This window comes from Agathobaculum desmolans ATCC 43058, from assembly GCF_000701665.1.
GTDB lineage: Bacteria > Bacillota > Clostridia > Oscillospirales > Butyricicoccaceae > Agathobaculum > Agathobaculum desmolans.
Genome location: NZ_JNJN01000020.1, coordinates 1 through 46,952, shown reverse-complemented (window position 1 = coordinate 46,952; position 46,952 = coordinate 1). Strand labels below are relative to the sequence as shown.

46 protein-coding genes, 2 tRNA genes and 4 pseudogenes are annotated in these 46,952 nt (G+C 52.7%); 31 read left to right on the top strand and 21 right to left on the bottom strand.

What is annotated here, in order from left to right:
* Positions 1-162: 162 nt before the first annotated feature.
* Positions 163-1,389 (bottom strand): IS110 family RNA-guided transposase, encoded by a 1,227-nt coding sequence (locus tag T363_RS0106810; protein ID WP_031474483.1) that lies wholly within the window; start codon positions 1,387-1,389, stop codon positions 163-165.
* Positions 1,390-1,753: 364 nt separating this feature from the next.
* On the opposite strand from T363_RS0106810, the gene T363_RS0106805 reads away from it, so the two are divergent.
* The 13 genes from T363_RS0106805 to T363_RS0106745 all read left to right on the top strand — a co-directional run bounded on the left by T363_RS0106805 (position 1,754) and on the right by T363_RS0106745 (position 11,830).
* Positions 1,754-2,125, top strand: a complete 372-nt coding sequence (locus T363_RS0106805; RefSeq protein WP_031474481.1) for an arsenate reductase family protein — start codon at positions 1,754-1,756, stop codon at positions 2,123-2,125.
* Positions 2,126-2,161: 36 nt separating this feature from the next.
* Positions 2,162-2,250, top strand: a tRNA-Ser gene (locus T363_RS0106800).
* A 415-nt stretch (positions 2,251-2,665) separates the two neighbouring features.
* A tRNA-Ser gene (locus tag T363_RS0106795) sits at positions 2,666-2,756 on the top strand.
* A 70-nt stretch (positions 2,757-2,826) separates the two neighbouring features.
* Positions 2,827-3,024 carry a hypothetical protein gene (locus T363_RS0106790; protein WP_031474479.1) on the top strand — a complete coding sequence of 66 codons (198 nt, stop codon included), beginning with the start codon at positions 2,827-2,829 and terminating at the stop codon, positions 3,022-3,024.
* Positions 3,025-3,291: 267 nt separating this feature from the next.
* Complete coding sequence (locus T363_RS0106785; protein WP_031474477.1) at positions 3,292-3,882, top strand: cytidylate kinase-like family protein; 591 nt, start codon at positions 3,292-3,294, stop codon at positions 3,880-3,882.
* A gap of 206 nt (positions 3,883-4,088) precedes the next feature.
* Positions 4,089-4,883 carry a transporter substrate-binding domain-containing protein gene (locus T363_RS0106780; protein WP_031474476.1) on the top strand — a complete coding sequence of 265 codons (795 nt, stop codon included), beginning with the start codon at positions 4,089-4,091 and terminating at the stop codon, positions 4,881-4,883.
* 88 nt (positions 4,884-4,971) lie between these two features.
* A complete protein-coding gene (locus tag T363_RS0106775; protein WP_456263905.1) occupies positions 4,972-5,649 on the top strand; it encodes an amino acid ABC transporter permease in 678 nt (225 codons plus the stop codon).
* Positions 5,636-6,382 (top strand): amino acid ABC transporter ATP-binding protein, encoded by a 747-nt coding sequence (locus T363_RS0106770; protein WP_031474473.1) that lies wholly within the window; start codon positions 5,636-5,638, stop codon positions 6,380-6,382. Before T363_RS0106775 ends, T363_RS0106770 begins: the two co-directional genes overlap by 14 nt.
* 93 nt (positions 6,383-6,475) lie before the next feature.
* On the top strand, positions 6,476-6,874 hold the full coding sequence (locus T363_RS0106765) for a hypothetical protein (RefSeq protein ID WP_031474471.1): 399 nt from the start codon (positions 6,476-6,478) through the stop codon (positions 6,872-6,874).
* A gap of 84 nt (positions 6,875-6,958) precedes the next feature.
* Complete coding sequence (locus T363_RS0106760) at positions 6,959-8,245, top strand: galactokinase (RefSeq protein WP_031474469.1); 1,287 nt, start codon at positions 6,959-6,961, stop codon at positions 8,243-8,245.
* A 48-nt stretch (positions 8,246-8,293) separates the two neighbouring features.
* Entirely contained in the window at positions 8,294-9,283 is a 990-nt protein-coding gene (gene galE / locus T363_RS0106755) for a UDP-glucose 4-epimerase GalE (RefSeq protein ID WP_031474467.1), read from the top strand.
* A gap of 12 nt (positions 9,284-9,295) precedes the next feature.
* Positions 9,296-10,789, top strand: a complete 1,494-nt coding sequence (galT, locus tag T363_RS0106750) for a UDP-glucose--hexose-1-phosphate uridylyltransferase (RefSeq protein WP_031474465.1) — start codon at positions 9,296-9,298, stop codon at positions 10,787-10,789.
* Complete coding sequence (locus tag T363_RS0106745; protein ID WP_031474463.1) at positions 10,790-11,830, top strand: aldose epimerase family protein; 1,041 nt, start codon at positions 10,790-10,792, stop codon at positions 11,828-11,830.
* Positions 11,831-12,079: 249 nt separating this feature from the next.
* Here T363_RS0106745 and T363_RS0106740 read toward each other — a convergent pair whose 3' ends face one another.
* Together T363_RS0106740 and T363_RS0106735 are read right to left on the bottom strand one after the other, a co-directional pair.
* Complete coding sequence (locus T363_RS0106740) at positions 12,080-12,841, bottom strand: 4Fe-4S binding protein (RefSeq protein ID WP_242840242.1); 762 nt, start codon at positions 12,839-12,841, stop codon at positions 12,080-12,082.
* A 99-nt stretch (positions 12,842-12,940) separates the two neighbouring features.
* Entirely contained in the window at positions 12,941-13,960 is a 1,020-nt protein-coding gene (locus T363_RS0106735) for a LacI family DNA-binding transcriptional regulator (RefSeq protein ID WP_031474459.1), read from the bottom strand.
* 334 nt (positions 13,961-14,294) lie between these two features.
* On the opposite strand from T363_RS0106735, the gene T363_RS0106730 reads away from it, so the two are divergent.
* The 3 genes from T363_RS0106730 to T363_RS0106720 all read left to right on the top strand — a co-directional run bounded on the left by T363_RS0106730 (position 14,295) and on the right by T363_RS0106720 (position 18,017).
* Positions 14,295-15,314 carry a galactose ABC transporter substrate-binding protein gene (locus T363_RS0106730; RefSeq protein ID WP_031474457.1) on the top strand — a complete coding sequence of 340 codons (1,020 nt, stop codon included), beginning with the start codon at positions 14,295-14,297 and terminating at the stop codon, positions 15,312-15,314.
* A gap of 183 nt (positions 15,315-15,497) precedes the next feature.
* Entirely contained in the window at positions 15,498-17,006 is a 1,509-nt protein-coding gene (locus tag T363_RS0106725) for a sugar ABC transporter ATP-binding protein (protein ID WP_031474455.1), read from the top strand.
* A 15-nt stretch (positions 17,007-17,021) separates the two neighbouring features.
* Positions 17,022-18,017, top strand: coding sequence for an ABC transporter permease subunit (locus T363_RS0106720; RefSeq protein WP_031474453.1), 996 nt, complete (start codon positions 17,022-17,024; stop codon positions 18,015-18,017).
* A 265-nt stretch (positions 18,018-18,282) separates the two neighbouring features.
* On the opposite strand, the gene iolG is transcribed toward T363_RS0106720, so the two are convergent.
* Positions 18,283-19,302 carry an inositol 2-dehydrogenase gene (iolG, locus tag T363_RS0106715; protein ID WP_031474451.1) on the bottom strand — a complete coding sequence of 340 codons (1,020 nt, stop codon included), beginning with the start codon at positions 19,300-19,302 and terminating at the stop codon, positions 18,283-18,285.
* A 322-nt stretch (positions 19,303-19,624) separates the two neighbouring features.
* Between iolG and T363_RS0106710 the strand changes: the two genes are divergently transcribed.
* The 6 genes from T363_RS0106710 (at position 19,625) to T363_RS0106685 (ending at position 28,308) form a co-directional block, all read left to right on the top strand.
* Positions 19,625-20,647 carry a LacI family DNA-binding transcriptional regulator gene (locus T363_RS0106710; protein ID WP_031474449.1) on the top strand — a complete coding sequence of 341 codons (1,023 nt, stop codon included), beginning with the start codon at positions 19,625-19,627 and terminating at the stop codon, positions 20,645-20,647.
* A gap of 22 nt (positions 20,648-20,669) precedes the next feature.
* Positions 20,670-21,920, top strand: a complete 1,251-nt coding sequence (locus T363_RS0106705; protein ID WP_031474447.1) for a hypothetical protein — start codon at positions 20,670-20,672, stop codon at positions 21,918-21,920.
* Positions 21,921-21,934: 14 nt separating this feature from the next.
* The gene (locus T363_RS0106700) at positions 21,935-23,164 is read left to right on the top strand and encodes a TolC family protein (RefSeq protein ID WP_154658759.1); all 1,230 of its coding nucleotides are present in this window, start codon (positions 21,935-21,937) and stop codon (positions 23,162-23,164) included.
* Between the two features lie 37 nt (positions 23,165-23,201).
* Positions 23,202-24,380, top strand: coding sequence for an efflux RND transporter periplasmic adaptor subunit (locus tag T363_RS0106695; protein WP_031474443.1), 1,179 nt, complete (start codon positions 23,202-23,204; stop codon positions 24,378-24,380).
* A 6-nt stretch (positions 24,381-24,386) separates the two neighbouring features.
* On the top strand, positions 24,387-27,512 hold the full coding sequence (locus T363_RS0106690; protein ID WP_031474441.1) for an efflux RND transporter permease subunit: 3,126 nt from the start codon (positions 24,387-24,389) through the stop codon (positions 27,510-27,512).
* 112 nt (positions 27,513-27,624) lie between these two features.
* Positions 27,625-28,308 carry a hypothetical protein gene (locus T363_RS0106685; RefSeq protein ID WP_031474439.1) on the top strand — a complete coding sequence of 228 codons (684 nt, stop codon included), beginning with the start codon at positions 27,625-27,627 and terminating at the stop codon, positions 28,306-28,308.
* A gap of 44 nt (positions 28,309-28,352) precedes the next feature.
* On the opposite strand, the gene T363_RS15085 is transcribed toward T363_RS0106685, so the two are convergent.
* The 3 genes from T363_RS15085 to T363_RS0106670 all read right to left on the bottom strand — a co-directional run bounded on the left by T363_RS15085 (position 28,353) and on the right by T363_RS0106670 (position 30,596).
* Entirely contained in the window at positions 28,353-29,090 is a 738-nt protein-coding gene (locus tag T363_RS15085; protein ID WP_051643146.1) for a M23 family metallopeptidase, read from the bottom strand.
* A gap of 165 nt (positions 29,091-29,255) precedes the next feature.
* Entirely contained in the window at positions 29,256-30,050 is a 795-nt protein-coding gene (locus T363_RS0106675) for an HAD-IIA family hydrolase (RefSeq protein WP_031474435.1), read from the bottom strand.
* Positions 30,051-30,242: 192 nt separating this feature from the next.
* The gene (locus T363_RS0106670; protein WP_034971895.1) at positions 30,243-30,596 is read right to left on the bottom strand and encodes a winged helix-turn-helix transcriptional regulator; all 354 of its coding nucleotides are present in this window, start codon (positions 30,594-30,596) and stop codon (positions 30,243-30,245) included.
* 36 nt (positions 30,597-30,632) lie between these two features.
* On the opposite strand from T363_RS0106670, the gene T363_RS0106665 reads away from it, so the two are divergent.
* Complete coding sequence (locus T363_RS0106665) at positions 30,633-30,959, top strand: helix-turn-helix domain-containing protein (RefSeq protein ID WP_031474431.1); 327 nt, start codon at positions 30,633-30,635, stop codon at positions 30,957-30,959.
* Between the two features lie 39 nt (positions 30,960-30,998).
* Here T363_RS0106665 and T363_RS0106660 read toward each other — a convergent pair whose 3' ends face one another.
* From T363_RS0106660 to T363_RS0106640, 6 genes and pseudogenes are all read right to left on the bottom strand, one after another.
* The gene (locus T363_RS0106660; protein ID WP_031474429.1) at positions 30,999-31,376 is read right to left on the bottom strand and encodes a TnpV protein; all 378 of its coding nucleotides are present in this window, start codon (positions 31,374-31,376) and stop codon (positions 30,999-31,001) included.
* Positions 31,336-31,608, bottom strand: a pseudogene (locus T363_RS0106655) (helix-turn-helix domain-containing protein); the annotation flags it as partial. The gene T363_RS0106660 and the pseudogene T363_RS0106655, both read right to left, overlap by 41 nt.
* 253 nt (positions 31,609-31,861) lie before the next feature.
* Positions 31,862-33,484: a recombinase family protein gene (locus tag T363_RS0106650; RefSeq protein WP_031474425.1), complete on the bottom strand. Its 1,623-nt coding sequence runs from the start codon at positions 33,482-33,484 to the stop codon at positions 31,862-31,864.
* A 110-nt stretch (positions 33,485-33,594) separates the two neighbouring features.
* Entirely contained in the window at positions 33,595-33,804 is a 210-nt protein-coding gene (locus tag T363_RS16560) for a transposon-encoded TnpW family protein (RefSeq protein WP_217598224.1), read from the bottom strand.
* Positions 33,793-34,719, bottom strand: a pseudogene (locus T363_RS0106645) (relaxase/mobilization nuclease domain-containing protein); the annotation flags it as partial. The gene T363_RS16560 and the pseudogene T363_RS0106645, both read right to left, overlap by 12 nt.
* Positions 34,691-35,089 (bottom strand): plasmid mobilization protein, encoded by a 399-nt coding sequence (locus T363_RS0106640; protein WP_031474421.1) that lies wholly within the window; start codon positions 35,087-35,089, stop codon positions 34,691-34,693. The pseudogene T363_RS0106645 and the gene T363_RS0106640, both read right to left, overlap by 29 nt.
* Positions 35,090-35,309: 220 nt before the next feature.
* Here T363_RS0106640 and T363_RS16375 point away from each other — a divergent pair, with 220 nt between their 5' ends.
* Positions 35,310-35,501 carry a hypothetical protein gene (locus tag T363_RS16375; RefSeq protein WP_078096942.1) on the top strand — a complete coding sequence of 64 codons (192 nt, stop codon included), beginning with the start codon at positions 35,310-35,312 and terminating at the stop codon, positions 35,499-35,501.
* Between the two features lie 176 nt (positions 35,502-35,677).
* Here T363_RS16375 and T363_RS0106635 read toward each other — a convergent pair whose 3' ends face one another.
* Positions 35,678-36,139, bottom strand: coding sequence for a DUF3879 family protein (locus tag T363_RS0106635; RefSeq protein WP_031474419.1), 462 nt, complete (start codon positions 36,137-36,139; stop codon positions 35,678-35,680).
* Positions 36,140-36,171: 32 nt separating this feature from the next.
* Positions 36,172-36,648, bottom strand: a complete 477-nt coding sequence (locus T363_RS15530) for a hypothetical protein (RefSeq protein ID WP_078096941.1) — start codon at positions 36,646-36,648, stop codon at positions 36,172-36,174.
* Positions 36,649-37,342: 694 nt separating this feature from the next.
* On the opposite strand from T363_RS15530, the gene T363_RS14510 reads away from it, so the two are divergent.
* The 6 genes and pseudogenes from T363_RS14510 to T363_RS0106605 all read left to right on the top strand — a co-directional run bounded on the left by T363_RS14510 (position 37,343) and on the right by T363_RS0106605 (position 39,648).
* A complete protein-coding gene (locus T363_RS14510) occupies positions 37,343-38,029 on the top strand; it encodes a hypothetical protein (RefSeq protein ID WP_051643145.1) in 687 nt (228 codons plus the stop codon).
* Between the two features lie 98 nt (positions 38,030-38,127).
* A pseudogene (locus T363_RS0106625) lies at positions 38,128-38,397 on the top strand (type IV secretion system protein VirD4); the annotation flags it as partial.
* Positions 38,390-38,557: a hypothetical protein gene (locus T363_RS16370; protein WP_018112834.1), complete on the top strand. Its 168-nt coding sequence runs from the start codon at positions 38,390-38,392 to the stop codon at positions 38,555-38,557. The pseudogene T363_RS0106625 and the gene T363_RS16370, both read left to right, overlap by 8 nt.
* A gap of 19 nt (positions 38,558-38,576) precedes the next feature.
* Complete coding sequence (locus T363_RS16365) at positions 38,577-38,744, top strand: hypothetical protein (protein ID WP_162858247.1); 168 nt, start codon at positions 38,577-38,579, stop codon at positions 38,742-38,744.
* Positions 38,745-39,008: 264 nt separating this feature from the next.
* Positions 39,009-39,137, top strand: a pseudogene (locus T363_RS15525) (Maff2 family mobile element protein); the annotation flags it as partial.
* 160 nt (positions 39,138-39,297) lie between these two features.
* Complete coding sequence (locus T363_RS0106605) at positions 39,298-39,648, top strand: hypothetical protein (protein WP_154658758.1); 351 nt, start codon at positions 39,298-39,300, stop codon at positions 39,646-39,648.
* Between the two features lie 28 nt (positions 39,649-39,676).
* On the opposite strand, the gene T363_RS0106600 is transcribed toward T363_RS0106605, so the two are convergent.
* The 6 genes from T363_RS0106600 to T363_RS0106575 form a co-directional block, all read right to left on the bottom strand.
* Entirely contained in the window at positions 39,677-40,078 is a 402-nt protein-coding gene (locus T363_RS0106600) for a hypothetical protein (RefSeq protein ID WP_031474414.1), read from the bottom strand.
* 14 nt (positions 40,079-40,092) lie between these two features.
* The gene (locus T363_RS0106595; protein WP_031474412.1) at positions 40,093-41,292 is read right to left on the bottom strand and encodes a toll/interleukin-1 receptor domain-containing protein; all 1,200 of its coding nucleotides are present in this window, start codon (positions 41,290-41,292) and stop codon (positions 40,093-40,095) included.
* A gap of 149 nt (positions 41,293-41,441) precedes the next feature.
* Positions 41,442-43,082: a recombinase family protein gene (locus T363_RS0106590; RefSeq protein WP_031474410.1), complete on the bottom strand. Its 1,641-nt coding sequence runs from the start codon at positions 43,080-43,082 to the stop codon at positions 41,442-41,444.
* A 73-nt stretch (positions 43,083-43,155) separates the two neighbouring features.
* Positions 43,156-43,317, bottom strand: a complete 162-nt coding sequence (locus T363_RS16360) for a hypothetical protein (protein WP_169737577.1) — start codon at positions 43,315-43,317, stop codon at positions 43,156-43,158.
* Between the two features lie 274 nt (positions 43,318-43,591).
* On the bottom strand, positions 43,592-44,890 hold the full coding sequence (locus T363_RS0106580) for a virulence-associated E family protein (protein ID WP_099092273.1): 1,299 nt from the start codon (positions 44,888-44,890) through the stop codon (positions 43,592-43,594).
* 134 nt (positions 44,891-45,024) lie between these two features.
* A complete protein-coding gene (locus T363_RS0106575; RefSeq protein ID WP_456263904.1) occupies positions 45,025-46,539 on the bottom strand; it encodes a plasmid recombination protein in 1,515 nt (504 codons plus the stop codon).
* Positions 46,540-46,788: 249 nt separating this feature from the next.
* Here T363_RS0106575 and tnpA point away from each other — a divergent pair.
* A partial coding sequence (tnpA, locus tag T363_RS16795) for an IS66 family insertion sequence element accessory protein TnpA (protein WP_407919070.1) occupies positions 46,789-46,952 on the top strand: 164 nt, incomplete at its 3' end.

Here is a 46,952-nt window from a genome sequence, read left to right as displayed (position 1 = left end):
GGAAAGTCCAATGGTATTAAGTCAAGGGGATAATACGAGAAAATTTTGAGGAAAAGTAAAGCAAAACGGATGTTTAGAGTGCAAAAAGGCAACACCCAATAAAGCCCTGCCCCTATAATTTTTGAAACAGGGCCTTGGCGTCAGAGAGGCAGGCGATATCGCTTAGCCCTCCGGCGGGATATACAGGCGGTTGTCCTTCAGCAGCCGAAAGACCAACCGAACCAGTTTTCTGGCAGTTAAAGCGAGTGCGCGTTTGTGCTGGTACTTGTTAACCTCTTTGAATTTGAGGTCATAGTAGCGCCGGAACTCGGAGTCGCATCTTCTCACAGAGTTGGCAGCTTCCAGGAGGTAGTAGCGGAGATAGCGGTTGCCTGATTTAATCATCCGGGAGTGTTCTGCTTCAAATTCACCGGACTGGTGCTGTGTCCAGACAAGGCCGGCAAACTTGGCGACAGAGGCTTGGGAAGCGAAACGGTGGATATCGCCAATTTCAGCGATAATACCGGCGGAGTAAACCTTGCCAACGCCTGGAATAGAGGTCAGGGTATTTGGGATAATCTCAAACTGTTGTTCAATAGCTTTGTCCAGAACCTTGACCTGTTCTTTCAGCGCCCGCATGGAGGCGATAGAAACGGCCATGGCCTGGTTCACGGTGTCGTTCACTGTTTTAGGCAGACGGTAAGAACCTCTGGCCGCAGCCTGTACAGCCTTAGCGGTGGATTCTGGATCTGCAAATCTGCCACGCCCCGTTTCAGCAACAAAGGCAGTCAGGTCATCCAGATCAGCATTTGCCAGGTTGTCTACCGTTTCAAACCGCTCCATGAGTGCAATGGTGGTGGCGCTGGTATTCTGAATACCCTTGTCCTGAGCCATGCCGGAGCATTTCAGAAATAAGTAGTTGGCAAACCGCTGCTTCTCGCGGGTCAGATTCTGAATGACATCAAATCTTGCCCTGGTAAGGGTTCTAAGTGCCTGGTAGCGATAGTCGTCCATATAAACCTCCTTGGCAATCCTGCCGAAGCGGAGATGGTCGGCAATCACAAAGGCGTCCACCCAGTCGTTTTTTGGCAGGTCAGGATAGGCTTCCTTGAACTTTTTGACCTGTTTCGGATTGAGGACATGGATTTTCCGCCGGAACCGGCCCAGACCGCCATCTTCACGAAGAGCATAGACCAAATTGTCCCCGTAGATGGAGGTAGCTTCCAGGCCAATCACCACATCACTGAGCCGCATAGAGCTGAGTGCCGACACGATTCTCTCTGACAACAGTTTAGCACCACCGAGGTTGTTCTGCACGGAGAAGCTGGAGTGTTTGCTGCCGTCCGGCTTCATCAGGTAGGCTACATTGTTCTTGCTACTCACATCAATGCCAACGAATAGTGGATTCACACTTTTCACCTCCCCTCGTGGAGATTTCAGGCCAGCAGGCTTTGAGATACCCATGATAACCGGAGCATCTGGCAACCTCGCATATCAGAATCATTCCGGAGCAGACCAATGCGATATCCCTCACTGCTGAAAGGGCGGTCTTGTCTTCGGCAAACAGCCAATGAGTTTGCAGCTAACTTCCGGCTCAGGGGGACGGACTTTCAATGAAGCAGCCTTGTGGCTCAACGAGGAGCAAAAGAACTTGACCCTACTGTCCTACAGCTATTGTATCACGGGTATCTCTAAGCCTGTTGGTTACACGGAGTGAACTAAGCAGATACACTTAAAAATCATCTGCAAATCTTATTATACGAGGAGAAAAAGAATGCTGTTTGTATGCTATCCTAAATGCACGACCTGTCAAAAGGCGCGCAAGTGGCTGCAGGAACAGGGAATTGCATTTGAGGAGCGGGATATCAAGCTGGATCGTCCGAGCGAAGCAGAGCTGCGCGCGTGGCACCGGATAAGCGGTCTGCCGCTCAAGCGTTTTTTCAATACGAGCGGCTTGCAGTATAAGGCGCTCGGGCTGAAGGATAAGCTGCCCGGTATGACGGAAGAGGAGCAGTACGCGCTGCTCGCAACCGATGGTATGCTGGTCAAGCGGCCGCTGCTGGTAGGGGAGGATTTTGTGCTTCCCGGTTTTAAGCAGGCGGAGTGGGAAGAACATGTGAAAAAAAGATTGACAAACTACAAATAGGGTAGTATAATAATTATTGCTTATCGGGCAAGATACGGAGCGGTATCGAAGTGGTCATAACGAGGCGGTCTTGAAAACCGTTTGTCCGAAAGGGCGCGTGGGTTCGAATCCCACCCGCTCCGCCAACCAATAACGGAGCCAATGGTGGGGGATTCGAAAGGCGGCTCTTGGCAACATGCCGGCGGCATGTTGCAACCGCCGTGGCTTTTTTCGCAGAAAAAGGAATCCCACCCGCTCCGCCAACCAATAACGGAGCCAATGGTGGGGGATTCGAAAGGCGGCTCTTGGCAACATGCCGGCGGCATGTTGCAACCGCCGTGGCTTTTTTCGCAGAAAAAGGAATCCCACCCGCTCCGCCAACCAATAACGGAGCCAGTGGCGGGGGATTCGAAAGGCGGCTCTTGGCAACATGCCGGCGGCATGTTGCAACCGCCGTGGCTTTTTTCGCAGAAAAAGGAATCCCACCCGCTCCGCCAACCAATAACGGAGTCAATGGTGGGGGATTCGAAAGGCGGCTTCTGGATAAGCAAACCCCTGTTTGGAGACATACCCAAGCTGGTGAAGGGGCTCCCCTGCTAAGGGAGTAGGTCGGGAAACCGGCGCGAGAGTTCAAATCTCTCTGTCTCCGCCAAGCCAAACATCGGCACTGTTCTATGGAGCAGTGCCGATATTTGAAAATTTGTTTTTTTGAGGGGATCTGTATGCCGGATTATAAGGCAATGTATTATCATTTGGCGGGGCGTATGGCAACTGCGATTGATGCGCTGGAAGCCACCACGAATGCATTGGTTGATATCACCGAAAAGCTGAAGCTGGCGCAGCAGACCACGGAGGAAATGTTTATTTCCGGTTCTGATGACGATGTGGAATCTCCGGATGACGAATCAGCTTCCAAGTAAAAGACGCAGTCTGGAAATCCTGCAAATGATATCTATATTGTTACGATATCACATGAAAACACATTTTAACGCACTTTTCTTCGTTTGGGAAAGTGCGTTTTTGTTATTTACTACATGGCGGACGGGTTCATCGTATCTGCGCTTGCGTTTGCAGTGCAAGTTCGCTATAATAGAGGAAAACATCGTCCGGCTATGTACGGAGGGCACGCAAGCCCAGCTTTGCGGGTTCGTTCGGATGGCGCGGATATCAGTCAGGAGGAGATCTATATGAGAAAGATCATCACCATCAGCCGGCAGTTCGGCGCCGGCGGCGGGGAGCTGGGGCGCCGTGTATCGCATGCGCTGGGGATCCCGCTGTACAACAAGGATCTGATCCTGCGTACGGCCAAGGCTTCCGCCGGGCTGACTCCGGAACAGGTGCGCCGTTGGGATGAACGTGTTCCCACGACCTTTGGCTTTACGCAGAGCCTGTTTGATTTTTACAACCGTCCGCTCAGCGATAAGCTGTGGGAGGCGCAGGTCAAGGCGATCCGCGAGATCGCAGACCACGAAAGCTGTGTGATCGTCGGCCGCAATGCGGATTTTATCCTGCGGGAGTTTGACCACTGCCTGCGCGTGTTCGTTCATGCGGATTTTGAATGGCGTTTTGAGCGTATGCGGCAAATGATGCCGGATACCGAGCCGGAAAAACTGCGGACGGATATCAAAAATGTGGATAAGGCGCGCAGCGCGTACTGCACCCGCTATACCGGCTGCCACTATGCCGATGCCACCCATTACGACCTGACGGTGTGCACCAGCCGTTTGGGGCTGGATTTCGCGCTGGAGGAGATTTTGAAGGCAGCGGAACATATTTAAGCACTTTTTGTCTGAAAACAAGGCATACTGCTTGACGGCGGCACAGTTTTGCGCTATAATCATGTTTGGGCATGATAGGCGATGGTGGTTATCTGAATACTGCCATCGCCTGTTATATTTATTCTTTGGGCTGGCGTGATGTGGCTGCGGGGAAGGCAGCGCGCGGATACAGAGCCTGAGGAAAAACGGAAAAAGGAGAATCACCTATGAAAAAAGTACTTTCTCTGCTGATGGCGGCTAGCCTTGCGCTGGGTCTGGCGGCTTGCGGCAACAACGCAGCGGATGCGGATCAGGATGCGAACGCAGGCGCGGGCAATCAGGAAGGCAAGACTTGGGTCATTGCTTCCGATACCGTGTTCAAGCCCTTCGAGTACACGGATGAGTCCGGCAACTTTGTCGGCATCGACGTGGATATCGTCAACGCGATTGCGGAAGATCAGGGCTTCCAGTGTGAAATTAAGAGCCTCGGCTGGGATGCTGCGGTGGCAGCTTGCCAGGCCGGTCAGGCGGATGGCCTGATCGCCGGCGCCTCCATCACGGATGAGCGCAAGGAGAGCGGCTGGATCTTTTCGGACGGCTACTATCAGGCCACCCAGACCATGACGGTGGCGAAGGATTCCGATATCAAGGGCTTTGCCGATCTGAAGGGCAAGGATGTTGCGGTTAAGACCGGCACGCAGGGCGCCGCTTATGCGGAGAGCCTGAAGGAAGAGCACGGCTTTAACATTGTTTATTTTGAGGATTCGCCCACGATGTATCAGGCGGTGCTGGGCGGTCAGGCAGTTGCCTGCTTCGAGGACACCCCGATCATGGCATCCTCGATCAAGGACGGCGATCTGGCGCTTCAGATTTTGGAGGATACCGCAAATGAGGGTGCGCCCTACGGCTTTGCGATCTTCAATGCGGACAATCAGGAGCTGCTCGATATGTTCAACGCCGGTTTGGCCAACATCAAGGAGAACGGCAAGTACGATGAGATCATCGCCAAGTATCTGGGCTGATCACAGTAGATTGACCTGAGTTGTTTCAGGGGGCACTGGTTGGTTCCGGCGCCCCCTCATTTTTTCAGAAAGAAAGGAGTAAGGTCCCATGATGGTCAAAATCCTTACCACCTACGGGCCGCTGCTGCTCGAGGCAATGGGACAAACCCTGCTGCTGGCGCTGTGCGGTCTGTTCTTCGCCTGCATTCTGGGTCTGATTTTCGGCCTGCTGAGCGTAATGAAAAGCCGCGTGTGTAATATCATCTCTACGATTTTTGTTGATGTGATCCGCGGTGTGCCGATGATCGTTCTGGCATTTTTCATCTTTTTTGGTTTTCCGCAGTTTGTTGGTACGACGCTCGGTGTTAAGAACTTTACGCTTTCAGCCTTGCAGGCTGGTACGGTTGCGCTGGCGCTCAACTGCGGCGCTTACATGGCAGAGATCATCCGTGCCGGTATCCAGAGCGTGGATAAGGGACAGATGGAGGCGGCGCGCAGCCTTGGCCTGCCGTACTGGAAGGCGATGCAGAAGGTCGTGCTGCCGCAGGCAATCCGGACGATGATCCCGTCGATCATCAACCAGTTTATCATCACGTTGAAGGATACTTCGATCCTGTCGGTCATCGGCTTTCCGGAACTGGTCAACATGGCAAAAAATGTGGTGGCCAATACCATGCGTTCGTCTGAGGTATGGTTTATCGTCGGTGTGATGTACCTGATCGTTATTACGATCCTGTCCCGCTTTGCAAAGGTAATGGAGAGGAGGGTCAACCGTGGCCGAGAATAATGGAAACGTCAAGATCCATGTGGAGCATCTGAAAAAGAACTTTGGTTCGCTGGAAGTACTGAAGGATGTGTCGCTGGATATCCATGAGGGCGAAGTCGTTGTTATTTTGGGTCCGTCCGGCTCGGGCAAATCGACTTTCCTGCGCTGCCTGAACCGTCTGGAGGAGATCACGGACGGCACAGTGGTTGTGGACGGTTATGATATCACCGATAAGCACACGGATATCAATAAGGTACGCGAGAACGTCGGCATGGTGTTCCAGTTGTTCAACCTGTTCAACAATCTGGATGTTATGGGCAATATGATCCTCGCACCGACCGAGCTGAAAAAGGCGGACAAGGCCGAGGCAAAGGAGCGCGCGATGCAGCTGCTCCGGCGCGTCGGTTTGGCGGATAAGGTGGAAGCTTATCCGGCGCAGCTGTCGGGCGGCCAGAAGCAGCGCGTAGCGATCGCGCGTGCGCTTGCCATGAATCCGGATATTATGCTGTTTGACGAGCCTACCTCTGCGCTTGACCCGGAAATGGTCGGTGAGGTGCTGCAGGTTATGCAGAATCTGGCCAAGGAAGGCATGACGATGGTTGTGGTAACGCATGAGATCGGCTTTGCACGTGAGGTCGCCAGCCGCGTCATCTTTATGGAAGGCGGCTATATCGTGGAGCAGGGCACGCCGGATGAGGTTATCAATCATCCGAAGGAGCCGCGCACGATTGATTTCCTGAGCAAGGTGCTGTAATATCGGTTTGCATATAATTTCGGTATCTTTACCAGAGCGGGGATATCGAAACCGGAATAGGGGTTCCGTTTTTTCGGCGACTGCGGATTGAGCATGAGCAGCACGCGCGGCAGCGCGCATAAAACAGCATTTGCAACGCAAATGCATAAAAAGTCAGGACAAGTGCCTGACTTTTTATACTTTGAGAGAGAAAAAGTTTCTGTACAGGAACTTTTTCTCGTTCATGTTTGGCGAAGTCCAAACATAGATTGTCGGAAAAACGAAGTTTTTCGACAGTCTCGGGCAGAGGCGGGAGCCTCTGCTTTTTTCTGCCCGCAGGTAAAAAAACGTAAAATTCAGTGCGGAATCACAGTAGAAGCAGGCAGGAAGAAGGGACGGGACAATAGAGAAAGGGGGGAGAAAACCGGTAAAATTACCGCCGATCAGCGAGAAAAAGAGGAAAATTCGGTTTATTGGCCAAAAACCGGCGTGGGATTTTGGCGTATATTTTAGTAAAATATAATTGATTATTTACTAAAATATGATATGATATATGTACAGACCGTATCTGAAATTGTAGTATGGGAGACGAGAAGAATGAAGAGCTTGGAAATCCTGCAGCAGGAACTGGAATCCGGGGCGTTGGATGGGCGACTCCGTCCCCTTTGCGGCCCGGACAGCGCAGAACTGGTACATAAGCGCAGCAGACTGGCTGCTTTGGCAGAAACTTACCGCACGGCCTTTGGCGCAGGGGGAGAGGTCGGCTTGTTTTCCAGCCCCGGCCGCACCGAGATGGGCGGCAACCATACCGACCACCAGCACGGCTGTGTGCTGGCGGGTGCGGTCAACATGGATATGCTGGCCTGCGCGGGGGCGAACGGCACGGCAGTGGCGCGCGTCCTGTCGGCGGGCTATCCGGAACTGTCGGTCGATCTGACCGACCTGACACCACGTCCGGAGGAGGAAGGCACTTCGGCGGCGCTGGTGCGCGGAATCGCGGAGCGCTTCCGTGCGCTGGGTTATCCGGTGGCCGGGTTTAACGCCTGCATCGATTCCGAGGTGCTCGGCGGTTCCGGGTTGTCCTCATCGGCAGCATACGAAGTGATGATCGGCGTAATCCTCAATCACCTGTTCTGCGAGGATGCCGTCAGTCTGGTTCAGATCGCGCAGATCGGACAGTATGCGGAAAATCACTTTTTCGGTAAGCCCTGCGGCTTGATGGATCAGCTGGCCAGCGCAGTGGGCGGTATCGTATCGATCGATTTCAATGATCCCGCGAACCCGGTTGTCAATAAGATCGACTATGATCTGGCCTCCTCGGGCTATGCGCTGTGCATTATTGACTCGGGGGCAGATCACGCGGATCTGACAGCGGAATATGCGGCGCTGCCGGCGGAGATGGGCGCGGCGGCGGCCTGCTTCGGCAAGCAGTTCCTGCGGGATGTGGAAGAAGCGGATTTCTGGGCCAATCTGGCGCTCGTGCGCGAAAAGGCAGGCGACCGGGCAGCGCTGCGCGCCATGCATTTCTTCTCGGATAATCAGGATGCGGTAAAGCAGGCCGAAGCGCTGGACCGCGATGACTTTGTGCGTTTCCTCGCGCTGGTCAACCGGTCGGGGACGTCATCTGCCACACGGCTGCAAAACCTGTACTGCACGGCGCGTCCGCAGGAGCAGGCTGTGCCGATGGCCATTGCGCTGGCACAGCATCTGCTGGACGGCGAGGGCGCGGTGCGTGTGCACGGCGGCGGCTTTGCCGGTACCGTACAGGCTTATGTGCCGATGGCGCGCTGCGAGGCATTCCGCACGGGGATGGAAGCCGTGCTCGGCACGGGGTGCTGTCATTTCCTGTTCATCCGTCCCGAAGGCGGCGCAGTGATCGCCTGACGGCACCGGTAAGCGATCGTATTGAAAAATCAGACGGAGGGATCTGTTATGTCGATTCTTGTTTTGGGCGGCGCTGGCTATATCGGTTCGCATACGGCGCGTGCACTGGTCGAAGCCGGCCGCGATGTGGTCGTTGCGGACAATCTGGAAACCGGTTTCCGGGCTGCCGTGCCGGAAAAAGCACGTTTTTATGAGGGGGATATCCGTGACCGCGCCTTCCTTGACCGTTTGTTTGAGGCCGAGCAGATCAAGGGCGTGATCCACTTTGCGGCTAACTCGCAGGTGGGCGAAAGCATGGCAAAGCCCCTGAAATATTATGACAACAATCTGTGCGGCACCAAAACCCTGCTTGACAGCATGGTGGCGCACGGTGTCCTGAAAATCGTATTTTCTTCGACGGCGGCAACCTATGGGGAGCCGGAGCGCGTGCCGATCATGGAAGAGGATCGCACCGAGCCGACGAACTGCTATGGCGAGACCAAGCTTTCTATGGAGAAAATGATGAAATGGGTCTCGGCAGCGCATGGGCTGCGCTTTGTTGCACTGCGGTACTTTAATGCCTGCGGCGCACAGCCGGACGGTTCGATCGGCGAAGCTCACGATCCGGAAACCCATCTGCTGCCGCTGATTCTGCAGGTTCCCAACGGGCAGCGTGCAGCGATCTCGATTTTCGGAGACGATTACCCGACGCCGGACGGCACCTGCATCCGCGATTATATCCACGTTTGTGATTTGGCGCAGGCGCATATTCTGGCGCTGGATTATCTGCTGAACGGCGGGGAGAACAATGTATTCAATCTGGGCAACGGCGTGGGCTTCTCGGTCAAGGAAGTCATTGAAGAGGCGCGCCGTGTGACCGGCCATCCGATCCCGGCGAAGATCGAAGCCCGCCGTGCAGGTGATCCTGCGCAGTTGATCGCGTCCTCGGAGAAGGCCAAAACCGTGCTCGGCTGGAAGCCGCAGTACGAGGAACTGCATACCATCATCCAAACCGCGTGGGATTGGCATCGGACGCATCCGCACGGTTTTGAGGTGTGAGGAGGGGACAAAATGATCGACAAAGCTGTTGCCAAGCTGGTTCGCTATGCGGAGCAGGCTGGCCTGATCGCACCGGAGGATCATGTTTGGGCGGTCAACACCCTGTTGGAGGCGCTGCGGCTGGACAGCTATGAGGAGCCTGTGCTAGAGGAGGATGCGATCGATCTGGCAGCGGTATTGAAGGAATTGACCGACGATGCCTGTGCGCGCGGCGTGCTGGAGCATGATTCGATCGTATACCGCGACCTGTTCGACACGGCGCTGATGGGGCGGCTGACCCCGCCGCCGCGTGAGGTCGTTGCGCGCTTCCGCGCCTTGTATGCGGAGGATCCGGTGCGTGCGACCGACTGGTATTACCGGTTCAGTCAGGATACCAATTATATCCGGCGCGACCGCATCGCCAAAGATGTGCAGTGGAAGGCGGAAACCGTATACGGGGAGATCGACATCACGATCAATCTGTCCAAGCCGGAAAAAGACCCCAAGGCGATCGCGGCTGCGCGTGATCTGCCCGCTGCGGCGTATCCGAAGTGTCAGCTCTGCGTGGAAAACGAAGGCTATGCGGGGCGGATCAATCATCCTGCGCGGCAGAACCATCGCGTGGTTCCGATTGAGATCAACGGTAGCCCGTGGTTTTTGCAGTATTCGCCCTATGTATACTACAATGAACACTGCATCTGCTTTAACCGGACGCATACCCCAATGAAGATAGACCGCGCCTGCTTTGCCAAGCTGCTGGATTTTGTGCGGCAGTTCCCGCATTACTTTGTTGGATCAAATGCCGATCTGCCCATTGTCGGTGGCTCGATTTTGGCGCATGACCACTTCCAGGGGGGGCATTACACGTTTGCAATGGCCAAGGCGCCGGTGGAAACGGTTTTGGCCTTCCCCGGCTTTGACGATGTGCAGGCGGGGATCGTTCGCTGGCCGATGTCGGTGATCCGGCTGCGCGGGGCAGAACCGGCGCGGCTGACCGAGCTGGCCGACCGCATCCTGACCGCGTGGCGCGGATATTCGGATGCGGAAGCGATGATTTGGGCGCAGACGGACGGCGTGCCGCACAACACGATCACCCCGATCGCGCGCCGCCGCGGCAGCGATTATGAGCTGGATCTGGTGCTGCGCAACAACCTGACTACAAAGGAGCATCCGCTTGGGCTGTATCATCCGCACGCGGAACTGCACCATATCAAAAAGGAGAATATCGGCCTGATCGAGGTGATGGGGCTGGCGGTGCTGCCCGCGCGGCTGAAAACCGAATTGGCGGTGCTGGGAGAAAAACTGGTGCGCGGGGAGGATCTGCGCGCCGATCCGCTGACCGCCCCGCACGCGGACTGGGCGGAGGAATTCGCCGCACGGTATACGATCACGGCGGAAAATGTGACTGGAATCATCCGGAAGGAGGTTGGCTGCGTCTTTGCCACGGTGCTGGAGCATGCAGGTGTTTATAAACGCACCGAGGCAGGCAAGGCGGCGTTCCTGCGGTTTATAGAAAGTGTGAAGTGAATGAACATTACCTGTACCCCGTTTGGAAAAACGGCGGATGGCCGGCCGGTCGAGCGTTATGTGCTGACGGATGGCCCGTATCAAGCGGCAATTCTGTCGCTGGGCGGTATTGTGCAGTCGCTCGTCGTGCCGGATCGGCACGGCGTGCCGACCGATGTGGTGCTCGGCTTTGACACGGTTGCGGATTATGAGGCGCAGGATTGCTATATCGGCGCATTGCTGGGGCGCTGTGCCAATCGTTTGGCGGAAGGACGGATCGAGATCGGCGGGCAAGCGGTTCAGTTGGCCTGCAATGATAACGGCGTCAATCAGCTGCACGGCGGCAATGTGGGCTTTGACAAGCGCATCTGGCAGGCGTATATGCTGCCGGACGGACTGCGCCTGTGCTATGACAGCCCGGCAGGGGAGGAGGCCTTTCCTGGTCGGCTGCGGGCAGAGGTCACCTACCGCCTGCAGGCAGGTGCGCTGACGATTGAATATCGCGCGGAAAGTGATGCGGAAACTGTGTGCAACCTGTCCAATCACAGCTATTTTAATTTGGCGGGTCATGACACGGGCGAGGTGGGGGCGCAGCAGGTCTGCGTACATGCCGCGCGGTATACCCCCTTGAACGACCATAATGTACCGACCGGTGAAATCGCTCCGGTGGAGGGGACACCATTGGATCTGCGTGCAGCAGCGCCGCTCCGCGCAGGATGGGACAGCGGGTTTGCGCAGATCGCGCTGGCGGCAGGCTATGACCATAACTACATCATCGATGGGGAGGGGCTGCGTCCCTTTGCCGAGGCCTATTGCGCGGAAAGCGGCATTGCCCTGACGGTCGAGTCGGATATGCCCGGTATGCAGCTGTACACCGGCAACTTCCTGCGGCCGGATCTGCCGAAGGGCAAGGGAGGAGCTGCTTATGACCGGCGGCACGCCTTCTGTATGGAAACGCAGTTCTGGCCGAACGCATTTGCCTGTCCCGGATTCCCGTTGCCGCTTTTGCGCGCAGGGGAGGTTTATCAGCATATTACCACATTCCGCTTTTCCTGCCGCTGAACGGCAGGAAACAGCGTTTCTCTCCCAATTCTCCCAAAGGAAGGCGCACAGAGCAGATGGTCTGCTCTGTGCGGCGGGGCAGGGAGCGGGGATATAGTACACTGATCGCTGCGTATGACGCAGGTGGTCGGGAAGAAGAAAAGAGTAAATGGAAAAAGGCGGGACGGCCGGAAAAACAAAGTTTTCCGACCGTCCCGCCTTGCGTTTGAAGGGGGCAGAGAGGTCATAGCGGGATTCCTGTCGAACAAATTAAAGATACAGCTCGTTTTCCTTCCGTTCTTCCAATAAGGGAGAGAGTTTTTTGCCAAGCATGGCGGAAACCTCTGCCGGCAGGACACGCGCCTGATGGGGACACTGGGATACACAGCGCATACACCGAATGCAGCGGGCAGCATCAGTCTCCCGCGGGGTTTCGGATGGGATCGCTTGGGCAGGACACTGGCGGGCGCACAGGCCGCAAGCGGTGCAGGTCCCGGCAGCGAGGGGGACAGCTGCCATGCCGCCCCATGATTTGTATGGATGGGCGCCGGGGACGGACGGCGGGGTAACTTCCCCGGCGGTGAGCTTGTCCGCGATGCGTGCGCCAAAGGCAGCCAGCTGGGCAGCATCCTGTGCATCCGGGCGCCCCGCTGCCAGCGGGTGGAAAATCGAATGCTCTGCCAAAAGGGCGGCAGATGCAATCACACGGAAATTCTGTGCGGCCAGCAGATCCCTCATTTCGAGCAGGGCGTCCTCATAGGCGCGTCCACCGTAAACCGCTGCGGCAACAGCACGCGCTCCACCGCCGCAGCAGGCGTGTAGACGTTCGGTCAGGAATACCGGCAAGCGGCCACCGTAGACCGGGGCGGCCACCAATACAACATCATCTGCTTCGAAGTGGTAAACAGATATCTGCTGCTGTGTCAGGTCGATCTCACGAACCTGTTCGGCAATACTTTTGGCGAGCAGCAGTGCAGCGCGGCGTGTGCCGCCGGTTGGGCTGAAATGCAATACGGTGATTTGTTGGATCATGGAGATGCTTCCTTTCATGCGATAAACGTGAGAGATGGTGGTGCGGCGTAAAAATAAAAGGAGCTGCCGTGGGCAGCGCCTTTTAGGGATATCATGTACTTACTGCCGGGGCGGCGCGGTGCTCGCGCGCTGAACAAGCGTGGGCGGGATGATGAGCTTAATAGGGATCTCGCGCACAAAACCGGTCTTGCTCAGCCGTTCGCACAGAATATGAACCGCAATGCGGCTCATTTCCTGCACATGGGTGGAAACCGAGGTCAGCGGCGGCTCGGTCAGCTCGGAAAGCGGCGTATCGTTAAAGGAGATGATCGATACATCTTCCGGAACAGACAAGCCGGCGCCTTTGAGTGCGCGCACCGCACCGATTGCATTTTCTTCGTTCGCCGTTAAAAAAGCTGTGGGAAGCGGCTTTCCCTGCTGCAAATGTGCAGTCATCGCTTGCGCGGTCAGCGCAGCGTTGGTGGGAACATCGATCAGCAGGCTGGGGTCATAGCGGTTATGGGTGCTCATAAAATGGATAAATAGCTGCCGGCGCATTTCGGGTGCGGGCTGCTTCCAGTCATCCAGCTTTTCCGCCGGGCCGATAAAGCCGATCTGTTCATGTCCCAGCGAAAACAGGTGGTCGAGCGCCTGTTCGATGCCCAGCCGGTAGTTGATCACGACCGAATCGCTGCGCGCTTCATCCGGTGAGGAGTCCAGAAATACGATATGCGGGGATAACTGGTGCAGCGCTTCGAGCTGTTCCCGGGTAAAAATGCCGATTGCGATGATGCCGTCCGGCGGGGCGGGATAGCTGTGCACAAACGCATCCCCTTGACGTGTCAGCGGAACCATATCGATCCGGCGTTCCATACATTCCTGCGCCGCAAAATTTTTCAGATATAGATAGAACGGATCTTCAAGCTGCTCCGCCGGGGTCAGCATTTCCGCCAGCCCAAGGCGCATGGCCGAGGCGACTTTGGTCTTGCTGTGCTTTTTGTATCCTAACGCACCTGCTGCATCGAATACGCGGCGGCGGGTCTCCTCGCTGGCTACCATGGTGGGATCGTTGTTCAGGATGCGGGAGATCGTCGTGACGGAGAGTTTGGTATATGCGGCAAGTTCTTTTAAGGTTGCCAAAGTGCTGCCTCCCTGTCTACTGAAATTCAGTAAATATGTTTACAGGTTTATTGTAATCCAGAACCGGCCGGTATGCAAGTAAAAAAACACATAGAAATGCTTTTATCTGAAAATTCTGGACGTTCAGACGGGGTTCGCAGGAAATCATTGTAACAAACAGACAAAACATGAGGACGGAAATTGTCTATGATACTAAAATTTTAGTAAAACTCGTTTTTTCACTTGCGCCATGCTGAAGAAGAGTGCTACAATCAGGTCAAAGGAGCGACGGCCCCGCCTGCCGCAGGGCATGTTTCTTCTGCGAAGAGATGAGAAAGAAAAGGAGAGAATTACCATGAAACGATTTTTAGCGATGATGCTCGCAGGCACTATGTGCTTGTCGATGGCAGCGTGCGCAAAGCCGGCTGATTCCGGCACGGGCGATTCCGGCGCTGCAGGCGGCGAAGGCGGCGAAAAGAAGACCGTTGGCGTGTGCATCTATAAGTTCGACGATGCGTTCATGACGACCTACCGCAATGCGCTGCAGTCCATGCTCGAGGAAAAGGGCTATGAAGTATCGGTTGTAGACGGCAACAACGATCAGGCGAAGCAGACCGAGCAGATCAACACCTTCATTACGCAGGGTGTGGACGCGCTCATCATCAACCCGGTTATGACTTCCGCTGCGGATACGATTATTTCCGCTGTGAAGGATGCGGATATCCCGACCGTGCTGATCAACCGCGAGCCGACTGCCGAGCAGATGGCTGCGTATGACAAGCTGGTTTACGTTGGCTGTGACGCTGCCCAGTCCGGTACCTTCCAGGGCGAGCTGATTCTGGATACCGAGAACAAGGGTGACATCAACGGCGACGGTAAGGTCTCCTACATCATGATCCAGGGCGACCCGGAGAACATCGATGCCAAGCTCCGCACCGAGTATTCGGTTAAGGCGCTGACCGATGCCGGCATGGAAGTTGAACAGCTCGACCTCCAGCGCGGCGACTGGGACCGCAACAAGGGTCAGGAAATCGCGCAGAACGACCTTGCCAAGTTCGGCAATCAGATCGAAGTCGTGTTCTGCAATAACGACGATATGGCAATCGGCGCACTGCAGGCCATTCAGGCGGCAAATCGCACGGTCAATAAGGACATCTATCTGGTCGGCGTTGACGCGCTGGACGCTGCCCTCAACGAAGTAGTAGCGGGCAACATGACCGGCACCGTGCTCAACGATGCGCAGGGTCAGGCAACGCAGGCGGTAGCCAGCATGGAAGAGCTGCTGGGCGGCAAGACCTTTGCCGAAGGCGAGCAGTCCGTTTATGTTGACTACGTAAAGGTTACTCCGGAAAACGCGAAGGACTACATCAAGTAAGCACTTGCGGCAGAGACGGCAGGGTGCGTGTGCAGCAGACGCACGCACCCTTTCCTCTGGAAAACAGCGTCCCGGCAGGGGATTCTGTTTTAACAAATGCGGCCTGCGGCGCGGCAGCCGGATGCCGCATTTGTTAAAACAGTATGTATTCATTTTAATCAAGGCAACAAGGGGGTCAGTGATTTGTCCGAATATCGTTTGGAAATGAAGGGCGTTGTCAAAACCTTCCCCGGCGTAAAAGCGCTGGATCACGCGCAGCTCAGCCTGCGTCCCGGCACGGTGCATGCGCTGATGGGAGAAAACGGCGCCGGCAAATCCACGCTGATGAAGTGCATGTTCGGCATTTATCACATGGATGAGGGCGAGATCTACTACGAAGGCGAGAAAACAGAGATCAAGGGGCCGCTCGATGCGCTGCACAAGGGCATTGCCATGGTGCATCAGGAGCTGCAGCCCATTCCCGAGCGCAGTATCGGCGAAAACATCTATGTCGGCCGGTATCCGATCTGGTATGTCGGCCCGCTTGCTTTTATTGATCACCAGAAGATGTATGAGGATGCCGCCCGTGTGCTGGAAGAAGTCCACCTGCCGTTTGACCCGCGTGCCAAGCTCGGTTCGCTGAGCGTATCGCAGATGCAGCTGGTCGAAATTGCCAAGGCGGTTTCGGCGGACTGTAAGGTGCTGATTTTGGATGAGCCGACCTCTTCGCTGACCTCTAAGGAAGTAGAAGCGCTGTTTGGCATCATTGATGAGCTGCGTGCCAAGGGCGTTTCGATCGTTTACATCAGCCATAAGATGGATGAGATCCTGCGTATCTCGGATGAGGTCACCATCATGCGCGACGGCCAGTATATCGGCACGTGGGCGGCCAGTGAGCTGACCACGGATATGATCATCACCAAAATGGTCGGCCGTGAACTGAATGACCTGTATCCGATGCGGACCAACGAGCCGGGTGAAATCGTGTTCGAGGTCAAGGATTTTACTTCGATCAATCCCAAGAGCTTCCGCAATGTCAGCTTCCATGTGCGTAAGGGCGAGATCCTCGGCGTGGCCGGTCTGGTCGGTGCGCAGCGCACCGAGCTGATGGAAGGCCTGTTCGGTTTGCGTTGCCATACGAGCGGATCGATCTCGTACCGTGGGCAGGAGCTGAAGATCAACCGGCCGGCAGATGCGATCAAAAACGGCATCGCCATGCTGACCGAGGATCGACGCGCGACCGGCATTATGGGTGTGCTGTCCATCGCGGATAACGTGTCGATCGCTTCACTAAACAAATATCTGATGGGCGGTTGCCTGCTGGATGACAACAAGATCGAACAGCTTGTGCAGGACAATGTTGCGAAAATGTCCATCAAGACCCCTTCCTCCAAAACGCAGATCCAGTCCCTGTCGGGCGGCAACCAGCAAAAGGTGCTGATCAGCCGTTGGCTGGCAAACGATCCGGATGTGTTTATTCTCGATGAGCCGACCCGCGGCATTGACGTCGGCGCGAAATACGAGATTTACTGCATCATTGCCGATCTGGCCAAGCAGGGGAAAAGCATTATCCTGATTTCGTCCGAAATGGGCGAGCTGATCGGTATGTCCGACCGGATCATGGTCATGTGTGATGGCCGCTGCACCGGCTTTATCGACGGCGCCGAGGCAAATCAGGAAAATATTATGGAACTGGCGACCCGTTTTGAATAAGGAGGGCAATGGAAAATGGAAACAAAAAAATTTACAGCCAAAAGCGTGATGAAAGTGTTGTCCAACAACGCGATCATCGTACTGATCGCCGTGCTGGCGCTGTTTGTAGGCTTTACCACACAGAACTTTTTTAAGCTGGATAACGCGAAAAACCTGTTGATCAACGTGGCGCCCCGCTTTATCATTGCGTGCGGTGTGTCCGGCTGTTTGATCACCAAGGGCACCGACCTTTCCGCAGGCCGTATGGTTGGCCTGTCGGCTTGTTTGTCGGCTATGCTGCTGCAGGATATCAATTATTCCGCGCGCATGCTGCCCGGTCTGCCGGATATCCCCGTTTGGGCCGGCCTGCTGATCGTGTTGGCGATCATGGCGGTATTCGGTGCAATCAACGGCTGCGTGATCGCCTTCCTTAAGGTGCCGCCGTTTATCGCAACGCTTGGTACACAGACGATCGTTTACGGCTTGACCTCGGTCATCACCGGCAACCAGCCGATGGGCGGCTATAAGGAAGCTTATTCCAACGTGGCGCGCGGCAGCCTTGGCCCGGTGCCTTATCTGGCTATCTTTGCAATCGTTGTCGGTGTGTTTATGTGGGTGCTGTATAACAAGACCCGTCACGGCAAGTACATGTACGCGATCGGCGGCAATGAAAGCGCCGCGGAGGTAGCAGGTGTTAATGTTGCGGCATCGCTCATCCGTATTTACATTCTGGCAGCGATTCTGTATGGTCTCGGCGGTTTCCTGCTGGGCGCAAAGGCAGGCGGTGCATCCACGGCTACCGGCTTCGGCTATGAGCTGGAGGCCATTGCCGCCTGTACGATCGGCGGCGTTTCGACCAACGGCGGCGTCGGCCGCGTGACCGGTGTGCTCGTCGGCGTGCTCGTATTTGAAACCCTGAAGATCTGCCTGCAGTTTATGGGCGTCGATCCGGCGATCACCTACATCGTGCAGGGCGTGGTCATCATTCTGGCGGTTGCGCTCGACCTGCGCAAGTATTTGGCAAAGAAATAATCTCTCCCTCACCCCGAATAGATGCACAAGCCCCTCCGCAGCAGCGGAGGGGCTTGTGGCCGGTTTGAAAAAGTATCTTATCGAATCCACGGCAGCGCACATCAAACCGCATCTGTACCGCAGATGCATAAAAGCTGCTGTACAGGGATTGTTTCTCGTGCATGTTTGGCGCAGTCTAAACACAGATTGTCGGGAAACGGAGTTTTCCGACATAAAAAGGCTTCCCGAATGGGAAGCCTTTTTGGTGTTTGCTTCGGTATTGCGCTTATTCCTCTACCTTTACGTACACACCGCCGTTGCGGCAGGACTCGGTAGCGGCCTTGGCCATCAGAACCGGACGCAGACCGTCGATAGCGCCGACCGGAACCGGCTTGTCGTTCTGGATCGCATCTACAAATGCAATAACCTGCTCAATGAACGCCTGATTGTAGCGCTCGAGGAAGAACCACAGCGGCTTCTCGGAGTGAGAACCGTCAACCGTGGTAACAGTGGTGGTGTTGATCAGGTCGTTGCCGTCCGCTGCCATACCCTTGGAGCCGAACGCTTCAACGCGCTGGTCGTAGCCGTAAACAGCCTGACGGGAGTTGTTGATAACCGCGATGCAGCCGTTTGCCATCTTCATGGTAACAACAGCGGTGTCAACATCCGGAATGCCGGACTCTTCCTGCAGGTTCGGGTTAACCAGGCAGGAGCCGACAGCAGAGATCTCAACAGCCTCGGAACCGGTTACGTAGCGCACCATGTCGAAGTCGTGGATCATCATGTCGTAGAAGATACCGCCGGAAACAGCAACATAGGATGCCGGGGGCGGCTCCGGGTCACGGGAAGAAACGATAACGATGTGCGGATCGCCGATCGTGCCGTCCTTCACAGCGTCAGCCACAGCCTTGTGGTTGTGGTCGAAGCGGCGGTTGAAGCCAACCTGGAACTTAACGCCCTTCTCTTCAACAAGAGCGAGCAGCTTCTTGATCTTCTCAATATCATAATCGATCGGCTTTTCGCAGAATACGTGCTTGCCGGCCTGGACAGCCGCCATGGACACGTCGCAGTGGGTGTCGGTGGAGGAGCAGACGAACACAACGTCTACTTCCGGGTTGTTGACAACGTCCATGAAGTCAGTAGAAACATTGGTGATCTTGCGCTCTGCCAGCCACTCGCGTGCGCCGGACTTATCCAGCATGGGGTCTGCCGCAGCAACGACCTGTACGCCCGGAACCGAGTTGATCAGGTTGTTGATGTGCAGCTTGCCGATACGGCCGCAGCCGACTACGCCGATTTTCAAAATGCCCATTTTCATTCTCTCCTTTATATAAGGTAATTTTATTATAGACCACTTGGCGGGGGGCTTCAAGGGTAAGATTTGAATTTCGGCGCACCGCCTAATTTTTTCAAGCAGGATTGGTAAAAATAGCGGTGCGAAGCCGGTAAAAAACGTGCAAAAAAGCCGTGCATTGTGCATAAAACGGAAATGCACAGAATGAATGCAACAGATCTGTCGCAGGTGTCTAAATTGACGGTAGCGGCTTGTGCAGCCGTGTGTGCTGTGATAATATATGTACTGTATTATGGCGGAGTGTCGCCGCGGAATGTGCAAAGGGGAACGCATTATGAAGGTAACTGCACAGTGGATTGCGGATCAGTGCGGGGTTTCGCGCGGAACGGTGGATCGGGTCGTAAACGGGCGTCCGAATGTTGCACCGGAAGTGCGTGAGCGGGTGCAGAAAATGATAAATGAATACGGTTATAAAACACCCTCACAGCGGCAGACCGCACGTGCGGGACGCGCGGCTTACCGCATCGGCGTGATTCTGCCGAGCTGGGAGGCGTTTTTTATCCGGCGTATGCGGGAAGGGATTCGGGTTGCGGTGCATAACCGCGGACTGAACGATGTGACCGTGCTGGTGGAAGAACTGAAAAACCGCTCGCACCGCTCGTATTTTGAGGCGATCGGCCGGCTGGAGGAGCGCGGGATCGACGGTTTGATCCTTACCGCGCCCGATACCCTTGCCATGAGCGAGGAGATCGACCGGTTGGTGCAGGCGGGGATCCCGGTGGTGACCTGTGATTCGGATGTTTACCAGAGCCGGCGCCTGTATCATATCGGGCAGGATATGGTCAAATCGGGCCGGGTCGCAGCCGGGCTGCTGGCACCCTACGTGGCGGATGGCGAGGTGCTGGTCGTAACCGGCAACCGGGAGTTTACCGCGCATGGGCTGCGGGTGCGCGGTTTCCTTGACCGGCTGCATGAGATCTTTGACGGCAGCGTTAACGCGCAGGTAATCGAAAGCGTGGAGCAGTATGACCTGACCTATGACAGTGTGCTGCAGCAGGTGCGGCATAATCCGCGGCTGCGCGGTATTTATATGGCGAATGAATCCGTGCGCGGCTGTATGGATGCGCTCGATCGGGCCAAGCCAAGCCGTTCGATCCATGTGGTCTGCCACGATCTGACACCGTATGCACGCCAGTATCTGGAGAACGGAAAGCTGGACTTTATCATCGATCAGGACTTTTCCGCACAGACCACCCGCGCGATCGAGGTGCTGGCTCATGCCTTGCGTACCGGAGAGCCGCCGCAGCGCAGCATTGAGTATATCCATACGAGCATTATCACGCGGGAGCTGCTGTAATGTGCAGAAGGAGACGAGCAGAATGAAAAAAACCATGATTGCGGCATTGCTGGGCGCTGTGCTGTGCGTGTCCGCAGTGATGCCGGCAGGCGCGGCACAGCAGCCGGAACCGGCGGCCGGACCGGCTGCGCTGACCGTTCGTGAGATGGGGCTGCGCGGTGTGGCCGCTGCGGTGGAAAAGAATAACCCCACGGTGCAGGCGCTGCGCAAGACCGCAGCGGGGATCGATACTGCTTCCGCGGTATCCGCGCAGTTTGCGCAGCAGGGAGTGATGCTGGGTGCCCAGATCGCCATGTATCAAAGCCTGATCGGCGGGCTGGAACAGGCGATGGAAGCGGCCGGAAAGGATCAGGCCGACCTGAAAGCGGTCTATCAGGCGCATATTGCCCTGCTGACCGCGCAGTCTGCCGGGTTGGAGCAGGTGCGGGACGGCCTGCCTGCACAGGAGCAGGCGGCGGTCAGCCAAATCGAGGATGCAGTATATCAGTTGGAAAAGCAGGCGGACTATGTGGCCGATCAGATAACACAGGGGGCGCAGACCCTGCTGCTGACCATCCGCAGCCTGCAATACACCGGAGAACAGCTTGACCGGCAGCTCGCTGCGGTAGACCAAAGCATGGCAGTGCTGGAGGTACAGCAGCAGATCGGCATGGCCGGCGCCCTGCAGGTGGAAACGGCACGCCGTCAGCGGGACAATCTGGCGATGAATGCGGATATGCTGGACGGACAGATCGAAACGTTGGGCAACAGCTTGGCGCTGTTGTGCGGCATGGATGCCGCCTCGGCGGTGCTGCCGGCTGCGCTCGGGAAGGTGAGTGAAGCGGAGCTGCGGGCGATGGATCTGGAAAAGGATCTGGCAGCGGCGCGGAAAAGCAGCTTTATCGTGTGGCAGAAGCGGGATGCGCTGCGGCAGGCGCAGAATACATATGATAAGGATATAGAAAGCACGGTGCACGCAGTGCAGGCGGCGGAAGCGGCGCTCGATGCCGCGCAGGAAGAGCTTCGCGCCAGATTTACAACACTGTTCCGTACGGTGCAGGATAAAAAGACTGCCGTGCAGGCAGCCCGCACGGCAGCGGAGCAGGCAGCGCGCACGCTGCATACGAGTGAAGTCAAGTACCGGCAGGGGATGATCTCCCGTTTGGCGTATCAGCAGGCGCAGGATGAGGCGGCAAGCGCCGCACAGGCGGTTGAAACCGCGGAACTTGAACTGCTCACTGCGTATCAGCAGTACCAGTGGGGACGGCAGGGTCTGGTATCCGCCGCCGGATGAGAAAGGAGCATACCATGAAACGAATGATCGCCGCCGGATTGTGCGCGCTGCTGCTGTGCACACCGGCGTACGCGGCCGCCGCAGTGCCGTCAGGCCAGACAGATGCGGCACAGCAGAACGCGTCGGTCAGCCTGACCTTTGAAGGGTTGGAAAAGACCGTGCGCGAGCGCAATGTTTCCATTAAGGCTAATAACAGCACGGTTAAGGGAGAGGAAGCGGCGGACGCAGGCGCGGCCTATCTGGAACAGTACATCGCGCTGAGCAGCCAGATTGACGGGTACCGCACGCAGATCCATGCGCTGGAAAAGACCATTGAGGGGTTACAGGATGAGGCGCTTCGGGCAACGCTTACAGCACAGTTAAAAACATTGCAGGCCAGCCTTGCTGCGGCGCAGAGCAGCTACGATGCGCTGGAAGAGCAGGAGGACCGGGCGGAGGAGCAGCAGGAGAAAACGGTGGAGCGGGTCAAACGGCAGATGGATCACGCTGCCGGTTTGATCTGCATGGAAGCGCAGGACAATTACATTACGCTTAAGGGAATGGAAGACACGCTGGCGCAGGCAGCGCGGGGGCTGGCGCAGATCGACCGCAATTTGGCGGCGGTACAGGTGCAGGTGTCAATCGGCATGACGGCGGTCAACGAGCAGAAAGCACTGGAGGCACAGCGCGAGACCCTGCTGGCCGAGCAGAAAAGCCTGAGGACACAGTATGACAGCCTGCGTGATATGCTGGCGATCCAGTGCGGCTATCCTGCGGGAACCGAGCTGGCGCTGCAGCCGCTGCCCGCCTTGGCGCGGGGGCAGGCCGCGCCGGATTATGCAAAGGATCTTGCCGGAATGCTGCAAAACAGCTATGCGGTCTGGTCCAAGCAGGATGCGGCGGAACAGGCTTCGGATGATTACGCGGACGGCGTAACCAACAGCCTGCATGCATATGATGCGGCAAAGATCACGCTGGAAGCGGAAAAACAGAACGCGTCCGCCGCCTTCCGCAAGCTGTATCAGGACGTACAGCAGAAAAACACTGCATGGGAGGCGGCGCAGGCCGATTTGGCACTGGCAGGAAAGACCTTCCATGTGGCTGAGGTGCAGTATCAGCTCGGCATGACCTCGCGCATGGCATTTGCCGATGCACAGGATACTTATGCTGCCGCACAGGAGACAGCAGCGGCAGCGGAGCATGCTTTGCGCACGGCGATGGGACACTATGACTGGGCTAAACGCGGTGTTATGGCTGCTGCCTGACCAGAACGATCAACGGATCAAACCAATGGAGGATCGCATGAAGCGGAAACGTATGTTGGCTGCTGCCCTTGCAGGTGTTATGCTGCTTGGCACGGGCTGCGGCAGGGAAGAGGAAACCGAAGAGCAAACGCCGTCCGGCACGGCGGTGGAAGTGACCGAAGCAGCTTCCGGGCCGATGAGCGCGGAATACTCCGTGACCGGTAAGGTCGTGGCGGTCAGCGAGGTGCAGGTGTTCCCTATGCTGGCGGGACAGGTGCTGACGCTGTCGGTCAAGGCGGGGGATCAGGTTGCCAAAGGACAAACACTGTTCACCGTGGATACCGCCACGGTAACCTCGGGGATGGGCGCGCTGCAGGAATCCTACAATGCTACCAAGGCAGCAACCGATCGGGCGATCGAATCTGCGCAGATCGGTGTGACGCAGGCAGAACAGGCTGTGGCAAACGCCGAGGCACTGCTGGAGGCCGGCGCCGCCGCGCCGCAGGATGTGACCAAGGCGAAGCAGGGGCTGGCGCAGGCAAAGGCCGGTGTGGCGCAGGCACAGGCGCAGCAGGCGGCTTCGCTGGCGCAGATCCGTGCTTCGATGGATCAGGTAACAACGCAGGCCTCGCTCGGCACAGTCAAAGCGCCCTGTTCGGGCACGGTGACAACAGTTAATCTGGTGCGCGGCGGCATGGCGGCTTCGGCGCAGCCGGGCGTGATCATTGCGGAGGGCGGAAAGGTAGAGGTGCAGGCTTCGGTGGCGGAGGATGTTTATATGAACCTGCAAAACGGGGATAAGGCCAGCGTACTGGTCTCCTCAGTGTCGGATGAGCCGGTGCAGGGAACGATCACCGAACTGCCTGCCGCAGCGAATTTCCAAACCAGTTTGTATGATGTATCGGTTGGTTTGCCCGCAGGGGTGCTGCCGCCGATCGGCGCGTTTGCAACCGTAACCTTTTATACCAACCGGCGTGAGAATACGATTTCAGTGCCGACTGAGGCGGTGCTGACCGGTGCGGAGGAGGAGCGGTATGTGTTCGTGGTGGATGAAGCCGGCGAGGCAGCGCGCCGCGTGACCGTAGAAACCGGCCTTGTCAGCAAAACCAGCACGGAGATCCTGTCCGGCCTGACGGCAGGGGAGCGGGTGGTCATCAAGGGGCAGTCCTACCTGTCGGACGGCGCTGCGGTGCGTGTGGTGGACGGTGCAGGTACATCTGCAGACGGGGAGGGCTGACCCCGGATGAAAATAGCTGAAACCTGTATTAAACACCATGTTATGACCATCCTGGCCTATATCCTGATCGCTGTATTCGGCGTGTACTGTTTCCAGTCGCTGCCGTTGGCGTTGATGCCGGATATGGAACTGCCGGTGGCGATTGTCTATTCGACCTATGCGGGTGCGGGACCCGAGGATATTGAACATCAGGTGACCGAACCGCTGGAGGCTGCGTGCGCGGGGCTGGCAGGGCTGGAAAGCCTGACCTCGACCTCGGCGGAAAATATGTCCATGGTCGTGGCGCAGTTCGAATATGGTGTCGATCTGGATGAGACCATGACCGATATGCGCGATAAGGTGGATATGTACAAATCCATGCTGCCGGAGGACGCCGCCGACCCGACGGTCATGTCGATCGACGTGGATTCCATGCCGGTCATCATGGCGGCACTGCGCGGCAGTGATCTGGCACGGCTGCAGTCCGTGGCGGAAGATGAACTGGCACCTGCGCTCGAACGTCTGGACGGGGTGGCCTCGGTGGATCTGTCGGGCGGCTATGAGGAAGAAATCGCCGTGCAGACCGATGCGGCTCGGCTCAAGGGCTATAATCTGACGGTGTCCGCCGTTACGCAGCAGCTGGGTGCGGATAATATGACGGTGCCCGGCGGTGAACTGGACAGCGGCTCGCAGACGCTGACCGTGCGCACGGACGGCGAGTACCAGTCGGTTGAGGATGTAAAAAACGCTTTGATCGCGCTGCCGGCAGGCGGTACGGTGCGTCTGAGCCAGATCGCGGATATTTCCATGCGCCCCAAGGACCGGGATGCACTGGCAAAGGTCAACGGTGAGGAGTGCCTGATCTTGTCGGTCAACAAGCAGTCCGGATCCAACACGGCGGAGATTGCCGAGCGCGCCAAGGAGACGCTGTCCCGCCTGACGGCGGGAAACAGCACGCTCGAGTGGGATCTGGTGATGGATCAGTCGGATTATATCAACATGACGGTGGACAACGCGGTATCTAACATTTGGATGGGTGTTTTGTTCGCGGCGATCGTACTGTTGGTGTTCCTGCGTGATTTCGGTGCAACGCTGGCGCTGTCAATCGCCATGCCGTGCTGTATCCTGTTCACGTTCCTGCTCATGTTTGCCATGGATATTACGCTCAATATGATGTCGCTGGGCGGCATCACGCTGGGCGTCGGCATGATTGTGGATAATTCGATCGTAGTGCTGGAAAACATCTTCCACTACCGGGCGGACGGATACAGCCGATGGGATGCCTGTGTGAAGGGCACCCGGGAGGTAGTGCTGTCGGTAACGGCTTCGACGCTGACGACGGTAGCGGTCTTTCTGCCGATCGGTCTGTCGGGCGGTATGACGGGCATGATGTTCAAGGAGTTCTGCATCACGATTGCAGCGCTGCTTTCGTCCTCCCTTATTATTTCGCTGACACTGGTGCCGCTTTTGTGCTATATCCTGCTCGACCGCGGCGGTATCCACCGGATATCGGCGAGTGCGCCGGGTACGCGGGAGCAGGTGATGGGCGACAAGCCGGCGGCGCGTACTTATAAAAAACTGCTGCGTGTGTTTATCACGCGGCGCTGGATCGGCGTGGCGGCCACTGCTGTGATCTGTGTGGTTGCCATCGTGAGTATTGCGCTGGCGGGCAGCGAGCTGCTGCCGGAGATGGATCAGGGGCAGATCGATGTGTCGGTCGGTATGCCGAGCGGATCGACCATGGAGGAGACTGCTGCCATTCAGGATCGCATTGTTTCCATTGCCGAGCGGACGATTCCTGAGATCGATATGGTGTATTACAGCACCGGAAGCTCGAACTCGATCATGTCAAGCACATCGGGCGCCAGTGTGACCATTATGCTGAAGGACATAGGGGAGCGCGACCGTTCCTCGGCTGAGGTGGCGGCGCAGCTGCGCCGTGATCTGGCAGATATCGCCGGCTGTGAGCTGACGGTGACGGATGCCGGCATGATGGTGATGGACAGCGGAGCGGATATCAGCATCGAGCTTTCGGGCAAGGATTATGACCAGTTGGCGCAGACGGCGGCTGATCTGTCCCGCGGGATCGAGGCGCTGCCCGATGTGATCAATGTGGAATCGTCTGCTGGCGATCAGGTACCCCGCGTGGCGGTCAAGATCAATCGCGAGAATGCATCGCGCTTTGGACTGACGGCGGCTTCGATCGGTTCGCTCGTGCGCGGTGAGCTGACCGGTACAACGGCGACCACGCTGCGCATGGGCGGCGAGGAGTACGACGTGACCGTTTCGGGTGACAAAACCCTGACGCAGGATCTGGATGCGCTCAAATCCTTGCAGCTGCCCTCGCCGATGGGCGGCACTGTGCCGCTTTCCGTGGTGGCGGATGTGTATACCGAACTGTCTCCGCAGTCGATCACGCGGCAGAACCAGTACGAAACGGTAACCATCACAGGTGAAAGCGAATCGGGTGACAGCGTGGGCATTACGCAGACTGTGGCGGAATATCTGGATGGCTACGTCCTGCCCGAGGGTGTGGAAGTGGCGGACGGCGATACGGCGGCTTCCAGTATTGCGGAAACGACCCGCTCGCTGATGACGGCGCTGGCGGTGGCGATCCTGCTGGTATATTTCATTTTGGCAAGCCAGTTCAACTCGTTTGCCCTGCCGGTGGCGATCATGCTGATCCTGCCGATCGGCCTGCTGGGCTCGCTGCTGCTGCTGTGGCCGACCGGGAATAAGGTTTCGATGGTTGCGCTGCTGGCGGTCATCATTCTGGCGGGCACGGTGGTAAACTCGTCCATCGTATTGATCGACTATATTTTACAGCGGCGGGAGCGCGGCGAGGATAAGAACACTGCGATCCTGAACGCCTGTCCGCGGCGCGTGCGTCCGGTGCTGATGACTGCGCTGACTACCATCCTCGGTTTGGTGCCGATGGTGTTTTCCGGCGGGGAAGGCGCGGAAATGATGCGGCCGATGGGCATTGTGATGATGACCGGTATGGTTATTTCGACCGTGGCAACGCTGCTTATCACCCCGGTGTATTATTCGCTGGTGGACAGCTTTGCGGAATGGCTCAAATCGCGGTTCAACCGGCCGAAAAAACCGCGCGGATGGCGGAAAATGCAGAAAAAGCAAGAGGAAATTCAGTGATAGCCGATAAGTGACCGTTGCTTTTTCCTGCCGAATACGGTATGATAAAGACGGCGCCGCAGACAGCGGCGCCGTCTTATCGCATGACGAAAGGGAAAGGAAGATCAGACGGATGAAACGATCAGCGGCGTTTGCGGCGCTCTGTTTTTTGTTGTTGACCGGCTGCACACCGGGAACAGGACCGGAAGAAACGGCGGCGGAGGAAGCGGCGCAGGCCAATGCGCAGCAGCAGGCACTGGAGCGTGCAGAGCAGGCAGGACTGCTGGCACAGCAGCAGGAGCCTGTGATTGCGGCAGAGCAGGCGGAAACGCAGATCGCAGCCCTGCTGGAGGAGTACGGCTATACCGCTGCACGGACGGAGGACACACTTTCTGTGGGGGACGGTGCGGCGGCACATGATTACTATGTGTTTGCAGTGCGGGATGCCGCAGGCGGAGAAGCCGGCAAGCTGGCGGTGGACTGCGTAACCGGAGAAGCCTATCACTATCTGGGGGATGGCGTGCTCGAAGCGCTGTCCGCGTTCCCGACAGGACAGCCGCACGGCTGGCCGGGTGTATATGCCGGGCCGGTGCAGCGGACGCTTGAGATCACGCAGACAGACGAGCAGACGATTGCTTATGCGTTTTCGGACGGCACGGCGGGGACGGCATCGGTGGCGGGATATACGGCAAAATCGGCGGACGGAGAAATCAATTTCCTGCTGGCGGATCGGATCATCACGGTGGCGGGCGGCGGCCTGACCGGCAACTATACCATACAGCCGCAGACGGCAGAGACATTGCCGTCTGCCGAATAGACACACAGCCATGCGGACTGAGACACCGCATGGCTGTGTGTTTTTTATTCGGTTTCGCTTTCACCCAGCAGTTCCAGCACATCAACCGCAGTGTCGGCGCGCATGGCTTCTACATGCAGATGGGGGCCGAGCGCGGCTTCCGCGTCAATCGTTTGCGCAACGGCGCCGATGGCTTCACCGGCTGCAACTGCCTGACCGGCAGTAACGCGCACATCGGTCAGGCCGCAGTAGGTTGTGGTCAGGTCGGCATCGTGTGCCAGCGTGACGCAGGTGCCGTACAGGCCGTTTTCGGATACATCGCGCACCGTACCGTCGGTCAGGGCGAGCACACTGTCGCCCGCTTCAGCGGCAAAGTCGGTGCCGGTATGCACACGCCAGTCGCCGAAGGTAGGCTGGAACAGCAGCTCATCCCCGGAAAATGGGGCGATTACGTTGCCGGATACCGGACGCACGAAGACCGGCGCGGATACCGTCACCGTGGGGGATGGGGCGGGGGCGGCGCTGTCTGTATCGGCTGCGTCGGACGCGCCGCTGTCCTGCGTTTTGTTTTCCGGGGCAGCAGCTTCTTCTTCGTGCAGCACGGGTGTGTCCACGTGCAGGTCGGGCAGCTGCTCGGCTGGGGTGATGGCGGGCGCATCGGCGGTGGAATCTGCTTTGGGTGCGGTTGCGGTGGACCAGAGCACCCAAGCGGATGCAGCAATGATCAGTGCACAGACGGTCAGAATGGTGTAAAAGCCGCGGGAGGAAAGCACCGCGGTATGTTTGGATTGATATTGTTTCATGTCCCTATACCTCCGTTGCTGCCAGTATGGCCGCTGTGCAGGAAAATATACATAAGCGGACAAAAATAAAACCGCATCCGAATCACGGATGCGGCGGAGACTTTCAAAAAATATAAATTTTTACAGCCGCTTTGCGCGGAAAGACAGCGGATGGGGGATCAGCGGTCAGTTCTGCGGCGGGATCTCGCCCACGCCGTTCAGGATGTGATGCGGACGGTAGGCATAATTTTCCACTTCGGCGCGGGTGGTGCAGCCGGAGAGCACCAGTACGGTGTCCAGACCGGTTTCAATGCCGGCGACAATATCGGTGTCCATCCGGTCGCCTACCATAACGGCCTCGTGCGAATGCACGCCCAGCAGGCGCAGACCGGTGCGCATCATCAGCGGATTGGGCTTGCCGACGTAATAGGCCTGCTTGCCGGTTGCCAGCTCAATGGGGGAGACCAGCGCACGGCACGCGGGGATGATGCCTTGCTCGGAGGGGCCGGTCAGATCCGAGTTGGTGGCGATCAGCCGGGCGCCCTTGTTGACCAGATCGACCGCTTTGAGAATGGTCTGGTAGTTATAGGTGTTGGTTTCGCCTGCGATGACATAATCGGGATCGACGTCATTCATCACGATGCCGGCTTCATACAGTGCGCCGACCAGACCGGGGGCGCCGATCACATAGGCGGACGCGCCGGGCTTTTGGCCGGCAACAAATTTGGCTGTGGCAAGGGCAGAGGTGTAGAAATGCTCCTCGCCGATCTCCAGCCCCATGCGGGCGAGCTTTTGCTGCAGCTCGAGCGGCGAACGCTCGGAGGAGTTGGTCAAAAACAGAAAGCTTTTATTTTCCCGCTGCAGCCAGTCAACAAAGGCGGGTACGCCTGCCAGCAGGCGGTTGCCGTGATAGATCACGCCGTCCATATCGCAGATAAAGCCCTTTTTCGAGCGGAGGATTTCCAGTTGTTCTTGGTTCATGTCGGTGCTCCTTTCGGGAGTGTGTTTTTTTACTTCTATTATGCGAACAAAAGGCTGCGCCGTCAAGGGGGCGAATGTTAAATGCGTGTAAAACAAGCTGCCGATCCCTCTTTTGGCTGCTTCGGAATATGGCCCCCTTCGTTAAAAGAGCGAGGCGGGATATCCGCAGCAGCCTGAAAAACCGGATTTTGGTTACCGATTGGCCGATCTATTATTTTCTCCCCAAACACAAAGCTGGTCTAAGACAACCATCAGAGATTTTCCCCTGTCGCTGAGACGGTATTCTACCTTAGGCGGAATCTGCGGGTATTCTGTTCTTACGATCAGATGATCGGCTTCCAATCCTTTCAGGTTCGTGCTGAGTGTTTTGTCGGAAATATTTTTTAAATACCGTTTCAGTTCATTGAACTGCACGACCTCGAACTCCATGAGACAATACAGAATAACCATTTTGTGTTTTCCGGATATAAGAGAGAGCGTGTAGCTGAATCCGGTATCTTCAAAGTTTGCCTTCTCTATATAGTTTTTTAGTCTAAAAGTGAACAAAATAAATGCTAATAGCTTATGAAATGGGTGGGCATTATGGAAACAAAAGGATTGGGCAAACGTATCAACATGGTGAGGAAAGACCGGGGATTCACGGCTGACAGGCTTTCAGAATTATGCAGTATAAACGCAACCTATCTCCGGCAGATTGAAGGCGGGACAAAGGTTCCCAGCCTGCCTGTATTTATCAATATCTGCAACGCACTGAAAATTTCCCCGGATTATCTGCTGCGGGATGCGCTGGAAGATAATGAGGTCAGTGAAATACGGGAACTGGCAGCGTTGTGGGAAAGCACATCGCCCAGCCAGCAGGAAATCGCCGCTGCCATGATTCGGGCGGTATTGGAGCGCAGGGAAGATTAGAAAGACCAGCCGGTAATCGGCTGGCCTTTGCATATCCAATCAAATATAAATCAACTCGCTGTTTATGATTTCCTCCGCCCGGTTGCGGATATTGTTCATTCGCCTCACCCATTCAAGCTGGTTCCGGGCTTTCAGTTCCTCGGTCACTCCTTCGGCGGCTTTCATCTGCTCTATGATTAAGTCCAGCCGTTCCTCCGCCTGCTCGTTCAGGTCGGCAAGGTACGTCCATAATTTCCCTGTCAGGATAAGGGAACTGTACCGTGCCGGATGCTCCTGTTTGAGATATTCCCGGTGCAGCCGCCCATAGCGTCCGATAGGGCGGTTTTCCTCCGGCAGTTTCAAGTCTGGGATATAATAATCGCCTACCAGAACATAATCAATGCCGTTCTCTGTAATTCTTTCTTTCAGTTTTTCCATTATCGTTCCCTCCTGTAGCGGAAGGCTCGTCACTGGCCAGTTCAATCACGTCCATAATGCCACAATCCAGCGTTTCGCAGATTCGTGCCAGCGTGTCCATGCTGATGTGTTTCCCTTCTTTGCCCATATTGGCAATCATATTTGTGGTCAGGCCAGCGGCAAGCCTTAAATCTTCTTTCCTCATGTTGCGCTCTATCAGTGTGTGCCAGAGCGGTTTGTAGCTGATGTGCATTTTTCTCCCTGCCTTTCTGCCCCGGATGGGCGCTTACCCCCATTATATCAGGTTTCTTGCTAACTCACAAATATTTCTTGACGGTATCGCCGGTTCCGTCTGGATTGTGCTTTTCCTTTCCTCTTTTGATTACCTCTAATTAGCCATGACCTGCTTAATGCCTTGTGATTTTACTCATGTGAGATAAAGAAGTAAAAGAAGTGTAAAAAATTTTGCCGTTCCTATCCGGTAAGAGAACCGGACAGGGCGGGCATTAGTCGGGCAATTCTACCTTGCCGACAAAAGAATAATAGATTTCGATTTCTTGTCTGCGTAACTTTCCCCGGCGTTTCCCGTCAAGGGCAACGCTTTCATGGATAACGATTTTCTCCACAAACTCCCGCAGCAGAGTGGGGGTAAGTTCTTCAAAACTGGTATGTTTACGAACCACTTTCATAAATTTTTCTGCATTTTCGGTGGCTTCCTGCGCTTTGGAAAGTTCTTCCTGCAATCCGGCGACACGTTCTTTTAGTTCTTTCTGCTCGGCTTCATAGTCTGCCGACAGTTCCGAAAAACGCTCGTCTGATATGCGTCCGGTCACGCTGTCCTCATACAGCCGCTTGAAGATAGCGGACAGTTCACTGATACGCTTTTCTGCCGTTTCCAGTTCCTTTTTCTTGGCGGCGTTCCTGCGTCTGCCCCCGTCCTCGTTCTGCTCCACAAGCAGCTTCATAAACCGGGCTTCATGCTTTGCCGCATAGCTGGTAATCTTTCTAAGGTTTTCGGTCACTCCGGCGGTCAAAAGGTCGGTGCGGATAAAGTGCGCCGTACAGTCCCTTGTCCGTTTCTTGTAGCTGCCGCAGATATAACAGTCCTGCCTGCGCTTGTCCGTCTGATACCGCTGCTGGTACATGACGCTGCCGCAGTCTGCACAAAAGAGTATGCCGGAAAACAAGCCCACTTCATCATAGCGGTTGGGGCGTTTCCTCTGTTTGCGTAACTCCTGCACCCGTTCCCATGTTTCCCGGTCAATGATAGGCTCATGGTGGTTCTCAAAAATCACTTGCTTTTCCGGGGGATTTTCTATGCTGTGTTTCAGCTTGTAGGAAACCTTGTCCGTCTTGAAATTCACAAGGCAGCCCGTATATTCCCGGTTTTCCAGCAGATGAACCACTGTATTAGTCGCCCACTTGCACTCATAGCCAGGGTGGTAGCGGCGGGTGCTTCCCGTCCTGCGGTATTCCAGCGTCCCCGGCGTGGGAATTTGCTGCTCTGTAAGCATACGGGCTATCTTGGTCGGACCATTCCCGGCAAGGCAGAGGCTGTAAATCTGCCGTACCACCGGGGCGGCTTCCTCGTCAATGATAAAGTTTTCGTCCTCGTCCATGAGGTAGCCATAGACGGGCTTGCTTGTGATGGGCTTTCCGCTCATGCCCTTAGAGCGTTTCACTGCCTTGATTTTCTTGCTCGTGTCCCTCACCAGCCATTCGTTAAAAATGTTCCGCAACGGGGCAAAATCATTTTCCCCCTGCGCACTGTCCACGCCGTCATTGATAGCAATAAAACGGACGTTTTTCTGTGGGAAAATCATTTCGGTGTACATTCCCACTTGTAAGTAGTTTCGCCCTAACCGGGACATATCCTTGACAATGACTGTGCCGACTTTCCCGGCTTCAATGTCTGCAAGCATGGCTTGAAATCCGGGTCTTTGAAAGTTTGCACCGGAATAACCGTCGTCGGTGTACCAGCGCAGGTTCGTAAAGCCGTTCTGCTTGGCGTAGGTTTCCAAAATCCGCTTTTGGTTGGAAATGGAATTGCTTTCGCCTTGCAGTTCGTCCTCATGGGACAGTCTTGGGTAAAGGGCGGTAATGAGTTGCCGGGTGGTCTGTCTTAACATAAATTCCTCCGTTTCCGACAGCCAGCCCCACTATTCCGTACCTTGATTGTACCACATGGGGCGGCTGTCTGTATAGCGGCAAACGTGTCAAAATGCTTCCTTATGCGCTGTCAAAACGCCAGTTTTTCTTGTGGGGCTTCCCGCCTGCTTCCGGGCAGGCTGCTTTCTGCTTCCAGCACTTTCATCATCTTGTCGGCGGCGGTAGCGGTGGTGTCCTCCTTGAAGTAGCCGGAAACCACAAGGACGGTGTTTCCCATGCGTACCTCGGTCACGCAGTCCGGGCGGCGGGGTGCGTGTTTTCCCCCTCTGTTATCTGTCATAGCAAGGACAGCGGTACGGTCAAAATCGTCCCCCAGCTTCCGGGCAGTAATGGGCTTGGTTCTGTCCGGCGAAAGATAGGACAGTCGCCCCCGGCTCTCCTTGACGGTCACGCCCTCCCGCAAAAGCAGGGAAGAAAACTCGTCAAAGCTGGAAGCGTGGGAAAGAGCCTGCCGGATTGTCCGGCGCAGCATTTCTTTGTCCGTTTCAAACTTGGTGGCTTTCGGTGGCTGTCTCCCGGCGGCAAGGGCGGCGTTCTCTCTATCAAGGGCAAGCTGCCCCTTTTTCTGCGCCCGGTATTCCCGGTCTGTTATGCGGTTCTTACTGCCGTTTAGGAGGTCGATTTGGTAAAGCCCCTCCCGGTGGCACATCTCCATGACCTCGGCTTTGAAATGGCGCAGGGCGGTGTCCGTACAGCGGTGCTTGCAGCCCTCCCTTGTGTCGGCGGGTCGTTCCATGTAGGGCAGGAACGGAACTTCCTCTATCCGCAGGGAATTGATAACGATATGCACATGAATGTTTCCGCTGCCGTTATGCCCGTCCGGGTGGGTACAGACAAGGGCTTGGTGTCCGGGAAAGTGTTCCCGGCAAAATTCCTCGCCCAACGCCTGCGCCCGGTCGGGTGTCAAGCCGTTGTCTGCGCCGTCCCTTGGGTCGAAGCTGATGATATAGTGGTGGCTCTTTACGTCCTCCCGTTTTTGGTTTTTTCCATAGCGGAGATTTGCCCGCATACAAGCAACAGCGAAATCGTCGCCCCCGCAGTTAAGGGAAGAAATACGGTAATCCTCCCTCGGTATCAGCCGCCCGTTTTCATCAAGGACGGGCTTCATGGTAAACTCGTCATGCTGGAACAGCAGATACTTTTCGGCTGCCCCGTAGTCTGCATTTTTAGAGCTGAAATGTTTGAGTATCGCCAACCGCTCCACCTACTTTCTGCAAGACTTCATACTTGAGGGCTGCCAGTTCCGCCGCCGTCCCCCTTAGTTCCTTTGCAAGCTGGGGATAGGGTGCGCCGTATTCGTTTAAGCAGCGGGCAATCTGATTTAAGTTGCCGCCGATTTTCCCATACTCCGCAGCCAGCTTCCCGACAGCGGAAAGCAGTTCATCATTGACCGCCGACACATGGATAACGGGGCGTATGGCTGCCCGCCGGATTGCCTGCCGCAAAAACTCCGACTGGCTGATACCATAAGGGGCAAGCCGCTTTGTGAAGTCGGCGTATTCTTCATCAGACAGACGTGTTTTGATGACATGGCTGCGGTGGGGCGTGTTATATCTCTTTCGCATGGTGCAAGACCTCCTTTCTGTTGCCGCATGGGAGCGGCAGTAATGTTGGCATACGCCGCATAAGCAGGGTTTGGGGAAGGCACTCCCCAACAAGTTTCCCGCAGGGACAAAATGAGCAGGAAGCGAATTTTGGTACTGTGGTAGAAACTTGCTCTAAGAAACTGCCGCTTTCCGCTGTGTCCGGCTGGGTTCAATCTCCTTAGTGCCGCAGGCGGGAACTGTGCCAACTTCTGACAGCGATATTTTTCCTTTCATTCCCTACAAACCCACAAAAGGCGAAAATGACGGACTTTCCGGCAGAAACTTTTCCGGCGGTTTAGTCTTTCCCGACAATAAGGCGTTTGGGAAGCTGCGTTCTGCCCGCTGCTTGATAGAAAACGGGAATTTCCCTCTGTTCACTTATCAGTACTGACACTTTCCCGATTTGCCAAAAACGGGCGCAAAAAAAGCAGCAAATCTTTTTCGGATTTACTGCTTCGTGTGCCGCTACGGGGCGGCGGTTATTCAGTTGTAAATAATAAGAGAGGGGGAGCACTTTGGGCTACCCCTCTACAAATGGAAAGTTGCAATATTACTATTACAACTACATCATATTAGTATATTCATGCCTGATTTGTAGTCATCTAAGATACCGGGCTTGACTGGCTTTCCCCAATTCCATGAGGGGTCTCGCTGATGTACATATTCTCCCAATCGGTCAGCCTCTTGCAGACTAATCTGATTTAATGTCCACCCAGCGGCAGCTCGTTCTTCGGGTGGCAATGACATAACATAATTCTTTATGATTTCGCTTTCAATCTCTCCATCACTCATGCCGCAGTTCTTTTCCATACTCTCAAACACCAAAGATTTTATTTTATTTGCAACGCCCTCGTCAACAGGGACAATGCGGCGAAAATCCGTTCGACCTGTAATATCCATTCCCTCCGGACAATATGGGTTAACATGCCCCTTTGGCGGCAAAGAGCCATTTGGAAGTTTAGAGGTTAAGTGCGAATTTTGAACCTTATAATTTTGTTGCACAAATCGTGTCATTCCTGTAATCGTCATAAGAACACCTCCAAATAACAATAAACCCTGTTTTAAGAATAGCTGTCATAACCATAGTTTGCAGTTATACGGGCTGTTGCTGTAGAAACATCTGTGAATGCAGAACCACGATTATAGATATATATTTTCCAAGTGCCTTTCGGGTAAAAATCGTTAAACTCATCAAATTCAACCTTACCACTGGTGCTTATATATCGTTCTGCCTGATAACCATTCGGGGATTCAACAACGATATAAAATGGGATGCTCCCCCTACTTACAGTAACATTTAATTCCACATTTGTTACACGAGCATTAGCTGAGATGCTTCCAGAGGAAGCATTGAAGATTTTGGACTGAGAGCCAGCTATGCTATTCATCGTCCCAGTTCCGCCAGTGAAGTAATCACTATGGAGATACATCGGGCTAATCATATTTTCAGAGGGAAGTTCAGCAGCAAATACAGATGTACCACACATGGCACACAGCATCAATACTATTAGACAAAGTGATGTTATACGCTTTTTCATAATTGTAACTCCTTTCAATGTAATTTAAGATTGTTGTTTGCATATTTGCTATCATCTTAACAAGGATAGTACCATAGACTCATAGGCAATCATCTTTTTTCCATTCGTCATTGTCAGAAACTTACCAAACAATAATATTCTTTATAAATATAATCGGCTCTTTTGGCGAAAATATAATATCCCTCCCCCCCACAAAAAAATTTCATCGTAGCAAAAACACAACTTTCCGGCAGCTCGGAAGCTGCGTTTTGTCCGCTGTGTGAAAAAAGTAACAACCGTTTTCGGATTTACTGCTTCATGCGCCGCTGTGGGGTGGCGGGATATTCAGTTGTTGTATGAAAAGAGAGTGGTAGCACTTTGGGCTATCGTCCTCTTGGCTGCATATTTGCAAAGACAGGCGGGGCTGTCAACGGTGGGCGAAGCCCATTTACTTGCCGTTGACTGGCTCGGCTGGATTTGCTATCTGTTCGACAAACTGGGATTGTTCGTTGCCAGAAATTGAACTTTAACATATAAAATTTCCTTCTTCTGGAACTTCATCTGAAGTAATCCAATTTATTTTATTCGATAATTTAAATTAAATGATATTGTATATTCGGACTTCAAGGAATATGAATCTTCAGGGCAAGAATACTATGCCAAAATACAAACTGACATTCAAAGTAGCCTAAAAGAATTTATAGGAATAGATGGAGTGATTGATGGTACCAAGTTACAGGAAAGCTGGTTCCCAACAAAGCAAAAATTTAGTGTATTTTTATCTCACTCACATGCCGATGAGAAGTTAGCTGTTTCTATAGCTGGCTTTTTAAAAAAGGAGCTCAACTTAAATACTTTTATAGATTCTTGTCTTTGGAGATATTCTAACGATTTATTGAGAGAAATAGACGAGAAATATTGTAGACATAGCAACGGTACATCTTTCGATTATGACAAAAGAAATTATTCTACCAGCCATGTTCATATGATGTTATCCATTGCGTTGTCCAGAATGATTGATAAGTGTGAATCTGTTTTTTTCTTGAACAGCGGAAATTCTATTTCAATAGCCGAAGAAATAAGCAAAGAGAGAACAGCCTCACCGTGGATATATAATGAATTATCTTTAGCTGATATGATCGAAATTCGACCTATCAACTGTTATAGAGATAAATTTTTGCAATTTTCTCATAGAGCATATGATGCAGTCAATGAAAGTTCTTCTCTTCGGATCAAATATGAAGTTGACAAAATATTAAGAAACTTTATTTCTCTCTCTAAGTACGATTTAATAAGTTGTGCAAAAGAGTGGAGAGCAAACAAGAAGTCATTTCAAAGTGCACTGGATTATATTTACCTTTCAAAAAATATAATTAAGCAGCGTGATATTCTGATTGGCTAATTCAAGATCTGTGTAAATTTATATATTTAAGATAACTTCCCTTATAGTTAAGGGGAGTTATTTTTTTGCTCATTTTTGAATTCATCACTTGACATTGTGGCAAACAGCTTATGACCGAAGATGAAATTGCAGTCATGGACGGCGGGACATGTATCTTACAACTACGAGGGGTACGCCCGTTCTTCTCTGATAAGTATGACATTACAAAGCACCCCAACTATAAATATCTTTCCGACTATGACAAGAAAAATACCTTTGATATGGAAAAGCATTTAAGGCGCAGACCCGCCCTTGTAAAGCCGGACGAACCCTTTGACTATTACGAAATCAGCGAAGCAGATTTGCAGGAGGACACCGACCATGAATAGACGTATGCAGAAGAAAAAAGATAAGAAAATCACAGAAGCCATAAACGGGCTTGTTTTCATTGCCGAGCGACGGGAACAGCAACGGCAGGCAGCTATCCAGCAGTTTGTGAAACGGTGTGAAGCCCTGTATGAGCAGAAACGGGTGCGGCGGGAACTTTGATTTTACGGGAGGTTACACTATGAGCAGACAGAAAACAAAAACTGATGATATACGTCGTGAACATTATTTTACAAAGATGATAGAAAATGCAGAAAACGCTCTGCGGGAGTATTTGCAGGAACGCGGAGGGGAACAGACCCTTTACGTTACCGAGTATATGCAGCGTAGGAGCTATCTTTTGGAATGACGAAAAATGTGTGTTCCCGGCTGAAAAGAAAGGAGGAATTGACGCAGTAACAAAGAAACAGACAACTTACAGAATACGCGCCCCTACTGGAAAATCCATAACGCCCACACTTAAAAACTGAATACCGCCGCGCGGCAGACACATAAGCAGCGCGGGGAACCCGCCACAATCCGGCGGGCTTATGACCGCGGCAGTTACAAAACTGACCGCCGTTTTTTATGCCCTTTTATAGGGCAAGCCGTATTTGCGGCAGAAAGGAGCTTTATGGAATTTTTTAACTCTGCTATCGACGTATTACAGACCCTTGTTATCGCACTGGGCGCAGGCTTAGGCATTTGGGGCGTTATCAATCTCTTGGAGGGATATGGAAACGACAATCCGGGTGCAAATGCTCATGTGCGGTAAAGTAACACACAAGAATTTGACAGGCAGCAGCCCTTACTATTCCGAAAATTCCGAAAATTAAGTGAAAATGAATAGATTTCTTAAAGTCTGTATGATAAAATATGATTACGAACAAATCAACAAATCGGAATTTGCAGAGGGACTTGTTATGATTCATTATGATATTGACACAACTGAAAATGGATATAAAAAATTTGAAGGTAATATTGAACTACTAATTGAGTTAAAACATATTCTTTTCAAAAATGATGTAGTTCCTGACTTAGTTGGTTATCTCTCATTTGACAACATACCAAATGTTTCTATTTGTATTTCTGCACAGAAAGAACTGGGATTTTTTATCAGTATCACAGATGGTAAAAATATATATCTAACTTTAGGCGACAGAAATACATTAAATGAAACAGTAGATATATGGGGCGACGGACTTTATATTTCCAAGGGCTTATTCATACCATTCTCTCTTGCCTGGAAAGGTCTTGAGGAATATTTGATTTAATTTAAATTTTGAAAACATAATAACCTCCTCAAACAATATGAATTAGGACAAGTAAGACAACGGAAATCGAAAGATACAGCGGAGTAATCGAGATGTTTTTTATCATAATGCATGGAATTGCCGATACTTTTTCTTTGAACTCGCTTGTATTCATAGAAAAGTCAATCAAATTGTCATCACTTATCTGTGAAACCTTATTGTATAATTCCCTGAAAAGTTTCTCTTGCTTCAAATAATACGCATCCAAAAACCAAAACACAACATTTAGAACCAATGCACAGGCATATATCCTCCAATCGCTCTCTTTAAACGATAATGCCACAATAGCTGCAATGATAGTAACATTCCAGCCTTTTAAGTAAAAGGAATTCGATGCCATTCTTGATATTGCGGACTGTATATAATCCATATGTTTGTACTTGTTTTCCATAATTTAAAACTCCTTTACACATTTATACTTTCCCCTTCAATTAGAGCCAATGCCTTATAGTCAGAATCTAAAAACCATGTATCATTCATTTCTTCAATATGGAAATGGTTCCTATCTATAGCTTCTTTAGAAATACAATAGATCGGCTTTCCTAATTCCGTAAAATAATTCAATTCATATTTACACCAAATAGAATGGAGTGAGTTTTCCGATACAACAAAAATCATTGCCTTGGATTGTTCCATCCGTTTTTCGAGTACTTTTAATGTGGCTTTGCATAGCAAATGTCGTTTTAAATAATCAACATCATTAATCCAGTCACAAAATATGTTCTTTCCGTCTTGATTCTCAGCCCGTATTAATTTCTGGACATGGGTGCTGTCCTTACTGCTATGGGATATAAAATAGTCATATTCTTTGATTTTTTGCTCCTTTGAATTTTCTATTCTATACTCAAGTTCATTAGGATTCTGAGGGATTTCATATGTTTCAAACGGGTACACCTCTTTAAGAAACTTTTTTCTCTTTTTATTTTTGGTGTGTACCTGCATATATTTTTGTCGTCTTGCTCTGGGCTGATAATTAAAACTCTGCAAGTGATAAAACGCTTCCCAACGAAGCTGTTTATTTAATTCGGTATCATTTAATTTGAAAAAGAACTGGATTATCTTATCACTATAGTACTTTTTCAGCTCTAATAGTATATATCTTCTATCTTTTTGACTTGTATTTTTTCTTTCATAAAAACCAATTAACTGATCTATAAAAGAGGGGGTCACTTGCTGAGTTTTCGACAATGCCTTTTCAATCTTTTGGTTTACTTTTTCAATTTTTGGTTTTCTTTTTAGCCAAAGATTTTCTCTGGCTAAAACCCGACTTTCTTCAGTATAGTTATTACAATGTATGCGCTGATATTCCTTTGACAGAATTTTCTTGCACCGAGAGGCGTCCATTAAAAGCACCTCCGGTGCTTTCATGTTGTATCTGTTTTTTCCGAATTTTCTTTTAATATAACGGTCTTTGGTTTGATAATAAACATACTTGATTTCAACAGAATGCCACTCATGCGGATAGAATTCTTTTAATAACGCTATGATATCACCGCTTGAATATTCTTTAGGTAAAAGAGGCTCTATCGTCTTTATTTGACAATTAAACATCGATAAAATATCACAGATTTCATGATTGAAAATGTGCTTTGTAACTCCTGGCATTATCATTCTCCTCACTTTTTTATATAAATCGAGTCATAGCAAAAAATACCACAACAACATCCGAACCCCGAGTTCCCATAGAATATAGCGTTTCAAGGGAAGTCGGGGTTCTGTGTTACAGCTTTATTGAGATGTGATTATAGTTACTGTTATACTATTTCCCCCACAAAATTATAAACAATCCTGACTTCTTGTACCTTCTTCCCATCAACTTTCCTGACTTCACCCACCAGAATACGGCTGATCAGGCGGTTTAACACCGTTTCATCCAATTTCTGAATGGTGGCATACTGCCGAATCTCCCGGATAAAGGTGCGGACTTCACTTTCCTGAGCATCGGACTGCTGAAGCATTCGCATCAGTTCCTGCAAGCGGTGCTGATTTTCTTCCTGCTCATGTTCCATAATGGCAGTCAGCTTCATAAACCGCTGTTCTGAAAGGATCCCTTTCGCTTTATCGGTATAAAGGTTCAGGAACATCTCGTCGATTTCACGGTTTCTGGCTTCCAGTCGCTCACGCTCTTTCTGCATCTGAGAAGCGTCTGCCATATATCTGCGTTCCATCCGGCTGCTCAGCCGCTGATAAAAGGCATCCGCATCTTTGAGGGCCGTCTTTGCCAGCTCCTGAATGTCTTTTAACACAAGGTCGTATAAATCTCTGGCTTCGAGCTTGTGACTGGTGCAGGCGTTTTTCCCAAGCCGGTTATATGTCTGGCAGATATAGTATGCCTTATCAATGGGTTCTCGCTGCTCACCAGTGAAACGATTTTTGTTCGTTCTCCCGACCTTTTCATACCGCACCTGCATGGACTTTCCACAAGTGGCACAGTAAATGATACCGTGGAACAGGTTGTAAAACGGGCAGGCATTTCCCTGCATAATTGGTGGTCTGCGGTCGATTAGCTCCTGAACCTTATCCCATTCTTCCGGGGAAACGATTGCTTCATGACAGTTTTCAATGATTTCCCATTCCTCACGGGGAATGATGTCATAGGTGTTGGATCGAATCCCTTTCTGGTGCGTTCTAAAAACCAGATGAGCACCTTTATAAAAGGGATTTCTCAGGATATGGCTGATTCTGGAACCAGCCCAATAGTAATAATTCTCTTTGCGCTCTGTGTTGGACTTCACATGGGTGACGGGGATTTTTTCTTCCATCAGCTTTTTAGAAATTCTCATGCAGCCCAGCCCATCCAGCGCATAGTCATAAATCTTGCGAATAATCGGTGCTGTCTTTGGGTCGATAATGAGATGCCCTTTATCCTCCGGATCACGCATCAAACCCAACGGCGGTGTTCCTCCACAGAATTTTCCCTGTCTGGAGCGGATTGTGATACCACTCAAAACCTTCTTGGATATATCCCGGCTATACATATCATTTAGGATATTCTTAAAGGGGGTAATATCCATTTCCTGACGGGTCAGGCTGTCCACACCGTCTGTAATGGCGATATACCGGACATTGTGCTTGGGGAAGAAGATTTCAATATAGCTGCCGGCTTCAATGTAGTTTCTTCCCAGTCTGGACAGGTCTTTTGTAATGACACATCCAATTTTACCAGCTTCAATATCAGCGATCATGCGCTGAAAAGAAGGGCGATTGAAATTGCGTCCTGTATAACCGTCGTCCACATAATACTCATGCAGAAACATTCCATTTTTCTCTGCAAAGTCCCGAAGCATGATTTTTTGATTGCTGATGCTCATGCTCTCATTATCACCGCCATCATCCAAAGAAATGCGGCAATAGAGAGCTGTGATTTTCTGATTTTCTTGTTTTTTCCTGCTCATAGTAAACTCCTTCTATGAACAGGGACACGATATTTATATTATACCATGTCCCTGTTATAAACTCAAATAGTCTTTAAGCCGCTTTCTGTTCTGTTTCGTGATTTTCCAGCCATTTTTCAAACTGTTCACAGGTCTGGCGCTCGATTACCTGTTCAAAGGCTTCCTGCATGGTTTTCTCGCCGGAAAACTCCCGCACCACGATAAACTGTACTTTTTTATTTTTGCTTTTCTCCATAGGCTACCTCCATAGAAAATGCCAGACAAAGGATACTGGCAACGAAGTCCGGCAACAGACCTCAAAAAACCTGTAAACAATCGTCTGGCTTGTGATTCTTACTTTTCATCTTTTCTTATAAAACCTTGTTGCTTTCGTTGTCAGAGTATTATAAAAGGGAAGAAAATAACTGAAAACGCTGTATTGATGGGCTTTCTCCACATCTTTACCCCTGTTTTTCCGGCAACAAAGTCAGCAACCAAAAGGCAACTACCCCTGCAACAAACCACGTGAATCAAGCAATCCACTCCTTTGGCAGTTCCAGCTGACGGACTTCTTCCTCGGTCAGTTCCACAAATCCATCTTTGTTGTCGGGCAGTTCGTTGCAGGAAGGTATCCGTTCCCAGCCACGCTGCCGACCATATCCTGCAAACATCCGTGGATTAGAAAAAGCCTTCCAGCCAGTCACAGCTGTGTTCATGATCTCATTGATACTGTGCAGCTGCCAGCGTTTTGGTTCCTCAAAGGTATGTCCCAGCGCTTCCTTGAACAGCTGTTTGGAACAAACCTGATTCCCGCTGTAATGCTCCAGAAACCCCTGAATCTGTCCGGCTTCGGTGTCCTCCGGCATAAAATCCCGCTGTACCTCTATCAGCCTGTTCTGTATCTCCTTGGAAAACTTCATGGAATACTCACCGCTGCGGTAAATCATCATAGCCTCTGCCCAAACCTGCATGATATATTCTCTGGAAGCAGCTTCGTTTTTCAGGATATGAACCTCTGCGCTTTCCGGATAGACCATGATGGGAAGAAAGCGCCGGTTTCCGGCTCTGTCCAGCGGGAGAAAATCCAGTGTGTTGGAGGAACCGCCGAACACACTCTGACGCAGCCGGTCTTTTGGATAAGTGTCATAGGGTGTTCGGTAGGTTTCCTTTTGACGGCTGATAAATGACCGGATTTCCTCAATGCTCTTGGCGTTGCTGGTAGCAAGCATTTCGGACATTTCAATAATCCAGTGTCCTTGCAATTTTACATAAACTTTATCATCATCCATCTTTTTTAAGTCATCTGAAAACCACTCATCCTGTATTGCCAGAAAGCGAAAAAATGTAGATTTTCCGGCTCCCTGACCGCCCACCAGACAGAGCATCTCATCATACTTACAGCCCGGATGGAATACCCGGCGGATCGCTCCCAACAGAAAGTGCTTGAGCATTTCCTCCACATAATCGCTTTCCTCTGCACCGAGAAAATGATGCAGGCAGGAGCGTATTCGAGGTTGTCCATCCCATGCCAGACTGTTCAGTACATCCCGAATCGGATGGTAGCAGTTTTCGTTTGCCACAATGGTGAGCGCAGCCAGCAGTTTCTTCTCACTGGTCAGACAATAATTCTGCTCAAAGTAGAGAAGAAGATATTTTACATCAATATCGGTCAGCGCATTGGTAGTTCTGTGCCATCCTAAAGCCCGGACAATATCAATCTGCTCTGTCAAAAGATTTAAGCGAATGGAATCATGCAGAAGCGGATCACGACAAAATACTGTTTTAAAATTCTCAATGGTGTTGGCTGGTTTTCCTTTTTCCGTTGTCATAAGGATTTCCCGTACACCTGCAACATCCGCTGCATCACACTGGGGATTTGAGATAAAAGTTGAAGATTCATTGGACACGATTTCACCTCCCAAAACATAACAGGCACCCAATTTCTTTCAAAATCAGATGCCCGTCAAAGTTCCATATTCTGTTTTTTCTGTTTCTCCTGTGCCTGCTTCTCACTGTCTTTTTTCCGTTGCTCCTCCATTCCTCGACGCAGCGCTTCCATAATGGAAGGCTTTGTCTGTTTTTTGATTTCTTCTGTGACAGCCTTCTTCTTATCCGCATGAAGCAGCGTAGCCTTCACTTTTGCCAGTGTGGACTGCATTGCTTTTCGGATTTTACCAATCACACCATCCAGCCTTGCCACCGCATAGTCCCGTTCCTTTTTCGGTGCTTTTCGCTCCGGGGATTGCAGCCATGCTTTAGTATCCTCGATCATATCAATATCTTCTTGGTGGGTCATGGCTTTTACCTCATCTGTTACCAGTTCCACCGCCTTGTCATAAGCCACGCTGGATACCTCATCAATCAGGCTGTCCACATCCTCAATTTTCAGGGTCAGTTCCTCCAACTTCTGTTCCTGCCGGGCAAGTTTTTCTTTCTGTTTCATCAGGATATAATCCTGCTTTTCCAGATACGACCGACCGCCATAAGAAGGTTCCCGTTCAAAATGCAAGTCATGCTTTTCTGCAATCTCAAACAGCAATTCTCGACAGATTGCATCAAAGGTCTGTTTCCGGTTATTGTGTTTCCCTTTTGGCTTATCCGGATGGGGAAGCGGTATTCCCAATTCCTCCAACGCTTTTTCCTGCTGGGGACACAGTTCTCCATACTGGTTTTTCGCATCAAACACATGGCGCTCCTGAATATGTGGAGTTCCCTCATCCATGTGCAGCGCCCAGTCCAGAATGTGAACATGAGAGCCAAACCGTTTTTCAAACTCCTGGTAAAATTCCATAACTACCTTTAACAAATCTTCTGCGGAAGCGTGTTCGTCCATCGTCCCCATCTGATAAATGGTTTCCTCTGGACAGGTCTTTTTATTTTTCAGCAAATCTTCAACGGTGCGGTTACGCTCAGTGTGCCTTGCCTTTTCGTTTCGTGCATTTTGAGCATCCACATAATCACCATAATGCTCGACATAGTAAAGTTTCTCAATCTCCTCAAAGCTGAAATCTTCCTCACCTGGGTTTTCTCGAAATTTCACAGATTTAATGCCGGTATAACAGTCCCAATAAACATTTTTCTTAGTCATTTCCGGATTGATGTGTTCGCTGTGTTCCACATCAAAACGCCGGTCATTATGCTTGGGATTATAGGTTCCGTTTTTTCCGGCTCTGCCATTGTGTCGTGTCAGTTTCAATTCTTTTCCCTCCAATCTTTGTGGAATTGCCCCGAAGGGGAGCAGCGGCGAAGCCGCTAAACCTGCGAATTTTGCGGCAGGTACTACCCAATACGAATTGTCGCAAGGCAACAATTCTCCTTGGGCAAGGCGTTTCACCCTTGACCCGATGGGGCTGGCTGCCCTCAACCCGCCAATGGGCGTTGCCCCTTGACCCCAACAGGGCGCTGCACCCCTGTACCCAGCACAAAGGGATTGCATCCCTCTGTACTCCTGCCCGAAAAAGCTGACTGCCCAAAACATAGCCGGTCAGCTTTTCCGGTTTTTGAAGAAGGTTCCTCAGTCACTTTCTTCAAAAAGAAAAACCGATGCATTTCTCTTTGTAAGCGTCAAATAGGACGGCGAATTGAAAGTGGACGCAGAGTGTGCCAGAATATGAGAGGAACTCACCGAGACTCACAGTGAGTCTCGGTGAGTTTTTAGCACAAGGCGTAACAGTCACCGAAAGTTACCGGCAGTGCGGGTGAGCAAGAGGGTTCAGGAGGCACACAGATGAGCAAGGAATTAACCATACAGACATTAGGCCAGCGACAGCGGCTGCTGGAATGGAGTCAGAAAGTAGCAGAGTGCAGAAGCAGCGGAATGTCAGTAAAACGGTGGTGCAGTGAAAACGGAACCACCCCAAAGACCTATTACAGCTGGCAGAAGAAAGTGTT

Bases quoted from the DNA above. Each gene is read 5' to 3' on its own strand.
- T363_RS0106740 (WP_242840242.1), bottom strand. From the start codon at position 12,841: ATGATCCAACAAATCACCGTATTGCATTTCAGCCCAACCGGCGGCACA.
- T363_RS0106575 (WP_456263904.1), bottom strand. From the start codon at position 46,539: ATGTTTTGGGCAGTCAGCTTTTTCGGGCAGGAGTACAGAGGGATGCAA.
- T363_RS0106705 (WP_031474447.1), top strand. From the start codon at position 20,670: ATGAAAAAAACCATGATTGCGGCATTGCTGGGCGCTGTGCTGTGCGTG.
- T363_RS0106790 (WP_031474479.1), top strand. From the start codon at position 2,827: ATGCCGGATTATAAGGCAATGTATTATCATTTGGCGGGGCGTATGGCA.
- T363_RS0106765 (WP_031474471.1), top strand. From the start codon at position 6,476: ATGAGCAGCACGCGCGGCAGCGCGCATAAAACAGCATTTGCAACGCAA.
- galT (WP_031474465.1), top strand. From the start codon at position 9,296: ATGATCGACAAAGCTGTTGCCAAGCTGGTTCGCTATGCGGAGCAGGCT.
- T363_RS0106635 (WP_031474419.1), bottom strand. From the start codon at position 36,139: ATGACGATTACAGGAATGACACGATTTGTGCAACAAAATTATAAGGTT.
- T363_RS0106660 (WP_031474429.1), bottom strand. From the start codon at position 31,376: ATGGAAAAACTGAAAGAAAGAATTACAGAGAACGGCATTGATTATGTT.
- T363_RS0106580 (WP_099092273.1), bottom strand. From the start codon at position 44,890: ATGACAACGGAAAAAGGAAAACCAGCCAACACCATTGAGAATTTTAAA.
- T363_RS16370 (WP_018112834.1), top strand. From the start codon at position 38,390: ATGAATAGACGTATGCAGAAGAAAAAAGATAAGAAAATCACAGAAGCC.
- T363_RS0106695 (WP_031474443.1), top strand. From the start codon at position 23,202: ATGAAGCGGAAACGTATGTTGGCTGCTGCCCTTGCAGGTGTTATGCTG.
- T363_RS16560 (WP_217598224.1), bottom strand. From the start codon at position 33,804: ATGACAGATAACAGAGGGGGAAAACACGCACCCCGCCGCCCGGACTGC.
- T363_RS0106665 (WP_031474431.1), top strand. From the start codon at position 30,633: ATGGAAACAAAAGGATTGGGCAAACGTATCAACATGGTGAGGAAAGAC.
- T363_RS0106730 (WP_031474457.1), top strand. From the start codon at position 14,295: ATGAAACGATTTTTAGCGATGATGCTCGCAGGCACTATGTGCTTGTCG.
- T363_RS16365 (WP_162858247.1), top strand. From the start codon at position 38,577: ATGAGCAGACAGAAAACAAAAACTGATGATATACGTCGTGAACATTAT.
- T363_RS0106600 (WP_031474414.1), bottom strand. From the start codon at position 40,078: ATGGAAAACAAGTACAAACATATGGATTATATACAGTCCGCAATATCA.
- T363_RS0106760 (WP_031474469.1), top strand. From the start codon at position 6,959: ATGAAGAGCTTGGAAATCCTGCAGCAGGAACTGGAATCCGGGGCGTTG.
- T363_RS0106700 (WP_154658759.1), top strand. From the start codon at position 21,935: ATGAAACGAATGATCGCCGCCGGATTGTGCGCGCTGCTGCTGTGCACA.
- galE (WP_031474467.1), top strand. From the start codon at position 8,294: ATGTCGATTCTTGTTTTGGGCGGCGCTGGCTATATCGGTTCGCATACG.
- T363_RS0106780 (WP_031474476.1), top strand. From the start codon at position 4,089: ATGAAAAAAGTACTTTCTCTGCTGATGGCGGCTAGCCTTGCGCTGGGT.
- T363_RS0106720 (WP_031474453.1), top strand. From the start codon at position 17,022: ATGGAAACAAAAAAATTTACAGCCAAAAGCGTGATGAAAGTGTTGTCC.
- T363_RS0106685 (WP_031474439.1), top strand. From the start codon at position 27,625: ATGAAACGATCAGCGGCGTTTGCGGCGCTCTGTTTTTTGTTGTTGACC.
- T363_RS0106595 (WP_031474412.1), bottom strand. From the start codon at position 41,292: ATGCCAGGAGTTACAAAGCACATTTTCAATCATGAAATCTGTGATATT.
- T363_RS0106640 (WP_031474421.1), bottom strand. From the start codon at position 35,089: ATGCGAAAGAGATATAACACGCCCCACCGCAGCCATGTCATCAAAACA.
- T363_RS0106675 (WP_031474435.1), bottom strand. From the start codon at position 30,050: ATGAACCAAGAACAACTGGAAATCCTCCGCTCGAAAAAGGGCTTTATC.
- T363_RS15085 (WP_051643146.1), bottom strand. From the start codon at position 29,090: ATGAAACAATATCAATCCAAACATACCGCGGTGCTTTCCTCCCGCGGC.
- T363_RS0106650 (WP_031474425.1), bottom strand. From the start codon at position 33,484: ATGTTAAGACAGACCACCCGGCAACTCATTACCGCCCTTTACCCAAGA.
- T363_RS0106690 (WP_031474441.1), top strand. From the start codon at position 24,387: ATGAAAATAGCTGAAACCTGTATTAAACACCATGTTATGACCATCCTG.
- T363_RS16360 (WP_169737577.1), bottom strand. From the start codon at position 43,317: ATGGAGAAAAGCAAAAATAAAAAAGTACAGTTTATCGTGGTGCGGGAG.
- T363_RS15530 (WP_078096941.1), bottom strand. From the start codon at position 36,648: ATGAAAAAGCGTATAACATCACTTTGTCTAATAGTATTGATGCTGTGT.
- T363_RS0106745 (WP_031474463.1), top strand. From the start codon at position 10,790: ATGAACATTACCTGTACCCCGTTTGGAAAAACGGCGGATGGCCGGCCG.
- T363_RS0106805 (WP_031474481.1), top strand. From the start codon at position 1,754: ATGCTGTTTGTATGCTATCCTAAATGCACGACCTGTCAAAAGGCGCGC.
- T363_RS0106775 (WP_456263905.1), top strand. From the start codon at position 4,972: ATGATGGTCAAAATCCTTACCACCTACGGGCCGCTGCTGCTCGAGGCA.
- T363_RS0106605 (WP_154658758.1), top strand. From the start codon at position 39,298: ATGATTCATTATGATATTGACACAACTGAAAATGGATATAAAAAATTT.
- T363_RS0106590 (WP_031474410.1), bottom strand. From the start codon at position 43,082: ATGAGCAGGAAAAAACAAGAAAATCAGAAAATCACAGCTCTCTATTGC.
- T363_RS0106785 (WP_031474477.1), top strand. From the start codon at position 3,292: ATGAGAAAGATCATCACCATCAGCCGGCAGTTCGGCGCCGGCGGCGGG.
- T363_RS0106710 (WP_031474449.1), top strand. From the start codon at position 19,625: ATGAAGGTAACTGCACAGTGGATTGCGGATCAGTGCGGGGTTTCGCGC.